This is a genomic window from Streptomyces atriruber (genome assembly GCF_001418325.1).
GTDB lineage: Bacteria > Actinomycetota > Actinomycetes > Streptomycetales > Streptomycetaceae > Streptomyces > Streptomyces atriruber.
The window spans coordinates 1-51,040 of record NZ_LIPN01000194.1; the positions used below are offsets into that span (position 1 = coordinate 1).

Sequence of the window (51,040 nt, forward strand, 5' to 3'; positions counted from 1 at the left end):
CCCCCAGGAACCCCGATCCCACAGACTCCGGCCCCGCAATCCCCGACCCCAAGCTCAAGCCCGAGCCCAAGCTCAAGCCCGAGCCCGAGTCCAAAGACAGGCGCCCACTCGGCCCCGGGCCGCTGACCATCTCCGTGATGTGTCTGTGCGTCACCTTGGTGGTGGGGATGGTCTCCGCCGTGAACCTCGCCGTCCCCGCGCTGTCGCGCAGTGCGCTGCGGCCGTCGGCCGAGTCGGTGATGTGGGTGGTCGACGGCTATGTGGTGTTCTTCGCCTGCCTGCTCATCCCGGGCGGCGCGCTCGCCGACCGGCTCGGCCGCAAGCGCGTACTGGCCGTGGGCATGGGCCTGTTCACCGCCGGATGCGCGCTGTGCGCCGTGGCGCCGGGCATCGGCACGGTGATCGCGGGCCGGGTGGTCAGCGGTGTGGGCGCCGCCGCGGTGCTGCCGACGACGCTGGCCCTGATGGTGGACGGTGCGCCGACGCACCGTCGGCCGCGCCTGGTGGCCGTGTGGGCGTCGATGACGGGGCTTGCGGCCGTGCTGGGCAACGTCGGTGGCGGCGCGGCGCTGCAGATCGGTTCGTGGCGGGCGCTGTTCTGGTGCGTGGTGCCGTTGTCGCTGGTGGCGCTCGTGCTGGTGGTGGCGTTCTCCCCGGCTCCCCCGCGGCACGACCGGCCGCTCTCGGTGGTGTCTGCGGGCCTGCTGACGGCCGGGTTCCTCGCACTCCTTTCGGGCATCGTCTCCGGCCCGGAGGCCGGTTGGGGCAGCGCGCGGGTGCTGGGCGGGTTCGGTGCGGCGGCGGTGCTGCTGACGTCCTGGGCCTGCTGGGAGCTGCGGCGTGAGCATCCCATGCTGGACCCCAGGCTGTTCACCGTGCCGGTGGTGCGGGCCGGGGCGGTCGGCATGGCGCTGGTGTTCCTCGGCATATTCGGCCTGTTCTACGTCAACGGTCAGTATCTGCAGTACGCCAAGGGCTACTCGCCGCTGGGCGCGGGGGTGCGGTTGCTGCCGATGGCGGGCGCACTGTTGCTCGCGCCGCGCTGCGCGGTGGCGCTGGAGCGGCGCACCGGTCAGCGGCTGACGCTCGGGGCGGGTCTCGTGGTGCTGGCGGCCGGTCTGGGCACGGTCTCGCTGGTCGGCCCGAGCACCCCGTATCCGCTGTACGCGTTCGGGGCGACGCTCACCGCGGCCGGATGCGGTCTGGCCACGCCGCTGTTGTCGCACGGCATGATGTCCGCGCTGCCCGCGGACCGGGCCGGGGTGGGCTCGGGATTGCAGAGTCTGGCGCGCGAGCTGGGCAGCGCGCTGGGTGTGGCGGTCAGCGGCAGCGTGGTCACCCAGGTGTTCACGGCGGGCCTCCCCGCACCGCTGCGGGGGCCCGACGCACCGACGACCGTGCCCGCCGCCGAACAGCGCCTGGCCGCGGAGCACTTGGCCTCCCCTGGTCTGCGGCACGCCGTCGTCACGGACTTCACGACCTCCCTCGACACCGCGATGCGGGTGCTGGCCGTACTGGTGGTGGCAGTCGGCGCGCTGGTGGTCGTCTGGTATCCGCGCCGCGAGCCCCGGGTGGCGAGGCCGTAGCCGTTTGTCTCCCGGGTGGCTAGTCCCCCGAGCGTCGCTGGTTCACGGTGGTTCCTCCCAGCCGACCGGCCGAGTGGAGTGGAAGGGACCAACGGTGAGACGAAGACGATTTGTGGCAGGGACGATCGGCGCCTTCTCAGGGATCACTCTCGGTACGAGCCCGGTCCGGGCCGACACGCAGGCGCCCCGGTCGCAGCACCCGCAGAACGTGCAGGGCCGGAACGTGCAGGACCGGAAGCTGCGACAGGACTGGCGGGCCGTGCCGGCGCCGGGCAGTACCCCCGCCGCGCAGCTGCGCCGCGTGTCCGCCGCCGGAAGCGCGCTCGCATGGGCGGTGGGCGAGGAAGGTCTCGCCGGGCCCTCGCGGGGGCGGGCACTGGCGATGCTCTGGAACGGCAGCACCTGGTCGAAGGCCGACCTGTCGCACCTCGACTACAGCGGACGGCTCAGCGACGTCGCCACGGTCTGCTCCACCACCGCGTGGAGCGTCGGCCTGCCCACCGGGGACGCCAGTCCGCTCCTGCGCTGGGACGGATCCACCTGGCGCGAGGCCCCCTTCCCTGGCCGGGGCGAAACCGGCGTCAGGCTCGAATCGGTGGCGGTCGGTGCCGACCGCCGGGTGTGGATCTGCGGTGTCCGTGGCGGCGCCGCCCGTCTGCTCCTCGGCGACGGCAAGCGCTGGACCTGGCTGGACCCGCTTCCGGTCGCGAGCGCCAGCCTCTACCGAATCGTGCTCCGCACCCCGAACGAGGTCTGGGTCAGCGGCGACCAGGCGTCCGGAGGCGGCTGGGCCGGGCTCGTGGCCCGCTGGAACGGGACGTGGACCGTCCTGCCCCCGCTCACGGGCGCCCGCCTGAGCATCAGCGACGTGTACGCGGCCGCCGCGGACGACGTATGGGCCGTGGGCACCGAGGCGGGCGTCGGCGGGCCACCGGGACGCCCCGGCAACCCCGCCCTGGCCCACTGGGACGGCACGGCGTGGAACCGGGTCGAACCGGGCTTCACCGTCGGCTCGTTGTCGGGAATCGCGGGTGACGCGCAGGGCCGCGCCGCCTGGATATCGGGCTGGAACTACCGGGACCAGAGCCGCAGTACGTACCTGCGGCGGGACGGCGGCGGCTGGATCGTCGCCCGGGGCCCGGCGGGCACGGCGACGGCTCCGTACCTCAACGACGTCGCTTCCGTACCCGGCACCGGCGGGTTCTGGTCGGTGGGCATGACCAGCACTGTCCCTGCCCCGCCGACCGAGGCGTACACGGAATGCCTCGACGCCTGACCGAGCGTCAGTGGCCGGCCGGCAAGCCACCCGTCGCCCGGTGGGGCCGCGTCCTGTCCGACGCGGCCCCACGGTGAGGCGGTGCTTGGGTGCGCTCTGGCTCAGCGGTCCTGGGCCAGGGCGTACAGCTCGCCCAGCAGACTCCCCTCGGTCGCGACGAGTTCGTCGAAGGTGCCCTGTTCCCGGACGGCTCCCCGGTCGAGGACGACGACGCGGTCCGCCATCCGTACGTTGTCCAGCCGGTGTGTCACCACCACGGTGATCCGGTCCGGGGCCATGGCCCGCAGCTCCTGGAAGATCGTGTGCTCACCACGGGCGTCCATCTCACTGGTCGGCTCGTCCAAGACGAGGACACCCGGTTCGCGGTACATGGCCCTGGCGCAGGCCAGGCGCTGCCACTGCCCGCCGGACAGCTCGTGGCCGCCCCACACGGACCGGGCGAGGAGCGTGTCCAGTCGGCCGGGCAGTTCGCGCAGCGCCTCGGTCATGCCGACCCGCTCCGCAGCGTCCCAGATCCGTTCGTCGCCGTACTCGCGGGGCTGCCCCAGAGTGATGTTCTCCCGGGCCGCCAGGGGCCAGTGGCCGTTCTTCTGCGGGACCAGGCCCACGTGCCGCCAGACCGACTCCGCGTCCGCGGTGGTCAGATCGGTGTCGTCCCACAGCACCTTGCCGTGGGTGGGCACGGTGAGCCCGGTCAGCATCCGGATCAGTGTCGACTTCCCCGCACCGTTCTCCCCGACCAGCGCGACGATCTCACCGCGGTTGAGCGTGAGGGTGATCGGGCGCACGGCCGAGGTGTCCTTGCCCGGGTAGGCGTACGAGGCGCCTTCGAGGCGGATCCGCTGCGGGGGCCCGGCCTGCACGGTGCCGCGGGCCGTGGTCATGGCGCGGACCTCGTCGACGAACTCGTGGTAGTCGGAGAGGTAGAGGCCGTGGTGGAACATCACCGTGCCGTATCTGATGATCGAGTTCAGGGCGCGCCCGGCGGTCTGGGAGGCGACGACGGCCGTGCCCGCGACGGCCGTCGACATGGTGCCCGCGAGCACCAGCGCGGCCAGTGCGAGCCACATGCCGAGGGTGAACAGGCCGCCGAGGGACGCGGCCAGCAGCGTGATCAGCAGATAGGGCCGGGCCCCCGCCAGCTCACGGCCTTCCACGCGGTCGCACATCGCCCGGTACCAGAAGTGCAGGTAGCCGCGCATCGTGTTGGCCCGCAGTTCGTCGGCGAGCTCGGCCGTGGTCAGCCACCAGCGCATCATGCCGCGCACGTTGCGGGCGGAGACCGTCCGGTCGTGGACGCGGTAGTCGACCCGCGCCGCGATGACTCCGCCCAGGCCACGGGGGACGACGGAGAGCAGGAGCACGCCGAGCAGCAGCGGGTGCAGGGACGTGAGGACGGTCGCCGCGGACACCAGCTGGACGAGGCCGTTGGTCAGGGTCTTGGCGTCGTCGGCGAGGTCGACGGCGCGCAGGGCGCCGATCTCCGCCGCCTTGCTCCGGTCCCCGAAGCCCTCCGCGTCGTACGCGGCGAGCTCGGCCCGCATGTGCAGGTCGACGAGGGTGAGGTCCGCGGCCGAGGCGATCTTCGGGTTGAGGCGCCGGGTCGCCCAGTCCGCGAGGATCCACATCGCGGCGCCGGTGGCCATGGCCACGACGGCGACGACCAGCGCGGGCCACGCGTGGGTGAGGCCCGCACGGGGGTCGGCGGCCATCAGCTGCGGCAGCGCGCGGGCGACGGCGCCGAGCATCACGGCCGTGCCGAGGCCGGAGAGGAGTTGGCAGACGACGACCGTGCTGGTCATGCGCCGGTCGACCGTCCAGGCCAGCCGGGCCGTCTGGAGCAGCGCCGCGGGGATGCGGCGGGCCATGTCGCGCAGGGTGGCGTCGTCCATGGCACGACGGTGCTTGCGGCCGTTGTAGTCGAGCTCCGGCGGCTCGGACGGCGGCGGGACTGCCGTCCGAGGGGCGGGGACGGGTGTGTTGCGCGGCGTCGTCATGCCCCCCACCCCGATGACGGTCGTGATGCGGAGGCGAACAGGACGCGACGTACGTCGACCGGTCGCCGGAACGCGGTCGCCGCGGCAGCCTGCGCGGGCGGATTCTCGAACACGGGGTGAAGGGCGGTAAGCACGCGGACGGGATTCACAAGTTCTCCTCGGTAGCAGTGGACGAACACAGCACCGAGACAACGCTGCTGATCACAGGGCCGATACGGGCACCCATGGGCGACGGATCGAGCGAAAGTTCGACGCCGGGCGGGCAGCGCAAGTGCCGACGGCCTTGACGTCCGCCCCCTGCGCGTTCGATTCACTCTCACGGGGATCGGCCTGCCAGACACCACGGGCGAGCGCGGCCGGGAACTGGTATTGGCGCCACCGCCGGAGAGCGTGTGCCGGAGAATGGCTGAGACCCACTCAACTCAGGTAAGGGCAGGCAACCTTCGCGGCAGGCCTTCCGGTCCCCCACCCTCGACGAACCCATCGATCAAAGGGGCAGGACATGTCAGGACGGACCGCTCCGGCGGGCGTGACCGCATTGGCGGTGGTGACTGCAGTGGCAGCAGGGACGCTCGTGGCACCCGCCACGGCGGCTGCCCAGGACCGTCACTCCGCCACCTGGCGTGCCATGGACGCCGCTGTCGAGGAAGGCGTCCCCGGAGTGACCGGCCAGGCTGATGACAAGTACGGCACCTGGAACGGCACCTCGGGCGTCGGCGACCTCACGACCGGCAGACCACGCGACTCCCGCGACCACTACCGCATCGGCAGCATCACCAAGACCTTCGTGGCGACGGTTCTCCTGCAGCTCGCGGGCGAGGGGAAGATCGACCTGGACGACACGGTCGACCACTGGCTGCCCGGCCTCGTGCGCGGCAACGGCCACGACGGCAGGCACATCACGGTCCGCCAGGTCCTCAACCACACCAGCGGCATCTACGACTACTACGCGGACGACGACTTCGCCGCCTCCTTCAGGCTGCGGGACGGCTTCTTCGAGCACCGGTACGACACCTGGCGTCCCGAGCAACTGGTGGCGGTCGCCATGCGACACGAGCCGACCAGCTCCACACCGGGCACGTCGTGGCACTACTCCGACACGAACTACATCGTCGCCGGAATGATCGTGCAGAAGGTCACCGGGCGTTCGTACGCGCACGAGGTCCGCAAGCGCATCATCCAGCCACTGGGGCTGCGGCACACCACGGACCCCAGCACCGGCTCGGACATGCCGCGGCCCAGCAGTCGCGCGTACTCCAAGCTCGCCGACGACAGCACGGGCCCGACGTACGACGTCACGGAGTTCAACCCGTCCGCCGCCTGGACGAGCGGGGGGATGATCTCCGACTCGGCCGATCTGAACCGCTTCTACGCGGCCCTGCTCGGCGGTCGGCTGCTGCCCACGCGGCAACTCGCCGAGATGATGACGACCGTTCCCATGGGTGAGGAATTTCCCGGGGCTCGCTACGGTCTCGGACTCGCCCGACGGACGCTCAGCTGCGGCGAGGAGGTCTGGGGCCACCATGGCGGCATCCTCGGCTCCACCTCCGAGGCAGTGACGACCAAGGACGGCCGCCACTCGCTCGCCTTCAATTTCAACGGCGACTGGGCCGGCAACAGCAACGCGGTGCTCGAAGCCGAGTTCTGCGGGCCGCGGACCGGAACACACGACCGCTCGTGAACACCATGAGATCCATAGGATGGCGCCATGGGACGTTCGACGCCGATAGCACCGTCGGCTCAGCCACTCACGGACGATGTGGTGGCCGTCAGACCCCGGCGCGCGTCGGATCTGCCCGCCATCGAGGCAGCGAGCCATGACCCCGAGACGCTCCGTTGGCTCGACGACACGCCCATGGACGCGGCCGACCGCGGCACGAGCCTGTCCCGGACCGAGGAGGCCTGGCGGACCGGGCGGGCGGCGCCGCTGGTGGTCGCGGACGCCACGACGGACGAGCCGGTCGGGATCGTCAACCTGCAGTTCCGCGACGATGCCGTGGCGACCGTCGCGTACAGCGTGTTCCCCGCGCATCGCGGCCGCGGCATCGCCCCGAGGGCCGTGCGGCTGCTCGCGGGATGGGCTCTGGGCGAACTCCGGCTGACGCAAATCCTCTTGGAGGCCGCGGAGGCCAACACGGCGTCGGTCAGGGTCGCCGAGAAGTGCGGGTTCGAGCGGGTCGGCAGCCGGGTCGAGCCGAGTGCGGAAGGTCCGCACACGCTGCTCGTGTTCGCGTGCACGAAGGCCTGAATGCCTCCACGGGGTGCCGGGTGGCCGTCACCACCCGGAACCCCGTGCCGGTGCCCGCTACCTGGCGAGCTCCGCGGGCTCGTCCAGCCGCGTCAGCTTCCGCGGGTTCACCACCGCGTGGATCCGGGTGACCTGTCCGTCCTCCACCACGAGGCTCACCGCGGCCAGTTGGCCGTCGACCTCGACCCGGCCCGCGGGCGCGCCGTTCAGCCACACCGTCGACACCGTCCGGTCCGGGCGGGCCAGCAGTGCCGCCACGAGTTGCGCCCCGTGGACGGGGGCCGGGGCCGCGGCCGCCACCCCGCCGCCGTCGGCGATCAGGACCACGTCCGGCGCCATGACCTCCATCAGGTCCTGCACCTGCCCGGTGCGCAGCGCGGCCAGGAACCGCTCGACCACCAGCTGCTGTTCCGAGCGGCTCACCTTCGTCCGGGGCCGCCGCGCGGCCACGTGCTCGCGTGCGCGGCTCGCGATCTGACGCACCGCGGCCGCGGACTTGCCGACGGCCCCGGCGATCTCGCCATACGGCATCTCGAACACCTCGCGGAGCACGAACACCGCCCGCTCGGTCGGCCCGAGCGTCTCCAGCACCGTCAGCAGCGCGATCGAGACGCTCTCCGCCAGTTCGACGTCCTCGGCCACGTCGGGACTGGTCAGCAGCGGTTCCGGGAGCCACTCGCCGACGTAATCGACGCGGCTGCGCGCCACCGTCCGCAGCCGGTTGAGGGCCTGCCGCGTGACGATCCGCACCAGGTACGCCCGCGGATCACGCACCTGCGCACGGTCGACGTCGGCCCACCGCAGCCAGGACTCCTGCAGCACGTCCTCGGCGTCGGCAGCCGACCCGAGCATCTCGTAGGCGACGGTGAACAGGAGGCTGCGGTGGATGACGTACGGGTCCTCGGTCATGCCGTCGACGCCACGCCGGATGCCTCGGGACGCGTCGCGAGCGGAATCTCGCAGGCGTCGGAGAATCCCTGCGAGGAGACTCCGTTGGCGACGTTGACCCTGGTCGCCAGGTTGACGTAGGCGATCACCGTGGTGAGCTCGACCATCGCCGCGGGCCCGAGCCGGTCCAGCAGGCTTGCGTACTGCTCGTCGGTGACGGTCATCGGCGTGTCGGTCATGGCCTCCGCATACTCCATCACGTCCCGCTCGATCGGGGTGAAGACCTCCGAGGTCCGCCAGCGCGGCACCTGGCTCGCCTTGGCCAGGTCAAGCTTCTCGTTCCGGGCCAGGAAGTAGCCGACGTCGAGGCACCAGCTGCAGCCGACCTGTGCCGCGACGGCCATGTGGGCGAACGACTTGAGACTGGCGTCGGCCGCGTCCCACGCGCCCACCTTGCCGCCGAACTCCAGGCTGTCCTGGGCTACGTGCGGGCTGTGCCACACCACCTCGACGTTCTCGGGAACGGCGCCGAACTGGTCGATCATGTTCGCCGCGAGCTCGGCGGGGAGCTCGGCCTTCGGGAGACGTAGCGTCACGGTGCACTCCTTGTACGTGTGCCTGTTGGGCTGTTCGACATGAAGACACCGGCGCCCCCTCGAATGTGACAACGGGGATCGAAGAGCTTCTTATTGACTGTGGCCCGTCAAAACGGGAATCTATTGCACACTCGCGAACGATGTTCACCCACATGAACATCGGCTGTGTGGCGCGTCGTTACTCATCGAATGGCCATGAGGAGGCTGCGGGAAATGAGCGCATCGAGACGGTCGGTACTGGGTGCCGCGCTGGGCGGAGTCGCGGGGGCCGCACTGCCGGGAGTCGCGGCGGCCGCCGCCGCGCCGGAGCAAGCGGCCGCCGCCGGATGGCGGTTGCGGTGGTCGCCGACCGCGCGCGAGGACGGCATGCGGGCCTGGGAGACCGTCGAGGACGACCGGGCCGGTTCGCACCCGGCGGCCAAGCCGCACATCCGCACCGACGGCGACAACTGGCGCTTCACCATGCACACGGTGGACCGGGACAGCTCGGCCGACCGGCAGCGGCAGGAGGTCACCGGATGCCGTGACGGCGACACCTTCCTGCGCTGGCTGCCCGGCGAGACCTGGCGGCTGACGTACTCGATGTACATCCCGGACTCACTGCGGGCGACCACCACGTTCACGCACATCATGCAGATGAAGCAGCCCGGCAACGGCACCTCACCGATCGTCGTGCAGTCGCTGCGGCGGGTGGACGGGGCGGAGACCATCGAGCTGAAGGTCTTCGAGTCGGACACGCTCGTCGGCCGCACCGCGCTGCCGCCGCTGCACAACAAGTGGACCGACGTGGACTTCCAGATCAAGATCGGCAACGGCTCTTCGGGGTCCGTCCGCTGGATCCTCAAGAGCGGCGGCAGCACGGTGATCGACAAATCCAGAACGGGCGTCGACACCCTCCTCGCCGACCGGGTGCGCCCCAAGTGGGGCATCTACCGCTCCCTGGGGGACAGTTCGGGCTCTCTGAAGGACTGCCACCTGCTCCTCACCAAGCCGCGGGCGTACCAGCTCGTCTGAGGCGGGGACGGCCCCGCCCGGGCCCGCCGCGCGGTGCGGCTACCGCACGAACTTCCACGTGATCCCGTTGATCACGCCGACATCGAGGGGCGCCAGGCGGCCGAACGCGGTCTGGCTGAGGTCGATGTGCGTCGAGGCGCAGGACGGGCACTTGTCCCGCACCGGGACGGTGATCGTCCTGCCCTGGTACGTCACCTGCACCGAAATGCCCTGGCACAGCGGGTCGTTGTTCGGGTTTGCGCTGGTCCACCAAGCGGCGGACACGGCGACCAGGTCCTGGGTCGACGCGTCGATGGGGGTTCCGCAGGCGCCGTAACCCTTGTCGTTGTAGTACGTGGACTTTCCGGACATCGGCTGGCCGATGGGTATGTCGGCGTGGGCCGTGCCGGTGCCGACCGCGACACCGACCACCGCTGCGGCCACGACGCCGGTCCACCGTCTGAGCCTCATGTTGTGCCACCCCACTCCCGTCGCGGGCACTCTCGGGCCGAGAGCGCTCTCATGCGGCGAGAGCTTGCGGGGGCCGACCGCGCAGCGGCAAGGCTCCTACGTCCCGTTTGGCGTCATTCCGCCCTGGCCCGTGGGCGGTTGAGGATCTCGTGCGTCAACTGCTGACGAGGCACGGGAGGCCGGGGACCGGCCGCCGCGCACGCCCATGACGCGCGGCCGGGAAAGGCGTGATGGCGGTGCCGACGCCCGTCCGGTCAGACGCGGTGGACGGTGTGCAGGGCGTCCGCGTAGATCCCCGGCCCGTCCAAGGTGGACGCACCCGAGACGTCCGCCATGGTCGGGCCGTCGGCGCTCTTGCGGCTGGAGAGGAAACGTCGCCTGCCCGCCCGGTCGAGGCCGAGGTAGACGCCCACGTGATCGACGTCGTACGCATCCGGATCCTCGGGATCCCCCGCCACGTCGTTGACGTCGAACAGGACCAGGTCACCCGGCTGCAACTGCCCCAGATCGGGCGCGGAACCGCCACTGCCCGCCCGCTGGGCGACGCGGACACCAGGCGCGAAGTCCACCATCGCACCGGACTTGCGGGGCAGCGCCTTCTTCGCCGGGTCCTTCACCGCCACCATGCCTACGCCCAGGTGGAAGCCGTAGACCATCCGCACGTAGCCGGAGCAGTCCAGGTTCCCGCGCTGGCCGCCCTCCGGCCGCCGGGTCTCGTCGGGGAAGGTCCACGGCCGTTCCATGTAGTCGTGGAAGTCCGCACCGACGGGACGCAGCCCCTGGCTGTCGGGCTTTCCGTACCCCGCCTCGCCCAGGACGTCCGCGCCCGCCACCCGCGGGTCCGCGCCCCGCACGCCCGGGGCACCGGGCAGGAACATCATCGCGTACGAGAGGACGTCCGGGGCCATCGAACCTGCCCAGCCGCGCACGGTGGCCTCGACGGCCGGTGTCCACTCGCCGTCGAACGGCGCGTCCAGGAGCCGCACCCAGTCGCGATGGGTGACCGCGGGCGGCGTCTCCCAGGTCGCGGCGGTCACCTCGAAACGGCCGACGGTCAGGGTGACGGGCAGATTCGTGCAGCCGGGAGAGGCGAAGCCGCGGATGCCCACCCGCCCGCTGCGGAGCCCGGCCTCGGAGTCCTCGATCTCCACGGTGGGCCGCGTGGGTTCCGCGCCGGCCGCGGGCCACGCCGTCACTTGCGCCTTTGCCCCCTTGCGGCGCACCCGGATCCGCCACGCGTCGCCCGCCCGCACGTCCGTGGCGAGCGGACCCGCCTCGGCCAGCAGCGTCGTTTCGCCGTTCATCACCTTCTCGACGCGCAGGTCGACCTCGCCCTTCGTGGTGAAGGAGAGCCGGGCCCGGTAGTGGGCGCCGCCGCCCCGGTACCCGAAGAGCAGGGCGAAGGAACAGGCGTTGCCCGTGGGCACCTTGTCGAAGGCTGCCTCACAGGAGACGTCGGCGTCGGATATCCCGTCGTCGGTCAGGGTGGCGTAGCGGCCCGCCTCCGTGTCCTTGAGGAGCATGGTCGCCGCGCCCTTGGTGTGGACCCCGAAGTCGGCATCGCCGGCCGTCCCCCCGTACACGCTCCAGGTGCCACCGGCGGGTGAGGTGCCCCAGCCGGGCTTCAGCCGCTTGGCGGGCAGGAGCGCCGGATCGGGGACCAGCCGGTCGAACACGTCGGTGAAGGACTGCTTGTTCTCCGTGAACGTCCGCTCGGGCCCGGACAGCAGGACGGTACGGGCCCCCTTCGTCAGCACGGCGACCCGCTGCTGCCCGTGCCGGACCTCCGTGCGCACGGGCGCGCCCGGCAGCACCGTCGCGCTCAGCTCCCCGAGAAAGGAGCGGGCGAAGGCCGCCGTGTCGTACGGCGTCCCGGTGAAGGTCATCGAGGAGCGCGGGCCGGTCGTCGAAGCGGACGCCGGTGGGGGCGACGCCGCGGGTGTGGACGCAGTCGCGCGGGCCGGGGACGCGGTGGCTTCGGCCGGGGGAATCGCGGCCGAAACGGTGAGGGCCCCGAGGGCGCCGAGGAGACTGCGGCGGGAAGTGTCGGTCACGTGCCACATCATCACCACGGCCCCCCGGAAGAACCTCGTCCGGTACACGGGCCTCAGGGCCCCCGCTGCCACGAGCAGTCAGACGGCCTCGACCCGTACGCGCTCGCTTGCCTTGTCCGAGAGGAACGCCGCCATCGCCCGCCCCTCCTCCGCGACCTCGGCACGCTCCGCGCGGGAGAAGCGCCGCAGCGGCCTCGCCACCACGGTGTCCTCCTCCACCGTCCACGTCGCCGCGACCCGCCCGTCGACCAGCACGACGCGTTCCCCGGCGACCGACAGGCCGCGGTGGTCGTCGTCGATGATCCGGCCGCGGTCCTGGTAGCCGAGGATCGCGTTGTCGAACGCGGGCAGGAAGCGCACCGGCGCGGGTGTGTCGGGGTCCGGGCGCGGCGCGTCGGGGAGGTCGAGCAGTTCACGGCCGCGCTCGTCGCGGAAGGAGACCAGTTCCGCGCGGGCGGCGGCGACCGCGGCCGGGAGCCCGGCGAGGCCGCTCCAGGCGCGCAGGTCGGCGGTGGCGGCGGGGCCGTGCGCGGCCAGGTAGCGGCGCAGGAGGACTTGGCCCACCGGGTCGGAGTCGGCCGTGTCCGACGGATCGGGTTCCCTGCCCAGCCAGGTGGAGAGCGGGAGGTTGCGCACACCCCCCTTGGTGCGCCACAGGCCGCGCGGCGGCAGTTGGGCCATCGGCACCAGGGCGGCGATCAGCATCTCGCCCAGCGCGCGCGGCGCCACCTCCGGCCAGCGGTCGGCGACCGCCCGCGTGAGCTCGGCCATGCTGCGCGGCTCCCCGTCGGCCATCGTCTCCCGGCCCGCCACGGCGAGTTCGTCGAGGTCCACGCCGTCGAGGTCGCGGCGGTAGACGCCGAGGACCCGCTGGCGCAGCATCGCGTCGTGCCGGGCGCGCCAGGCGAGGACGTCGTCGGCGGTGACGAGGTGGACCGTGCGGCGCATGAGGTGCGTGCGCACCACGCGCCGTTCGACGAGCAGGTCCGAGAGGGTCCCCGGCTCGAAGGCCCGCAGCCTGGACCAGAGTCCGATGAACGGCTCCTGCGGTTCCTGCGCCTGCAGCCCGCAGAGGTGCGCGACCGCGTCGAGGGCCGGCATGTCGGCACGGTCGAGGAGCAGTTGCCGGGCGAGCGTGGCGCGGCCCAGGGTCCGGGTGTCGAGCACGGTCACCGGACCACCGCCGGGTGCGTGCCGGTCGGCCGGTGGGCGGGCCCCGGGACGGGTCGGGGCGAGGGGGCGTGCACGGACATGCGGCTGCTCCTGGGGTCTCACGGCTCGGCTCGGCGCCGGGACGCGGCGCGCTGTGCTCCGACGCCCCTCGGCCGGGCACCACAGTCGCAGACGACGCGGTCAGCTTCTGTCCGCTACTCCCTTCCCCGCCCGTCCTGGCCTTCCGCTCCCACCGGTCGGCCGATCGCGCCCCCTCAGATCGCGATCGACTGCTGGAGCCAGCGGCTGACGCGGTACGGGAGCCACCAGGCGTACGGGCCGATGTCCATGACGAGTTGTTCGGATCGGAAGTCGTCCAGGACGGCCTTCGGGACGGTGTCGGCGAGGGCGCCGTGGTCGAGGGCGTCGATGACCGTCTCGTACTCGGGTTCGTCGGCGGTGAAGCGGCGCAGTTCGCCCCAGCGGCGGTCGCGGATCTGGATGAAGCCGGGGCCTTTGCGCCAGAGGCACTTGCACAGGTAGTGGCCGCGCCGCCAGGTGTTCAGCGCCGCCTCGGCCCCGGCCGGGCCCAGCAGCGCGGCGGGCGGCTGGAGGTGGCTGAGCAGCCGCCAGCGGTCCTCCGCGTCCGGGTCGAGGCGCAGTTCCCACTCCACCATGACGGCCCGCGCGGTCAGGTCCCGGACGAGGCCGAGTCCGTGCAGTGCGGCGGACGGGTCCGCGGTGGCGGTGAGGTCGACGGGCGCGGGCAGGCGGACCCGGCGCGCACCGAGTTTCCACAGGCGTTCGGCCTGGCCGCGGGGCGGTCCCGGCAGCGGCACCTCGCCGAGGAACATGCCGGGCAGCGCGCACGCGGCGGGGTCGTAGTCGCGCCAGGCCAGGAGTGTCGGCGTGGCGAGGGTGGCGGTCATCTTGCTCCTCCAGGTCGGACCGGTCGAGCCGGGTCGGGTGGGTCAGGCCGGTTCGGGGACGCCGGTGCCGTCCTGGGCCACGGACGCGGGGTCGGCGTCCGCCGCGTGGATGTGCCGCATGAAGTCGAGGCGGAGCAGGTCCTCGTTGACCGCGGCCGGTGCGATGTGGACGTACTGGCCCGCGTCGGCGAAGACGATGCCGAGCGCGATCCAGGAGTCGAGGAGTTCCTGGACCTGGGTCTCGTCGCGGGCCGGGGCGGGCACGCGGGCGGCGGCCTTCCGCAGAAGGGCCTGGACGCTGTGCGGTTGGTCGAGGAGGCGGAAGACGGCCAGCTCGAAGGGGTCGGTCAGCTCCATGGCGTGCCAGGAGAAGGTGCGGCGGCGGCTGACGAGGACGATGCGGTCGCCGTGGTCGTCGTGGGTGAGACGGGCGTCGGTGTGGTGCTTGCGCCAGTCGGCGAGGGCGGCGTTGAGCGTCTTCACGGTGGGCTCGTCGATGCCGCGGGCCGGGGCCTCGAAGACGTACGCCATGCCGTACAGCTCTTCTTCGGGCAGGTCGTAGGTGAAGCGGTAGTGCCCTTCGGGGCGCAGGCCGGTGAAGCCGAGTTCGGGGCGTTCGAAGTAGGGGCTGAAGCGCTCGATGGCGATGCGGGCCGAGAGGTCGACCGGCGGGTCGAGGTGTTCGAGGGCGGGAATCTGCGCGATGACGGGGTCGTAGTCCTCGGCGCTCTCGCCGGGGAAGCCGTGGAGGTAGTTCCAGGCGACGGAGAGTCCGGTCTCGGCGCCGTCGCGCAGCATCCGGACGTTCTGGCAGCCGCTCACGCCCTTGTCCATCAGGTCGAGGACCCGGCTGTTGAGGCTCTCGATGCCGGGCTGGACGTAGATCAGTCCCGCTTCGGCGAGGGTGCGCAGCTGGCTGCGCTTCATGTTGGCCTTGATCTCGATGTGCAGGCGCAGGTCGTAGCCGCTGTCGATGATGCGGGGCAGGACGGTGGTCAGGTACCGCATGTCGAGGATGTTGTCGACCACGTACATGTCCAGGACCCGGTGGCGGCGGGCCAGGTCCATGATTTCGTCGTAGAAGGTGTCCGGGCTCTTGGAACGGAACTCCATGAACGAGCCGTTGAGCCCGCAGAAGGTGCAGTGGTGTTTCTCGCCCCACCAGCAGCCGCGCGCGCCTTCGACGACGAGTTTGGGCTCCACCCAGTTGCGGGCCACGGACGCGGCGAGGCGTTCGAAGTAGCCGCTGTAGTCGGGCGGCAGGATCGCGGCGGGCGGCAGCGGCTTGGTGGCCATGGAGTTGGCGACGCTCTTGCCCGTGGCGTCGCGATGGCAGAGCCCCGGGATGTCGTCGAGCGGGGTCTTCTCCGTGAGTGCGGTGAGCAGTGCGGGGAAGGCGGCCTCGCCCTCGCCTCGTACGACGTGGTCGACGAAGGCGAAGTTGCGGTGCACGGCGGCGCCCTGTTCGCCGTCGCAGTTGGCGCCGCCCATGACGGTCACGAGGTGCGGGGCGAGTTCCTTGACGCGGCGGGCGCAGGCGAGTGCGGCGGTGTTCTGCTGGAAGGTGGAGGTGAAGCCGACGACGTCGGGTTCGCTCGCCACGACCTGACGGGCGATCATCTCGACGAACTCGGGGACGATCCGGTGCAGGTCGCGCGTCATCTTCATCCGCGGGGCCTTCAGCTTGCCGGTCATCGTGGCGGTGAACTCCTCGTCCCGCCAGTTCGGGTCGTCGTAGAGGGCCGAGGAGAAGACCCAGTCGCCGCAGCCCATGAAGTACGAGGAGAGCGCGTAGTACTCGTAGTCGTCACCGGTGAACTCGGTGCGCTCGGTGATCCAGTCGGTGAAGGCGAGGTTGGCGTGCAGCACCTCGGCGGTGGCGCCGGGGACGCGCTCGTCCACGCTCCGTTTGAGGATGCCCAGGGCGAGCGACGGAAGGTCGATGGGTGACCAGGGCATGTTGACCAGCAGTACGCGCACGGGCGTTCCTCCGGGGGGTGAGGGCCGGCCGGCCCCCGGGGCGTGCCCGGGGGCCGGCCGGTTGGGGATCAGTCCTCGACGCTGTCGTCGCCGTCTTCGGCGTTGCGGAACGGGACGGTGACCGTGATGCCGACGCTCGGCCTACGGTTCGTCTCGTCCTCCGCGAGCGGGTCGTTGTGGATGACGTCCTTCTGCATGGGCTCTCTCCTCTCGGTAGTTCAGTGATTCAGTGCTGCACGGTGTGGTGCACTGACCCCTCACCTCTCGGAGTGGGGCGTCTGGGTGGGCGGAGCTCCCGGTCGAGGAAGAGCACCGCGCGGCGGAGTACGGCCATGTGGTCGCCGCCGTCGTAGCCGTCGTGCCCGGAGTCCAGCCACAGGGACTCGTGCCGGGCGCCGGCCGCGTGGAGCGCGCCGAGGTAGGAACGGACCTGTTCGGCGGGGCACTTGGTGTCGTGCGTGGCGGCGACGACGAGCAGTGGGTCCCGTACGCGGGCGGCGTACCGGATCGGGGAGCTGTGCGCGTAGCGCGCGGGCACCTGGTCGGGGGTGCCGCCGAACAGCCGCTCGTCCAGGGCGCGCAGGGCCACGGTGCCCGAGGCGTGGGCGGCGGCGTAGTCGGCGACGGGTTTCACGGCGACGCCCGCCCGCCACAGGCCGGGCCGGGTGCCCAGGGCGAGCAGGACGAGGTAGCCGCCCCAGGAGGTGCCCCACAGTCCGGTCGCGTCCGGGCGGATCAGGCGGCGCGCGGCGAGGTCGGCGTGGACGGCGGCGAGGTCGGCGACCTGGGTGTGGCCGACGCCGTCCCGGAACGCGCGCTGCCAGCGGGGCCCGTAGCCGGTGGAGCCGCGGTAGTTGACCCGGGCGACGGCGAAGCCGGAGGCGACGAGTGAGTGCACGGTGCCGTCGTAGGCGTCCCTGTCGTGGTCGGCGGGGCCGCCGTGCACGAGGAACACGGCGGGGTACGGTCCTGGGCCGTCGTCGGGGAGGCTCAGCAAGGTGTGCACGGGGCCGTCGGGTCCCGGGGTGCGGATGTCCTGCACGGTGCCGGGGACGCGGCCCGTGACGGTGCCGAGCGGCGGCAGCGGTGTGCCGGTGCTTGAGGTCATCGTCGGCGGGTGCGTGGTGTCGGTCCAGAGGGTGTGGAGGTCGCCGCCGGGTCGCGGGGCCGCGTCGAGGAGCGTGCCGGGCGGGGTGGGCACGGGTTCGAGGGTGCGGCTTTCGAGGTGGGCGCGGTGGAGCAGGGAGCGGCCCCGGCGGTCCTGGCGGATCAGGACGGAGCGGCCGTCCGGGTACCAGCGGGCGGTGATCTGGGTGTCGAAGGCGCACCAGTCGTGGGTGACGGTGCCGGTGGCGGGGGCCCAGGTGGCGAGCAGGTAGCGGTCCTCGCGCTCGCGGACGAGCAGCAGCGTCGAGCGTGGTCCCGCGGGCGCGAAGCCGAGGGCCCACAGTCTGCCGTGCGGGCCGTCCCCGGGCAGGACCGCGGCGACGGTGCCCGCGGGGGTGAGCAGGGTGACGGCGGCGGGCGAGTCCGCGGTGCGGGTGAGGGCCAGCAGGTCGCCGCCGGGGGCGAGTCCGGCGAGGGCGGCGGGGCCGTCGACGCGCGTCACCTCGCGGCCGGGTCCGCCGCGTGCGCCGATGCGGATCGTGGTGCTGTCGTCCAGGCCGATGCCGACCGTGGCGATGGGCCCGCCGATGACGGCGAGTCCGCGGGCGGTGCCGTCCGGGACGCCGGTGAGGCCGGGCAGGTCGGGCCCGCCCGTGAAGGCCTGGTGGCGCCAGTGGCCGACGCCCCGGGCGTCCTCGGCGAACCACCAGACCCGCGCGTCCCGGTCGATGGCGCCGTGCAGGGTGCCGCCGGGCCGGTCGGTGACCTGGCGGGCACCGCGGGACGCGGTGTCCCAGGTGTATACCTCGCAGCGGCCTTCGGCGTCGGCGGTGAAGACCATCCGGCGCGGGTCGGCGGCGCACACCTCGGGCAGCGCGGCGCGGTAGACCTGGAAGCCGCTCATGCGGCGGCCTCCGCGAGGGCGGACCGCCGCGTGGTGTGGACGGCGAGCAGGGCGAGGAGGGCGGCGCAGCCCAGGGCGGGTGCGGCGGTGCCCACTTGGTCCGCGCAGAGTCCGGCGAGGACGGGGGCGAGGGCCGCGGTGCCGCCGGACGCCGTCGCGAGCACCGCGCCGACCCGCGCCTGCAGCGAGGGTTCCGTCACGAGGAGGGCGCGCGTCTGGAGCACGACGGCCGGCAGCGGCACGAGCAGGCAGACGGCGCCGAGCAGCAGGCCGTACGTCCAGGGCCCGGCGGCGGTGGCGAGGGCCGCGGTGAGCGGTACGAGCAGCCAGGTCACGGCGACGAGGACCCGGGCGGCGCCGACGCGGACGGCGACCCGGGGCGCGGCGAGCGAGCCGGCCAGACCCGCGGCGCCGGAGACCGCGAGGACGACGCCCAGCGGGAGGGCGCCCGAGCCGGAGCGTTCCAGCGCGAAGACGGCGGCGTAATAGAGCGCCACGGCGACGCCGTTGACGAGAGCGATCCACACCAGCACGAGGCGCAGCACCGGTTGCTGCCGCACCAGGCGCAGCCCCGCGGCGGCCTCGCGGAGCAGGCCGCCGCCGGTGGGCTCCGCCGGGGCCTTCAGTTCGGCCCGCATGCCGCGTACGCAGCAGGCGGCGACGGCGTACGAGAGGGCGTCGGCCAGGAAGGGCAGCGCACGCGAGAGGTGGTAGGCGGCGCCGCCGAGGGCGGGCCCGAGGATGAGCGCGCCCTGGTCTGCGGCGGCGAGTCGGGCGACGGCGCGGGGCTGGTCGTCGGGCGGGCAGACCAGGACGACCGTGCCGCGTGAGGCGGCGTCGTGGGTGGCGGTGGCGAACCTCTCGACGAGGACGGCGCCCAGGAGGTGCGCGAGCGTGAGGTCTCCGAGGGCGAGCACGAGGGCGACGGAGCCCATGGCGAGCGCGGAGACGGTGGCGGACCAGAACATGATCGTCTTGCGGGCGCCGCGGTCGGCGGGGATGGCGGCGAGCGGTCCGAGCAGGATCCCGGCGGCCAGCGAGAGGCCGGCGACCAGCCCGGCGGTCTGCGCGGAGTGGCCGAGGGCGAGGAGCAGCAGCGGGAGTACGACGCCGGATGCCTGGGTGCCGAGCGCATCGGCGGCGTTCGCCCACCAGAAGAGGCGGAAGTCGCGGGCGGAGGTGCCTCCGTGAGAGACAGATCCGGTGGGGTTGGGTCCGGAAGGGATAGGTCCGGAAGGGGTGGATCCGCCGTGGTCCGGCGTGTCCGCCTGCGCAAACGACTCCACGCACGTCCTCCATGAACATGAAGCAGCTGTGAAGAGATGTGTAGAAAGTGAAACGGGAGCCGGATCGTAGCCAGCGCTCCGAGCGCGCTACAAGGCGTGGAAGCCGCTGACCGAAAAGCGCGGCGGAGGCGCCACGAGGCGGGCTTTTGCCACGGCCACAAGGGGAGGTACGAGTTCCGGCAGGGCTCACGAGGCCGATGTGACGTGAGGGATCCCCGTGACTCAAGGGACGCCATAGAGGACACGTACATCAATGCGCGAAGGGCGGAAATTACGTACGTACGAGCCCTCGCCTAGGGTGGTGGGGGCAGCAGGCAGCGGCGCCGGTCCAGCGGGAGTATGGCCGGTTCGCGACGGTACGAGCGGCACCGTGAGGACCGCGGAGGGCGAGCGATGGAACCCAGTGGGCAGGGCTGGTTGCAACTGGCCGAGTTCGCCGTCGCCTTCGTCCTGTCCGCCGCGATCGGCCTGGAGCGGGAGATCCGGCAGAAGGCCGCGGGCCTGCGGACCTACACCATCGTCGGCGTCGGCTCAGCCCTGTTCACGCTGGTCAGCAAGTACGGGTTCACCGATGTGCTGCAGTCCGGCACCGTCACCCTCGACCCGTCACGGGTGGCCGCCCAGATCGTCTCCGGACTCGGCTTCATCGGCGCCGGGGTCATCTTCGTGCAGCGGGGGTCCGTACAAGGCCTGACCACGGCGGCCACCATCTGGCTGACGGCGGCCGTGGGTTCGGCAGCGGCGGCCGGCCTGCCCCTGCTCGCGGTGCTCGCCACCGCCTCGTACTTCCTCGTCGCGTACGCCATCCGCCCCCTGGCCCGCAGGCTCTCGCTGCTGCGCTCGGTGCCCGTGCACTTCCGCATCACCTATCTGCAGCGCCCCGGTCTGCTGCACGACCTGTTCGCGGAGTGCTCGCGCGCCGGTTTCGACATCGCCGAAGTACGCACCCTCAGCGCGACGGGCCCCATAGGCGCGTACGACGGCGGCACGGAACACACCGTCGAGGTGCTGCTCGCTCTGGCGGGGCACGGCGACGGCGACGCGCTGACGGCACGGTTCGTGGCGGTGGACGGCGTCGTGGCGTGCGCCCGGCCCGGCTACGGCGACGAGTGAGCCCGCGCGCCCGCCCCCTTCTTGGGCTCACGCAGCGGCGTCGAGCACTCCGGCCACCAGCATCCGCGCGTACGCCGCGTCGCACCCAAAGGGGCGGAACAGGATGCGGTACATCATCGGTGCGACGACGTGGTCGAGCACCGTCTCGACGCCGGGTCCGGTCTCCCCGCGGTCGGCCGCGCGGGCGAGGATGACGTCGATCTGTTCGGCCGCGTACGCCGAGCACCGGCCCGCGTTGCTGCCGTCCGGGTCGCCGAGCAGGGCGTCGCGGATGTACGCGCGGCCCGCGGGGGACGCCATCTCGTCGAGGAACTGCTCGGCCCAGGCCTGCAGATCGGCCCTGAGGTCGCCCAGGTCCTGCGGCGGCGTCTCGGGGCGCAGCCGCTCGACCGCCACGTCCGACAGGAGCGCCTGCAGATCGCCCCAGCGGCGGTAGATCGTCGAAGGGGTCACTTCGGCGCGGGCCGCGATCAGGGGAACCGTCAGCGCGTCGCGGCCCACCTCCTCCGCGAGTTCACGCACGGCGGTGTGCACCGCTTCCTGGACGCGGGCGCTGCGCCCGCCGGGGCGCGCCATCGGTCTACGACTCACGGCATCACCTTAAAGCGCATCCTTGTGACGACTGGCGGGCGGCTGGCGGACGGCGGGGCCCGGTCCGGGGGGTGTCCCTACGTGGCCACGGCCACCGGAGCGTACCCGCGCGCAGGCACCGTCTCCTCGTACGCGTGCCCCACCCGCAGCACCGTCGCCTCGGCGAGGGGCCGCCCGAGCAGCTGCATGCCGATGGGCATGCCCGCTCCGTCGTGCCCGACCGGGACGGTCAGCGCCGGAACACCGGTGATGTCCGCGGGCGCCGACAGGCGGACGTACGCGTCGGAGACGCTCTCGCTCGTGCCGTCGGGCCACACGATGACCTCCTGGTCCGAGCGCACCGCCGTCACGGGAACGGTCGGGGCGACGACCACGTCGACCTCGTCCAGCATCCGCAGCCACGCCTGCCGCATGAGCGTGCGGGCCCGTTGGGCACGCAGATAGTCCCCGGCGGACATGAGCGCGCCGGCCTCCAGCAGGATGCGGATGTCGGCTCCGTACCGCTCGGGGGCCGAACGCAGTGTCCGCTCGTGGTACGCGGTGGCTTCGGGGACCATCAGGCCCCACTGCGTGGCCTGGACGTAGCGGGCCATCGGAATCTCGACCTCGACGAGCGTCGCACCGAGAGCCTCTAGTCGAGTGATGGCGCCGCGCACCGCCGCCTCCACCTCGGGGTCGACGTGCTCGAAGTAGTAGTTGCGCGGAACGCCGACCCGCACGCCCCTCAGGTCCGCGCCCGGGAGCGGCCGGTAGTCCACGGAGGACGGGGTGGGGAGGCTGGCGGGGTCGCGGGGGTCGTGTCCCGCGAGGACGGACATCACCAGGGCCGCGTCCTCGACCGTGCGCGTCAGGGGTCCCACGTGGTCCAGCGACCAGGACAGGGACGTCACGCCGTGCCGGGGAACGAGGCCGTACGTGGGCTTGAGGCCGACGACGCCGTTCAACGCGGCCGGCACGCGGATCGACCCTCCGGTGTCGGTGCCCAGGGCGAAGGTCGCCGCGGCCGCCGCCACGGCGACGGCCGAACCGCCGCTGGAACCGCCCGCCACGCGGCTCGGGTCCCACGCGTTGCTGGTCTGGGGCGTGGTCAGCCCGTAGGCGAACTCGTGCGTATGGGTCTTGCCCACCAGGGCGGTACCGGCCGCGGCCAGTCGCGCGGCGACCGTGCTGTCGGCGGCCGCGCGGTGGTCCGCCCGGACCCGGGAACTTGCCGTGGTCGGCACACCGGCGACGTCGATCAGGTCCTTCAGTGCCACGGGAATGCCGTGCAGCGGGCCCCTCAGGTGGCCACCGGCTGCGGCGTCGCCGACTGCGGCCGATGCGGCACGTTCGGCCGCACGCGCCGACTCCCGTGCCCGCTCCGCCGTCACGGTGACGTAGGCCTGGAGGCCCGGCTCGGTCCGCGCGATCCAGTCGAGCACCGAGTCCACCAGTTCGACGGGGGACAGCCGCCGCGCCCGGATCTCGTCCGCGGCAGCGGCCAGGGACAACTCATACGGCTGCATCGTGCGCCCCCTCTGCCGCGCGGTGGGCGGCGGGCGGGGTGTCGGCGAAGTCCAGTTCACGGAGGACGGCGACGACGGAGTGGATGTGGTCGGCCGTGGCTGCCACCGCCTTGCCGCGGTCACCCGCCAGCGGAAGCCCGGAGCGTGCGGCCCACCGAGCGGCCTCAGGCGGTGTGAGCTGCGGTTCTGCGTCGGGCATGGAGATCCCTTTCTCTGCCGGGGCCGGAGCTGGGGCCGAGCCCGGTGCGGTGCGGTGAAGGGCAGTGCGGTGTGGTGCGGGCTACCGGATGCCACTACCCCGCTAAAAGCTAAGCGTTTGCGTTAGCCACAACGTAAGACCTACGCTCGCTAAACGCAAACGGTTAGCTTTAGCTCTGTCGGCACCGAAGGGACCCGCCCCATGCAGACGCAGACTTCACCCACCCACCCCACCGAGGTCCCGATCCCCCACTGGACCGTCGGCGACGTCACCGTCCACCGCATCGACGAAATCGCGCTGCCGCCCGCGACCGGCCCCTGGCTGCTGCCCGCCGCGACGCCCGACGTGCTCGCCGAACACCACTGGCTGCGCCCGGACTTCGCCGACGACGCGGGCGTCCCGCACCTGGACAGCCACACCTTCGCGCTCACCGTGGGCACCCTGCGCGTACTCGTCGACACCGGCATCGGCAACGGCAAGACGCGGGCGAACCCGGCGTGGCACGACCTGCGCACCGACTACCTCCAGCGCCTCACCGACGCGGGCTTCCCGCCGGACTCGGTCGACCTCGTCGTCCTCACCCACCTGCACACCGACCACGTCGGCTGGAACACCCGCAAGGTGGAGGGCACTTGGCGTCCGACCTTCCCCAACGCCCGCTACGTCACCTCGCGCGTCGAGCGGGAGTTCTGGGCCGGTCACGACATGGACGAACCGCGCCGCCAGATGTTCCGCGACTCCGTGGATCCGGTCGAGGACGCGGGACTGCTCGACCTCGTCGACGTCCCCGCCGAGGGCGCCGAAGTCGCCCCCGGCGTGCGCCTTGTGCCCACTCCTGGACACACCCCCGGGCACATCGCCGTCCAGGTGAGCAGCCGCGGCGCGTCAGCCCTGATCACCGGCGATCTGCTCCACCACCCCGTACAACTCCCCCATCCCCACATCGGAAGCTGCGTCGACATCGACCCCGAGCAGTCCGAAGCCACCCGCCGTGACCTGCTCGCCTCGCTCGTCGGCACGGAGACGCTGCTCCTCGGCACCCACTTCCCCGACCCGACGTCCGGCCGCGTGGTCTCCCACGGAGACGGAGATGCGTACCGCCTGGCACCCGTCCCGCCGACGCGCGCCAAGTCCTAGCGTCACGGCCCGCGATCAGGTCCGACGGGCGAAGGACGCGAGGCGGTCGGCGAACGCGGTGACGAGTTCGCGCAGTTCGTCGGGGCGTTCGACGACGAAGGGCCGGTCGAGCGAGGCGAGCAGCGGAGGCAGCCAGTCGAGCCGTTCCGCCCGCACTTCGGCGCGCAGCCAGGGCTCGTCCGCCCGGCCCTCCTTTCCCGCACCCTCCGCAGGAGCGCACTCCGCCAAGCTCGCGATGCCGACGGGAAGGCGGGCGCGGACCTGTTCGACCGTCCCCTGGATCCGCAACGTCACCTCGTACCGGTACGCGGCCTCGGCGAACCCCGTCAGGACGCGGTCCGCCGGATCGCACTCGTCCGGGACCTGGAACGAGCCGGGCAGGGGCCGCACGGCCGCGATGCGGTCGAGCCGGAAGGTCCGGTCCTCCGCGATCTCCGGGTCCGTGCCCGTCACGTACCACCGGCCCGCGTGGGCGACCAGCCCGTACGCGTGCAGCGTGCGGTCGCCGCGGCGGCCCTTGCGGTCCGTGTAGCGGAGCGAGACCGGCCGTCGGTGGCGTACCGCATCGGCGAGAGTGAGCAGGACCTCCGCGTCCGGTGCGGCGAACGCGCCCGGTTCGCCGGTGAAGGCCAGGGAGTCCAGGACCGTGTCGAGGCGGCGGGCGATGCGGGCGGGCAGTACCCGCCGGATCTTGGCGGCCGCCGTCTCGCTCGCCGTGTCCCCCGGAGTGAGACCCGCTCGGCGACCGGCGATCAGGCCGAGCAGTACGGCGAGCGCCTCGTCGTCGCCGAACATCAGCGGAGGCAGCGCCGTGCCGGGGGCGAGCCGGTATCCGCCGTAGCGCCCGCGCACCGACTCGACCGGCACGTCGAGATCGATCAGCTGGTCGACGTAGCGCCGCACGGTCCGCCCGTCGACACCGAGCCGGTCCGCCAGTTCGGCCACGGTGCGGGTGCCGCCCGACTGCAGCAGTTCCAGGAGCGTGAGCACGCGGCCGACGGGTCGAGACATGTCCGCAGCCTAGCGCCGATACAGGACCGATTCTGTCCACTATTCGTCCTAGCGTGTGATGCACACCGACCGCAGCAGCCAAGGAGAAGAGCATGAGCAGCACAGTTGGCACCGCGAACTTCGTCTCCGTCCGCATCATCACCGGCGACGTCGCCCGCCTCGTCGAGTTCTACGAGAAGGCCACCGGCGCGCAGGCGTCCTGGGCCACCGAGGACTTCGCCGAACTCAGGACCCCGGCCGCCACCCTGGCGATAGCGGGCACGCGCACCGTCCCGCTGTTCGCGCCCGGGTCCGCACGTCCGGCCGACAATCACAGCGTGATCATCGAGTACCTCGTCGACGACGTGGACCGCGTGCACGAGAACCTGACCGGCTGGGTCACCGACTTCGTCGGCGGGCCGACGACCATGCCCTGGGGCAACCGGTCCCTGCTGCTCCGCGACCCCGACGGCAACCTCGTCAACTTCTTCACGCCCGTCGCCCCGGCGGCCGTCGCGAAGTTCGCTGGCTGCTCTCCGGCCGCAGGGTGAGCCGCCACCGGCCGTGCCCCCGGATCTGCAGCAGGCCTTCGCCCGGCAAGGTCACGGTCCCCCGCAGAGCCTGGCCCTCCGTGAGCCGTTGCTCCTGCCCGGAGTCGGTGAGGGTACGGAAAGTGAGTTCTCCGCCTTCACCGCTCGTCCACTCGAAGCCCAGCCTCGCCGCCCCGCCCGAATAGTTCAGAAGGTCCCAGTGCTTGCCGGTGACCTCTCCTCCGAGCTGCGTCAACTCGTCGAGGCGCAGCACGCGCAGGTGCCACGGCCCGTGCGTGACGGAGTTTCCCCTGGTGCTGAACCGACGGATGCGGAAACTGCGGTAGCGCGGAGGCAGGACGAAGCGGTTGGGGCCCAGCCCCATGATGGTCGCCAGGCACGGACCGAGGGACTCGTGGTCCGGCCCCCGGTCCAGCGCGTGCAGGTGGTACTGCGAGGTGAACCAGCCACCCCGGAAATCCATCACCGTCGGCATCTTCGGGTCTTCGTCATCCGCATCTCGCGGAGGCATTTCGACCACCCGGTTGCGCCACCCGCTCACCGAGAATCCAGTACGGTCCGCCATCCCCGCCAGCCCCCTGCCCCTCGTCCACGCATGTAGCGACCCGCAATCTATACCTGCGTCGGGTGAGCCTCGCGCCAGGCCGCCATGGAGAGGTTCCACCCATCGCCGTCGAGCGCGGTGAGCGAGGCAGGGAAGAGCCCGTCCTCCTCCTTGGCGATGTGCCGATGCAGCTCGTCGACGGCTTCGACGAGGGTGCGTACGTCACCGGGGGCCGACAGGTCGAGGGCGGGCAACAGGGCGGCCAGCTCGCGGTGTTCGACCTCCAGGTCCGCGATGTGGTCCGCGTACTCGGGATCCTCGCGCATCACCGTGAAGAGACCGTTCTCCTCGCCCCGCCAGTGCGCGTCCAGTTCGCGGGCCATCTCGTCCACGAGTACGCGCGCCCGGTCCGTGTCACCCCTTTCCAGCGCCCGGACCGCATCCCCCGCGGCGTTGGTCACGCGCTCGTGCTCGGCGATGAACTCCTTGATGAGAGGCACCTCTCGGCAACCGCAGTAGTGGCACATGAGGGTGTTCCAGGCGAGATACCGGCTCCGGGTGGAGTGCCACGCGCGTGTTCCGGCCGCTGTCACCCCCACCTCACGGGCCTCACCGCATCGGGGTGTCGTCCGCGTCGTACGGGAGGGTGGAGATGACGTCGGCGTAGCCCCGTTCCATGGCCTGCCGTTGGCGGGCGATGTGCGGACTCGCGGGGTGCGCGGCCAGGCGCGCCATCCGGTCCCGGTGCGACTTGGTGATCTGTTCCGCGGTCGCCCGCCAGTCGGCTTCGTCCGGTACGCGGACCAGTTCCACGCAGGCCGGTGGCGTGCCCTCCGCCAGCGCGGCCGCCGCCCGGTCGTGGCCGTCGAGGAGCAGCCAGCCGTCCAGGAAGGACACCCACCACAGCAGCACGGGCGCGAGCGTGCCCTCGCGGGCGTGCTTGCGCTGGGCCTTGACGCGCGGGGCGTCCGGCGCGGGGAGCGGGCGCAGCGGCAGGACCCCGTGCCACCCTCCCCCGCAGAGCAGTTCGAGGGTGGCGTCGGGCCAGTCCTGGACGAGGTCGCAGCTCCAGATGCCGGGAGCGAACGTGGTGCGCGGGGACAGTCGCCAGCGTCCGTGGTGGAGGGGGCCGTGTCCCTTCGCGTCCTCCAGCCCGCGCGCGTACCGGTGGGTCCAGTCGCCCCCGGCCCGCATCATCGCGGCGGACAGGGGCGGCAGCGGGGAGCGGTGTCCCGGCAGGCGGTGCAGGTGGAGGTCGCGGCAGCATCCGTCCCCCTCCGACCGGGCCCGGATCAAGGGCCGTTCGCCCTGCAGCAGGGTCCAGTCGCGGCCGGTCGCCCGCTCGAAGCGCAGCGACGGCACGGAGTGCGGCACACCGTCCGGCTCGGCATCCGGCACGGTCAGGACGAGCCCGCCTCCCGGCAGTGGTTCCCTCGTCGCCCTGGTCATGGGATCAGTCTCGGTACGAGGGGCCGGGCACGGCAAGAACGTTTCGTCTCGCTGATGGCCGCTTCGCGTGCCGTCGTCACGCGAGCGCGTCCGCGATGCGGGAGAGCCAGTGGTCCACGGATCCGGCGGTGAGCACCCCGCTCCCCGCACCCGCCTGCTGCCCGGCGGCGGGCTGCAGGCGCGCACGGACCAGCTCAAGTCCGGGCCGGTCGCCCGATCTCAGGGCCGCCTCCGCCGCCACGCAGCACAATGCCTCGTAGAGCAGGTCCGGCGGCGGTTCGGGGAGCGCCCGCAGTGCCGCGCGTGCCTGGGCTTGGCGTCCCGTCTCCGCGAGTGCCAGCGCCTCGGCCCAGGGGCGGTGCGGGCCCCAGTCCATCGTCAGGTCGACGTCGGGGCGGCGCCGGTTCGCCAGGCGCAGGGTCACCAGCGCCAGCGGCAGCAGCCCCGCACGCATCCCCGGCATCCCGGCCTGGTCCAGATGCTCGGCCGCGACGCGCGTGGCGGTCTCGGCGCGCGCCACTTCCCCGGCGGCGGCCAGCCGCATGGCCTCGTACCACCGCGTGAAGATGCCCACCAGCGGCAGTTCGTGGCGCTCCGAGAGCCGTGTCGCGGCGGCCGCGTGTGCGTCGGCCGCCGGGAAGTCGGCGAGCGCGGAGTGTGCCTGCAGGCGGATGAGGTGGCCGAGCACCTCGAAGGTCACCAGACCGTGCCGGGCGGAGAGTTCGACGAGCTCGGCGCCGATGGCGTCGCGCCGTGGGGCCAGGCCCGCGCGGGTGAAGGACTGCATGAACGTCCCGTTGAGCGCGAACGCGAGCAACGCGGGATCGTCGAGATGCCGGGCGAGCCGTTGCGCCTCGTGTGCGGCTTCCGGTCCGCGCGGTGTTCTGGCGCCGCGCGTCTCCACCGCGACGGTGGCGAGGAGACGGCAGCGCGTCGCGCCGGACGCGTCCTCCGGCAGGTGCGCGAGGGTCCGTTCCGCGGCCGCGACGATCTGCCGGGCGAGCTCCGGGTCGTCGCCGCGCGTCCAGATCGCGGGGACGTCGAAGGCGCCGATCACGCGGGCGGTCAGCTCCGTGTCGCCGTACTCCTCGGCCGCCTCGATCACCGCCATGCGGTGGCGCCGGGCAGCCTCCAGTCCCCCGGCGCCGGTCACGGCGAGGCTGCGGACGAGGCCGACGGTCGACTCCAGGCGGGCGCGGGCCCCGGCCTCGACGGTGCGGTCGTACGAGGCGGCGGCCTCGCTCCAGAGCCGGGACGCCGTCGCGGCCGGGCCGGACGGCGCGGTCGTGAGGGTCGCCGGACGGGGTCCTCCGGCCGGGTCCAGGGCGGCGTCCTGCGCGAGGATGTCCGCCTCGAGGCGGCGCAGGCCGGGGCCCGGGTCGAGCCCCAGCTCGTCGGCGAGCGCGGCGCGGGCGCGGCGCAGCGTCGCGAGCGCGTCGCCCTGCCGACCGGTCCGGTACAGCGCGAGGGCCAGCAGCCGCCAGGCGTCCTCGCGCCACGGGTGGCGGGTCACGTGCGCGTCGAGGTCGGGCACGACGTCGGCGGCACCGCCGAGCGCCAGCGATGCCTCGGCGCGCCGCTCGACGGCCAGCGCCCGCAGTTCGGCGAGCCGGGAACGCTCCGTGCGCGCCCATTCCTCGTCCGCGAACTCGGCGTAGGCAGGCCCACGCCACAAGCCAAGTGCCTCGTCGAGGCGGTGCAGGGCGTCCCGCGGCGGCAGGTCCCTGGCCTCGCCCACGGCCGTCTCGAAGCGCCAGGCGTCCACGGCGTCCGGCGCGGCCCGCAGCGCGTAGCCGGGGCCCTCGGTCACGAGGAGGCGGGCGGGGGCGCGGTGCGGCCGGTCGGGTTCCAGGACCTTGCGCAGTGCGGCGACGAACGTCCGGACCGTTCCCAGTGCGCGTTCCGGCGGGTCCTCCCACAGGTCGTCGATGAGGCGCGGGACGGGCACGACATGGCGGCGGGCGACGATCAGCCGGGCCAGGACGGCCCGCTGGCGCGGCCCGGCCAGGGCGAGCGGGCCGTCGGGGTTCCAGGCCGCCACGGGGCCGAGGACACCGAACCCGACCTGCTCCGTCGCCGTCATGCCCGACACGTGCGCTCCACCGCGCTCTCCGTACCCGTCGCTCACCGGAGGTCTGCCGTTCGCTCGCTGATGGCATGCCGTCCGTTCACTGATCGCTTGCTGATTCACCGGCGGCAGGCTGAAGACGTCCGCCGCCGGCGGCCTCGCACCATCCTCCCGGAGAACTCGCCATGACACCCACCCTGCCCGGCTTCGACCACCAGCACGTCCCTGTCGCGGACGGCGTACGTCTCCACGTCGCCGTCGGCGGCTCCGGCAGCCCCGTCGTGCTGCTGCACGGCTTCCCGCAGACGCATCTGATGTGGCGGCACGTGGCGGCCGACCTCGCGAGGGAGCACACCGTGATCTGCCCCGACCTGCGCGGGTACGGCGCCAGCGACAAGCCCGCCGACATCGACGGGGAAACGTACTCCAAGCGGACGATGGCGGGCGACGTCGTCGCGCTCGCCCGCGCCCTCGGCCACGACCGCTTCGCCCTCGCCGGGCACGACCGCGGCGCCCTCGTCGCCGTACGGGCCGGGCTCGACCATCCGGCAGCGGTCTCGCACCTCCTGTCCCTCGACGTGCTGCCGACCCTCGACATGTGGGACGTCATGCACGGCACGACGGCAGCGGTCGGCTTCCACCTCTATCTCATGGCCCAGCAGCCCGGCCTGCCCGAGGAGTTGATCGGTGCCGCCCCGGACGCGTTCTTCGGCCACTTCCTCGACATCTGGACGCGCGATCCCGACGCGATCCCCGCCGACGTACGGGCCTCCTACCTCAAGGCGTCCCGCGAAGCCGTGCCGTCCATCGTCGCGGACTGCCGTGCCTCCGCCCACATCGACGTGCGGCACGACCAGGCCGACCGGGACGCGGGCAACCGCCTCACCATGCCGGTGTCCGTGCTCCAGCAGGACTGGGGAGCGGCGCTCGGCTTCGACGCCGCCGCGCTGTGGCGTGCCTGGGCCCCCGACCTGCGCCACGGGACCGTGAGCTGCGGTCATTTCATGGCGGAGGAGGAGCCGACCGTGGTCAGCGGGGCGATCCGCGATCTGCTCGCCCGCTGACGGAAGTCCTCGCTATCCCCGGATGCGTTCGAGTTGCCCGGACAGGTCGGCCAGGCCGTCGGCGTAGAGATCGAAGGTGTCCGAGGGAGCGGGCGGATCGCCCACGGGGCGCGCGACGTAGGCGGTGCGCAGGCCGAGCTGTTGTGCCGCGCGCAGGTCCCAGGCGTGGGTGGCGGCCATCAGCAGCCGCTCCGGCGGATGTCCGGAGACGGTGACGGCCAGTTGGTAGACCGCAGGGTCGGGCTTGTAGGACCGGGCGTCCTCGGCGGACAGCGCCTGGTGCCAGCGCAGTCCGGCGTAGGCGTTGAGTTCGAGCAGCGCCGATCTGCTCGCGTTGGAGAGCCCGATCAGCGGAAACCGTTCGGCGAGCCGTGCGAGCCCGGCCACCGTGTCGGGCCAGGGCGGGAGCCTTCGACCCGACGGAGCCAGCGCCGCCACCGAGGCCGCGTCGTCGACGCCCACGGCGGCGGCGACGAGCCGGGCTGCCTCCAGGTCGAGGGCGTCGCTGGCACGGTAGGGCCGGGCGCCTTCGGCCATGCTCCGCTGTTCGCGGTCGATGTGCTCCTGCCACACCGACAGGAGCCGCTCGACCTCGGAATCGTCGAGCGAGGGAGCGAGTCCACGGATTCCGGCGCGGATCCCGGCGGGTTCGTCGACGAGCGTGCCGAGGACGTCAAACACGACGGCATCGATCTCGAACTCTGGCATGGGAGGGGTCTCCTGGTACGAGGCGAGGCGGGTGGGACGAAGAGCCGACTGTCAGCCCAACGCAACGCGACGCGAACCGAATTCCCCTTGCCGTACAGAGCGGTTGGGCGGTGCGGAGTCCGCGAGCCGGGGGTGGGTCACGAGGCCCCCTCGCCTTCGGTGAACGCGGCGATCAGGCTGTGGGGCGCGGTGTCGCCGAAGAGGAACTCGTGGAGCTGGATGCCGTCACGGGCGGCTTCGGCGCTGCGCGGGAACATGGCCTGCTCGTAGGCGGCGAGTGCGGCCTCGGTGTCGCCGGGGTGTGCGGCGAGGGCCCGGCCGAGCTCGGCACCGTCGAGCATGGCGAGGTTCGCACCATCGCCGTTCGGGATCGCCAGGTGAGCGGCGTCGCCGAGCAGGGTCACTCCTGGCACCCGCTCCCACCGGTGGTCGGCTGGCAGGGCGTGCAGCAGGCGCAGCACCGGCGGCGTGTCCGAGTCGGTGATCAGCGCGGTGAGCTCGGGCGCCCAGCCCTCGAACTCCCTTGCCACCCGCGCGACCGCCGCCTCCGCGTCACTGAAGTCGACGGCGGTGAACCACTCCTGTGCCTCGGTGAGCGCGACGTAGGTGTGGAGGGTGTCGCCCTGCTCGCGGTGGGCCTGTATTCCCTTGCCCGGTGCGGGCGCGAGCATCATCCCGCCGCCGACCGCCTTCGCGGTGTCCGGATGGCGGGTGTCGGCGTGGAACAGATAGGTCTCGACGAATGATCTGCCGGTGTACTCGGGGGTGACGTCGGTGAGCAGCGGCCGCACCCGTGACCACGCGCCGTCCGCGCCCACCAGCAGGTGCGTGACGGTGGTGGTGCCGTCGGCGAAGGTCACCTCGTGACCGCCTCCCCCGAGTGGCCGGGCCCCACTGACCTTCTGGCCCCACCGCACGGTGCCGGCAGGCAGGGAGTCGAGCAGGATCTGCCGCAGCTCGCCGCGCTGTACCTCGGGGCGGCCGCCCGTGCCGTCGTCGCCCTGGTCGAACAGGACGGTCCCGTCGTGGTCGAGGACCCGCGTCGCCTGGCGGCCCTCCAGGACGAGGCTGCGGAACTCTTCGGTCAGGCCTGCCGCCGCAAGGGCGGGCTGGCCGTTGTGCTCGTGGATGTCGAGCATTCCGCCCTGCGCGCGAGCGGTGGGCGACACCTCCGCCTCGTGGACCGTGGACGGGATGCCGTGGACGTGCAGGACGCGGGCGAGGGTCAGCCCGCCGAGCCCGGCGCCGATGATCGTGACGTGAGTGGTCATGGTGGTTCCTTTCGTCGCGCACACCGGCGAGGCGCGCCCGTTCCGAGCCGGTGGCCCTCGTTACGAGCCACGAGCCACGAGCCGGTCCTGGAATGTTGTTCCAATGCCTCATCCAGACTGGAACGTCATTCCAGTGATGTCAAGCTGGAACGACGTTCCAGTTGTGTGCCAGGATGGGAGGATGACAACCAGAACGCGTCGCCCCGAGCGCCGCGAGAACCCCCTCTCTCGCGAGCGCATCGTCGCGGCCGCGGTCGAGCTGCTCGACGCGGACGGCGAAGGGAAACTCACGTTCCGCGCCCTGGCCGAGCGCCTGACCACAGGCCCCGGGGCGATCTACTGGCACGTGGCGAACAAGAGCGAGCTGCTCGACGCCGCCACCGACGCGGTTGTCGCCGACGCTCTGGCCGTCGAGTCCGACAGGCCCGTCGCGCCGGCCACGTCCGCCGCATCCACCACGACCGCGGATTCACCGCGGGACGGGATCCACACGGTCGCACTCGCCCTGTTCGACGCGATCGACGCGCACCCGTGGCTCGCCACACAGCTCGCCGCCCAACTCTCCCGCACTCCGGGGCAGTCGGTGGCGCCGAGGATCTTCGAAAGCATCGGTCGGCAGGTCAGCGCGCTCGAAGCGCCCGAGAGCAGCTGGTTCACGGTGACGTCCGCGTTGGTGCACTACATCCTCGGCGCCGCGGGCCAGAACGCGGCGAACGGCCGCACCCTCGGACCCGGCGCGGACCGCAGCGAGTTCCTCGACACCACCGCAAGGGCATGGGAAGCGCTCGACTCCGACGACTACCCCTTCACCCGGGCCGTCGCGGTGCAGATACGCGATCACGACGACCGTGAGCAGTTCCTCGCGGGGATCGACCTCATCCTCAACGGAGTTGCGGCGACGCCCAGTTGAAAGACACCCGCAACTAGCGGGCGCGCACGTCCGGCATCAGGGTCGGATCACCCGCCGGAGACCTTGTGGACGGTCGTGTCGTCGGGGTTCAGCCGTCGCCCGTCCATGGACAGCACTTCCAGAGCGCGAAGGCTCTGCCCCTGTCGGCGGTCGACGAGTTGCGAATGGGGCTCTCCGGGAGCGAAGAAGTTCTGCTCGCCCCACTGCCGCAGCGCCACGATGACGGGGAAGAGCGCCTTGCCCTTGGGGGTCAGGACGTACTCGCGGTAGGCACTGCCGTCCGAGGCGGGGACGGATTCGAGGACGCCGCCGTCCACCAGGGTGCGCAGGCGCGCGGTGAGGATGTTCTTCGCCACGCCGAGGCCGCGCTGGAACTCGCCGAAGCGCCGACTCCCGTCGAAGGCGTCCCGCACGATCAGCAGGGACCACCAGTCGCCGATCGCATCCACCGACCGGGCCACGGGGCACTCGCTGTCGTCGAAACGCGTCCTGGTCACCATGGCGTCCGCCCTCCACTCTCCATACTGGTTGCAACATGCTACCAGTGAGCGCTACCGTCACCACCTCCAGTGGTAGCAAGATGCAACCAGATACGGACAGGCGGAGGTGGGCCGATGCCCTGCGACGGCGAGGCTGTGACGCAACGGACCGGGAGCGGGACGGAGTGCGGTAGCGGGACCGAGTGCGGTACTAGAACCGGGAGCGGGACCGAGACCCGTGGCCGGAGCATGAGCACAGGCGAGTCCGAGCCACCTACGTTCCCCCTCTCCCGCGGCATCGTCGCCCTGTTCGCCATCGCCTGCGGGGCTGCCGTGGCCAACGTCTACTTCTCCCAGCCACTCCTCGTGACCATGGGCCACGACCTCGCCATGAGCCCCGCACTGATCGGCAGCGTGGTCACGCTCACGCATGTCGGATACGGCCTCGGGCTCTTCTTCCTCGTGCCGCTGGGCGACAGGGCAGACCGCAGACGGCTCATCGTGGTGCAACTCCTGCTCCTGATGGGCGCGTTGACCGTGGTGGCGAGCGCCCGGACGGCGGGGATGCTGCTCGCGGGCATGGCCGCCACGGGACTTCTCGCGGTCGTCACGCAGACGCTCGTGGCCTTCGCGGCGTCGCTGGCGCCCGCGGCCGGGCGCGGGCAGGTCGTGGGCCTGGTCACCAGCGGCGTGGTCATCGGGATCCTGCTCGCCCGCACGGTGTCCGGCCTGATGGCCGATCTTGCGGGCTGGCGCTCCGTTTACCTCGCCTCGGCATCGCTCACCGCGCTGCTCGCCCTGGTCCTGCACCGGGTCCTGCCGCGCCACGCCGACACCCCGCGAACGACGCTTCGTTACGGAGAGCTCCTGCGCTCCACGGTCACCCTGTTCGCACGGGAGCGGCTGCTGCGGCTCCGGGCCCTGTTCGGTCTGCTGGTCTTCGCCTCGTTCAGTACCTTGTGGAGCAGCGTCGCGCTGCCGCTGAGCGAGGCTCCGTACTTCCTGTCGCACAGCGCCATCGGTGCGCTCGGACTGATCGGTGCCGCCGGTGCGCTGGCCGCGACCGTCGCGGGACGCCTCAACGACCGCGGGCTCTCCCGTCGGACCACCGGCACAGCCCTGGCGCTGCTCACCGTTTCGTGGCTGCCCCTCGCCTTCACCCGTAGCTCTCTCGGGGCCCTGGTCGTCGGGGTGATCCTGCTCGACCTCGCCGTCCAGGCGGTCCACGTCACCAACCAGACCCTGATCTACGCGCTGCACCCGGACGCGGGCAGCCGGCTGATCGGCGGCTACATGGTCTTCTACTCGATCGGCAGCGCCACCGGCGCCATCGCCGCGACCTCCCTCTACACGGTGGGCGGTTGGGGATCCGTATGCGCGCTGGGTGCGGCGTTCAGCTGCCTCGGGCTCGTGCTGTGGGCGTGCACGCGGCACAGCACGGACGAGGCGGGCTGATCGAGCGTCAAAGGCCGTTGTCAGTGCCTCCCCATAGAGTGAATACATCACTCGGGGAACCTCGAAGGGGGAGCACAAACGTGTCCGCAAACAGGATTCAGCACAAGGTGAATCACGTCGCGCTGGTAGTGGACTGTTCCGGCTCGATGCAGCCGCATCAGAGCCAACTCATTCGCGTTGTGGACGAGTTCGTGGCGGGATTGAAGGCCGAGTCGGACAGCCTCGGTCACGAGACCCGTATCAGCCTCTATTCCTTCGACCACAGGGTGGAGAACCTGGTCTGGGACATGGATGTGAAGCACCTCCCGTCCATGCGCGGTCTTTACAGGGTGAAGAACGGCGCGACGGCGCTGATCGAGGCGTCGCTGAAGTCCCTGGACGACCTGGGCCACATCTGGGAGGAGTACGGCGAGCACAGCTTCCTGCAGATCGTGGTGACGGACGGCGAGGAGAACGCCTCCGGCGGAGACAGGCGCCACGACGGCGACATGACCATCCTCGGCCCCTGGCTCGACAGGATCGCGGCGAAGATGGGCGGACTGCCGGACCACTGGACCTCCGCGATCCTCGTGCCGAACTCGCTGGCCAAGCGCACCGCGCAGAACTACGGCTTCCCGGCGGGGAACATCGCCATCTGGGACGCGGATTCCCACAAGGGCGTCGAGGACGCGATCGGCACCGTGCGCGCCGCCGCCACCAGCTTCCTGCGGGGACGGGAGCAGGGGGTCCGCGGCACGAAGAACCTGTTCGCCGTCGGCCAGGACATATCGGTGGACGAGGTGCGGGCGAACCTCGAACCGATTCCGGCCGACAAATACCGCCTCCTCAAGGTCGACAAGGAGGTCGAGATCCGCCCCTTCGTGAACTCGCATCCGGGCGTCGCGTACGAAAGGGGCGCGTGCTACTACCAGCTGGGCGCCCGGGCTCAGGTTCAGCAGAACAAGGAAGTCATCGTGGTCGAGAAGGACACCGACCGCGCATATACGGGCGATGCGGCGCGCAGCCTCCTGTTCGGTTCGGGTATTCACGGAACCGTATCCGTGAAGGCGGGGAACAATCCCAAGTTGGAGGTGTACGTGCAGAGCCGTTCGGTGAACAGGAAACTCAAGCCGAATACGCGTCTGCTCATCATGCTGTGAATGCTCCGAAGGCTCTGAAGCAGGAGAGAGCCCGCAAGGGGACCTGCAGTGTCTCGGCACCCTCCGCAGGATGAAACCATCGGGGGATGTCTGACTTGATCATTGCCGCCTGTGACGGAGCGGCGAAGAAGAACCCCGGGCCCGCGGCCTGGGCCTGGGTGGTAGCCGACTCCGAGGGCCACCCGCAGCGCTGGGAGGCCGGTCCGCTCGGCCACTCCACGAACAACGTGGCCGAGCTGACCGCCCTCGCCGAGCTGCTGGAAGCCACCGACCCGGCCGTGCCGATCGAGGTACGGATGGACAGCCAGTACGCGATGAACGCGGTCACCAAGTGGATCGCCTCCTGGAAGCGCAACGGGTGGCAGACCGCGGCGAAGAAGCCGGTCGCCAACAAGGAACTGGTCGTGCGCATCGACGCATTGCTGCAGGGCCGTGAGGTGACGTTCCGGCACGTGGCCGCGCACCGCGTCGACGGCGACCACCTCAACGCGATCGCGGACGTCGCGGCCAGCGACGCCGCGACGAGCCAGCAGCCCGCGGGCACGGCCCACGGCGCGACAACGATCCCGGAACCGCGGGCGGACCGCATGACCGCCGCCCCCGCGACCCGCGCGCCAAAGAAGGCCACCGGCCGTGCGAAGAAGGCGTCGTCGAGCCCCGTCATCAAGGCCAAGTTCCCGGGCCGCTGCCACTGCCAGAAGCCGTACGCGGCCGGGGAGAAGATCGCCAAGAACGCGCACGGCTGGGGCCACGTCGAGTGCCGGGACGCCGTCGGGGAATAAGCCGGACAGGATCGGGCCGAGGCCTGACGTACCAACGGCGCCGGACGCGTGTCTGACGCCCTCTGCGGCTCCCGCTCACAGCGGGAGCCGCTTTCGTATGTCCCTCGTACATCCCTTTCGTATGGCCCTGCCGTTGCGGCAAACGGGCGAGAACGCGTGTCCGGCCGACGGGGCGGGCGTTGATCACGGCAGGCGCCCAGAGTTGTGCTGCTCCGGTCTCGCACGACGTGTGGTGACCTGACCGGGCGCCTTTGGCTTCATACGACTGCAAGGAGAACCACCATGTCCGCAACGAAGAAGACGCTGAGCGTGGTCCTGGGCACCGGCGCCCTGGTGATGGGTGCGGCGGGCCTGGCCTCGGCCGACTCCGGCGCCCAGGGTGCGGCCCAGAACTCGCCGGGTGTCGTCTCGGGCAACGCCGTCCAGGTTCCGATCCACATCCCGGTCAACGCCTGCGGCAACACCGTCGACGTCATCGGCCTGCTCAACCCGGCCTTCGGCAACACCTGCGTCAACGACTGACCTGACGCCCCGCGCCGCAGAGGGCCCGCCCGGGCTCATGCGGAACGAGCAGGCGCGCCGCCGATCTTCCCTTTCGGCGGCGCGCTTTTCGTGTCTCTGTCTCCTTGTTCCTTCTCCTCGTCCTCGTCGGACGGGTTTCCGACACCCATGAGAATGCGCGCATCAGGGCTGCTGTCGCGTCCACTCTGGAGTGGATTATCTGTGTACGACCCAGGGTGTACGTTTCTGCGCCCAGACGAGCACGTTTCATGGCCCCATGAGCGACTCGAGCGACCCCATGGATGAGTCCACCGCCGCCCTGGTCACGGCCGCGGACGTCATCCTCGAACCGATCGGCGCCAGGGCGCTCCTCGTGGACCGGGACGTGCTCCTCGTCCCTGATCCGCCGCCGCTCCTCGTCGAGCCGCCGGGGGCACTGGTCGCCGTGATCGCGCCGGTGCCCGAGGGAAGCGGGCCGGTGGAGCGGATCGGGGTGGCCGACGTGGAGCACCTCGAGAACGGCGAGGGCGGTCCCTCGTCGGACGTGGTGGCCAGTATCGTCCGGCTGGCCGGGCGGTCCCGCTATGCGGTGCGCGCCGAGCCCGCCACACAGGAACGGCTGACCGAGGCGCTGCTCGCCGAGGGCGGTGACCTGTGGGCGGCGATGCGCGAGCTCGGCTACGACTCTCCGGCGCCCGACCGGCCCGGGACGGGCGGCCCGGCCGGGCCACGATGACCGGTGCCGGTCAGCTCTGGGCGGTCGGGCGGACGACGATCTCGTTGACGTCCACGTCGGCGGGCTGCTCGACGGCGAACGCGATGGCCCGCGCGATCGAAACGGGCGGGAACGCGAGCTCGTCGCGCATCCGCGCGATGTCCGCACGGACTCTGTCGTTGGTCGACGCGTCGGCGAAGTCGGTGGCCGTCACCCCCGGCGAGACGGTGGTCACCCGCAGCGCAGGCCCGGCCTCCTGGCGCAGCCCCTCACAGATGGCCCGCACCGCGACCTTCGTCCCCGCGTACACGGCCATCGCCGGGACGATGCGGTACGCGGCGGTGGACGCGGTGACGACGAACTGGCCGCTGCCCTGGGCGCGGAAGACCGGAAGTGCCGCCCCGATGCCGTGCAGCAGGCCCTTGATGTTGACGTCGACCATGTGGTCCCACTCGTCGGTGCGCAGGTCGTCCAGGGGCGAGATGGTGCCCGCTCCCGCGTTGCTGACCAGTACGTCGAGGCGGCCGAAGCGCTCCTCCGCGAGCGCGACCAGGGCCCGCAGGTCCTCGGCGCGCGTCACATCCGTGCGCAGGTGGACGGCTTCGCCCCCCGCCCGCACGATCCGCCCGGCCAGCGCCTCCAGCCGTTCGGTGCGGCGTGCGCCGAGGACGAGCCGCGCGCCCCGTTCCGCGAGCAGCAGCGCGGTCGCCTCGCCGATGCCGCTGCTCGCCCCGGTGACGGCCACGACCTTGCCTTTGATGCCTGTCATGCGCTGTGCTCCTCCGTCGTGCTGGTCTTCGACCCCGTTCACCGCCAGTCTGGAACGTGCTTAACCTGGCATCCAGAGCCGACTTATTCTGGAATCAAAGGTGGTAGTCATGGCAGAGACACAGGAGCGGCGCAGCGAGCTGGGTGCGTTCCTGCGCAGCCGCAGGGAGCGGATCACGCCCCGCGAGGTGGGCCTGCCGTCGACGCGGCGGCGCCGCACGCCGGGCCTGCGGCGGGAGGAGCTGGCCCTGCTCGCCGGGATGAGCGCCACTTGGTACACGTATCTCGAACAGGGGCGGGACATCCGGGTCTCCGACCAGGTCCTCGACGCGCTCGCCGACGCTCTGCGCCTGGCCCCGCACGAGCACGACCACCTGCTCAGGCTCGCCGGACGCGCTCCCACGGCCGGAGCGCGGGAGCCGGAATCCCTCGCGGCCGAGGTCGCGGCCGTCCCGCTGCTGCTCCAGCCGCATCCCGCGTACGTCATCGACGGCACTTACGACGTACTCAGCCGCAACCCGGCCACCGACGAGGTGTTCCCGCGCCTGAGCACGGGCTCGGACCGGCCGCCCAACTTCGCGCGCTGGGTCTTTCTGGAACCCGAGGCCAGGGAGATCCTGGTCGACTGGGAACGCGAGGCGCAGGGCCTCCTCGCCCGGGTACGCACGCTCGCCGGTGCGCACCCTGGAGATCCTCGGTACGCACGGCTCGTGGCGGAACTCCACGACGGCAGCCCCGAAGTGCGGGCGTGGTGGCCACGGTTCGACGTCGAGCAGCGCAGGGGCGGGCACAAGCGGCTGAGGCCGCCGGGGCGCGGTGTGATCACGTACGCCTACACCGCGTTCCACGTGGCCGGGCGGCCGGAGCAGACGCTGGTGATCTACGTCGAGTCGGACGCCATGCCGACGTGAGCCGGCCGCCTCCGGAGAGGGGCTGCGAGGGCGCGATAGCGTGGCGGCCGTGACGAACAGAACGACCGGGACGCGCGCGAATGCCGCGCCCTCCCCCGAGGGCACTTCGGTGTCAGCGGGTCAGGGGCGTACCGCGCGATGGGCCGCCGACCTCGTCGCCCTGCTGACGCCGCTGCTCGTGTTCGTGATCCCGGTGGTGCTGGTGAGGCGGGACATGGTCAGTGACCAGTTGCTCCTGCTCAACCTGTTCGCGCCGCTCGTCAGCTGTCTCGTGGCCGCATACGCCCCCATGGGGTGGCACGCCCGTACGGACGACGGCGGCCTGCTCTCCGCCCGCACCCTCACCGGTCGGCGCACGGTGGATCTCGCCCGGCTCACCAAGGTCGGCCGTCTCGAGGTGCCGATCCAGACCCGGACCGACGACCGGCTGGTCCTGACCGACGCGCACGGCGTGCGGCTCGTCCTGGACAAGCTGGCGGGCAGCGACGAGACCGTCGACACGCTCGTGCGCCACGCCCTCCTCAAGCGCCCGCCGGGCGCGGAGGTGGTCGTGTCGGACCGCGCCGCCGAACGCCTCGACCTCCGGGCGGAACTCGCCCGCCCGCACCGACGCCTCAAGCCCGGCCGCAGGATCCGCGAAGGCCTCATCGACGATCTGCCGCTGCTGGCCCTCCTTGTCCTGGCACCGGTCTGCTTCGGCGTCACGGTCCTGGCGTGGCTGCTGGCAGGTGCCGGCTGACGGATGGCGCGACCGGGGACCACACCCCCATCCACTGTTGGGCGCCCCACGCCTCGTACCGTTGCACCTCGGTGAAGCCGAGCTTCGCAGCGAGGCGCATCGAGCGTTCGTTGGCGGTCTGGGTGCAGAGCACCACCGGTTCGCCGGGCTGCGCGTCGGCGTACCAGTGGAGCACCGCCGTGCACGCCTCGGTGGCATACCCGTGCCCCCATGCCTCCGGCAGGAGCAGATAGCCGAGTTCGGCCTCCCCCGCGTCCGGACGGATCCGGCTTCGGCGCTCGGGGTCGCGCCGGTTGAGTTCGACGGTGCCGATCATCGCCCCGTCGAGCTCGATGACGAAGAGGCCCGGGCGCCTCCCGGGCGCCTCGGGCAGCTCGCGCTCGCAGGCCGCACGCGGTCGAGGACCGCCGAGGTACGCGCCCACCTCCGGTGAGGTGAACAGCTCGATGAACGCCGCACGGTCCCGGCTCTCGGACTCGCGGAGCACGAGCCGTCCGGTCCTCATGGGCGCAGGTGGCCAGGCGACGGACATCGGTTCGGACATGGCGGACAACCTACCGCTCCCACCGACCTCACAGGCAGGCGATGAGTTCCTCCCTGCTGGTCACGCCGGTCTTGCGGTAGACCGCCTTGAAGTGGTCGTTCACCGTGTGCGGTGACAGGTCCAGTCGGCGGGCGATCTGTTTGGCGGCCTGCCCCTGCAGCGCTCCCTCGATGACCATCCGTTCCCTGGCGGTGATGCCGTACCACTGGGCGAGCGCGGGCAGCAGTTCGGCGGGCGGGGCGGGCTGCAGCGTGACCACGACGTCGCCGGACATCGCGCCGTCGAGCGGGTGCGCCTGCAACGAGAACCATCCCAGCGGGGTGGGGGCGCGGGTGATCGCGGGCATTCCGGTGCGGCGGACGGTGTAGGTGATGTGCCAGATGAAGCTGAACAGCTCCTGGTCGGCGGCGGGGTAGACGCCGGGCAGGATCCCGCGCAGCGCGTGGCGCCCCGCCGACGTGGCCCCGGCGATCTCGTTGTTCTTGTTGATGACGACGATGGCCGGCGGCAGGTGGATCTGCCGGGGCCGCAACGGCTTGTCCGTCACGTACCGCGTCACGGCCGAGGCGAGCGGCTGTGCGAGCTCGGCGGCGCAGACGGTCTCCTCCGGTGAGAACGGCCTGGAGCCCCGCTCGCGGAGCAGCACCAACGCGCCCCGGGCGACGCCGCGTCGGGACAGGGCGATGCACAGCTCGCTGCCGTAGTCGTCGGCGGCCATGATGTCGTGGAGGCGGAGCGTCTCGGGGCCCGGGTCCTGCGCGCCCGCGCCGAGCACGACGGCCGGGCAGGGGCCGTGGAGGAGGTCGGCGACGGGCCTGCGGGTCCTGCCGAGGGCGTTCGCCCGGTCCATCCGGCGCCGGGCGGCGCTGCTGTAGTTGTTCTCGCAGGCCAGGAAGCACCGCGCACCCGTGACGGGGTCGAACCCGGAGAGCAGATATCCGTCGTGCGGCAGGACCCGGCCGAGCTGCTGCGAGAGTACGCTGCCCAGCTCCGCCACGGTCCCCGCTCGCGCCGCCGCCTCCGGCAGGGCGCGGCTCACCGGGCCCAGCGCACTCGTCCCCTTGACCATGGGTCGAGCGTGGCAGCCGCACCCTCGCAACTGCCGGGATTTTCCCGGGCCTTGACATTACGTCCGGTATCGCCGGATCCGGGATCGCCTGAACCGCCAGGCGCTATGGGGTCGGGACGGCCTGCCGGTGTTCGGCGGCCTCGGCCGCGGTGTAGGAGGAGGTGAAGGTGAACGCGCGCGGTGAGGGCCCGTTCGCCTGCAGGTCAGCCAGCCTCTCCATACCCTCGTCCACCGTCGGGAGATGTCCGGCGGGCACCCACCACAGCACCAGGTACGCCTCGACGTGCCGCTCGAACCATTCGCGCCGACGCCGCATCGCCTCCAAGTGCCCACTGCGGTAGGTGAACTCCCAGAGGGCCTCCGGGGTTTCCCACACGGACATGGTGACGATGACGTCCTCTCCCGCGGGGCGCAGCGCAGTGGCGTCGGGCTCCCCCTCCTCCACGAGCCGCCACACGAATCCTGGTGCGCCGTCGGCGGCCGCGTTGACCGGGTCGAGCAGTTCGACGAACGGCGCGATGCGCGGGTCGGTCAGCGGGTGACGGAGCTTGGCGAGGTTGAACTCGGCGAGATGCGCGGCGGCAGGCGCGGGTGAGGTCATGGCCTCATCCCAGCACGCGCCGCTTTTCTATGTCAATCATTATTGTTTTTAGAAACCTCCAGGACGACGCAGCACTCCCCCGGCCGCGCGTCCATCCGGGCGCGGACCGGCCCGTCCGCTCCGAGGAGCCCCTCCAGCAGTGCGAGGTTCATGCCGCAGACGAGCGGCGGGAAACGCTCCGCGACCGCGTGGAAGGGGCAGTTGCGCATGCGGACGACGCGGTCCGGCGCCCCGCTCGTCTCCTCGGCGCCTTCGATGTGCGGTTCGTAGCCGCGCGCGGCCAGCATCTCCGCGGCCTCGTCGAGGTCGTCGCAGGGCGCCGTCGATCCGCGCAGTGCCTCGCCCCGGCGGCGCGCGGCGGCGCAGAGCCCGGCGTCCAGACCGGCCTCCTCGGCAGCCTCGGCGAGCAGTTCGGCGGCGGTGCGGTAGTCGCGGGCGGGCAGCGACACCGACCGCTCGGCCGACGACCGCGTGTACACCTTGGCGGGGCGGCCCGCCCCCGGTCCCGAACGGCCCGTCAGACGGCGGCTGCCGCTCTCCAGCAGCCCGGCCGCCACCAGCTTGTCCAGATGGTGCGCGGCGAGCGTGCGTGCCACTCCGGCCGCCTCGGCGGCTTCGTTGCGGCCGACCTCGCGGCCCTGCTTCGCCACGTACTCGTACAGGCGACGCCGCACCGGATCCTGCAGTACCGCGATCGCGTCGATGTCCTCCACCTGGCCATTCTAGGAACAGCGCCGGTGGGAGGTGCCCCTCGACCGCTACCGGACGTCAGCGGTCGGTGCGTCCAGCAGGAAGGAGGCCACCAGGGAGGTCACGGCTTCGGGGCGCTGCAGCGGCAGCATGTGGTCGCAGTCGGGGAACGTCACGAACCGGCTGCCCTCGATCGTCGCGGCGAAGGCCTGCAGCCGCTCACGGGGGTGGAGGTGGTCGTGCTCACCGCTGAAGACCATCGTGGGAACACCTGACAGGCCGTCCCTCAGCGGGCGGCGCCGAGTCGTCAGGGCGGTCGCCAGCAGGTCCACCTTGCGCGGCACGCGGGCCGCGTTGCGCATGAAGCGCCGCAGGTAGCCACGGGTCAGGTCGCGGCGGTAGACGTGGTGGCTCTCGTCGAGACACAGCAGGCCGTCGGCCATCAGCTCGGCGAAGCCGTTCGCATCGCCGTTCCTCGCCCGGTCGACGGCGTTCCGCAGATGGGTCGTGAGCTCCTTGGTGACCTGCCCGGGGACGCCCCCGATGAGCAGCCGCTCGACGCGCTCGGGGCGGCGCTGCGCGTACTGCAACGTGACGGCCGCGCCCAGGGAGTAGCCGTAGAGATTGACGCGGGCGGCGCCGAGGTCGTCGACGATGCCCTCGAGTCCCGTGCAGAGGGTGTCGAGGCCGTCCTGATCGACACCTTGGAACGCGGCGGGCTCCAGCCCGGGCAGATCCACGGTGACCAGGCTCGCCCTCGGCAGGACGGCCTCTTCCAGATACGCCCAGTCGTACATGCCCTCGAGCACTCCGCCCAGCACGATGACCGGCTCCGTGGTGGGGGCCGACTGCTGCATCAGTCGGTAGGTGTACGACACCCCGTGCACGTCCACCGTGCGGATGTGTTCCTGGATCATGCTTCTTCCCGGTTCAGTCGCGAGCGAGGACGAGTACGGAGTTGTGCCCGCCGAAGCCGAGCGAGGTGCTCACCGCGCAGTCGAGGCGGGCCGTCCTGGCGGTCTCGGCCACCACCTCGACGGGTACCCGTGGATCCTGCGTCCGGAGGTTCACCGTGGCCGGCACCAGCTGCTCCTCCAGGGCGAGGACGGTGAAGGCGGCCTCGATGCCACCGGCGGCGCCCAGCGTGTGCCCGGTCATGGACTTGGTGGACGTCACCAACGGGCCCTCGCCCAGGACCCGATGGAGCACGGCGGCTTCCACCAGGTCGTTCATGACGGTGGACGTGCCGTGCGCGTTGACGTGCCCGACGTCGCGCGGGGCCGCACCGGCGTCCGCCAGCGCGGCACGCAGCGCCAGCTCGATGCCCGCTTCGCTCGGGGCGACGGGCGAGGAGGCCTCGCTGGAGGTGGCCGCACCGTACCCGCGCACGGTGGCGCGGGACTTGGCGCCGCGGGCCCGCGCGTGTTCCGCACGCTCCAGCACCAGCACCCCGGCCCCCTCCCCCACGACGAACCCGTCCCGGTCGACGTCGAACGGACGACAGGCCCCGGCGGGGTCCGTGGTGCGGGTGGACAGCGCTTTTGCGTTGCACGTTCCGGCGAAGACCGCCCGGGAACACATGGACTCCGCCCCGCCGGTGACGGCGATGTCGCAGGCCCCGGTGCGCAGCAGCTGGAGCGCGGTGCCGATCGCGTCGGTGCCGGAGGAGCAGGCGGTGGCCACCGCGAGGCTGGGCCCGCGGGCGCCGAGGTCGCGTGCGACGCTGCCCGCGGCCCCGTTGACGACGGTCAGCGGCGCCATCCTCGGGGACACCCGGCGCGGGCCGCGCTCGGTGAGCACGGCCTGCTGCTCGTCGTAGAAGGTGAGGCCGCCGTGGGCCGAGCCGACGACCACCGCGACACGGGTGCTGTCCCAGACGTCGGGGCCGAGTCCCGCGTCCGCCACGGCCTCCCGGGCGGCGACGACGGCCAGTTGGGCGAAGCGGTCCATGAGCCGGTGGCTGGCCACGCCGAGGACGGCGTCGACGTCGAGGTCGTCGATGGTGTACATGAAGTCGCAGGGCAGATCCTGCAACGAGGTCGGCCGCCGCACTCCGCGCGGGACGGTGGCGCTGGTGACCCGGCTCCAGGCGTCCTTCACGCCGATGCCCGCGGCGGTCACCAGGCCGAGCCCCGTCACGACGGCCGCGGCGGGTTCGCGCGTCGCAGCCGTCATGCCGCCGCTGCCTTCTGGCGTACGACGGACATCAGGGCGGCGACCGTGTCGCGCGACGTCAGAGTCATGTCGGCCATGTCGATGGCGCACTCGTCCTCGATCAGCAGGAGGAGTTCCTCCAGCGCGAGGGAGTCGATGGACAGCTGGTACAGCGGGGCGTCGGGGGACACGTCGTCGAGACGGACCCCGAAGTTCTTTTTCAAGAGAACCGTGACACGATCAGTGGCTTCCACTTCGGTACCGCTCCTTGCCTTGCGATGGTCCACTGGGGAACGCGCCACTCCTTGGGAGGTCACGGGTCACGGGCGGCAGGGGGTTCTTTTCCCGGATCCGATGCGACGCCCCGGACACACCTCGGGCCGGGCGAATGCCCGGCCCGAGGAGCACACCGATATCAGCCGATATCAGTGGTTGTTCACGCCGTTGCCGGACAGGGCCGGGATGTCGCTGACGAGGTGCGACAGCGGCTCGTCGCCCTTGGCCTGGGTGGAGTTCTCGGCGCACTGCTGGTTCTGCGGCGCCGAGAGGACCGGGATGTCCTGGACGGCCACCGGCACGAGGATGCCGACGAGGGAGCCCACGTTCGCCTTGACGGGGACGCCCGCGCAGAGCTTGTTCAGCGAGCCGTCGACGAGACGCGCCTGCGGGCTGAGGTCCCCGTGGGTGGAGCTGTTGCCGAACGCCTGGTCGGCGCCGTTGCCGCTGAGCGAGGTGGTGCCGGCGTCGTCGCCGATGGCGGCGGCCGATCCCGCGCTGCCGGCCAGTGCGGCGGCGGCGAGGCTCAGGGCGAGGGGGAGATTACGGGTACGCATGTCACTCCAGTACGGAACGTCAGTTGCCAGAAAGGGCCAGTACATTCGGCAACGCCCCTGGTCCGGCTCCATTCACTCGTTGGCGGAGTGTCGGCGTGCCGGAGCTGACGGCGGCGGTACGCGAACGGGGGAAGGTCCCCGACGGCCGAATGCCGTCTATGCGCGGGCGTGTGCATGCCAATAGGCTGTGCGACCTTCGCGCCCTGGGGGGTCCCGTGCATGGTCTCCGTACGGTCGTCATCGGTGTCGTCATCGCGTGTGCCGCGGTCGTGGCACCGGCTGCGCTCGTGGCACCGGCTGCGGCCGTCTCGCCGACCGTGGAGGCGAGTTGGTCGGCGCTGTCGGTGCCTGCTGCCGCTCCGCCCGCGAACGTCTCCGATCTCGCCGCGCGCGGGCCGGACGAGGCATGGGCGACCGGGACCGAACAGGGCGCCGACGGGTCACGGCCGTTGCTCCACCGATGGGACGGCACGGCGTGGAGCCGGGACACGACGTTCCCCGGCAGCGATGAACCGGGGCGGCTCGGCAAGGTGCAGTTCGTCGGCGAGGAAACGTGGATCTTCCGGACTCGCAGCGGTGCGGGGGAAATCCTGCGCCGGTCGGCGGCCGGATGGAGCACCGTCCCGCTGCCCCGGACCCTGTGGACGTACCAGGACTTCACCGCGGTACCGGGTGCCGCGTGGGTCGTCGGTGAGGACAGCACCGGGCTGAAGGTGCTGCGTTACGACGGTTCCACCTGGACCGCGCAGTCCACCCCGGACGGTGTGCTGTTCCTGATGGGGATCACCGCGCGCACGGCCACCGATGCCTGGGCCTGGGCGGACACCAGCAACGGAACCGCCGTCCTGCACTGGGACGGCACGGCGTGGCGGGACGCGAAGGTGCCGCTGCCGACGAACAGCAACGTACACACGATGCTGCTCGAAGCGGACGGCCGGATGACCATCGGCGGCAGCCAGTACACCGACGGCGTGGGCCGCACCTATGTGATGTCGTGGAACGGGCACGCCTGGCGCACCACGTACCCACCGCTGGGTGACACCTACACCGCCGCGATGGTGCGCGGCCCGGACCGTGCGCTGTGGCTGCCGGTGCGCAGCGATCGCGCGTTCCAGTCCAAGTACGCACGGGTGGACGGCCGTCGCGTCTCCTACTCCTACGGCCCGGAGCGCACGAACGCGATCGACGTGAAACCGGCTGCGCTGGCGAGGGCGGGGTCCGCGCTGCTGTCCTTCGGGACCGTCGAGATCTACGGCTCCAAACCGAACCTGATGAGCGAGCGGACGGGAGCCCGCCCATGACACGCCGACTGCTCGTCGCGGCCCTCGCCGTCCTTTTGACCGTCGTGGCCGTCATGTCCTCGGCCGCGGCGGAACCCGGATCCTGGCGGCACGTTCCGGTTCCGGCGCAGGTGCGCCCGCAGGCCGGGCTGAACGAGGCCGTGGCGTTCGGTCCCGACCGGGCGTGGGCGGTGGGCGCCGACGCCGTCGGCCGCGAGGCGCCGGGGTTCCCGCTGATGCTGCGCTGGAACGGCACCGCGTGGCAGCGCCAGGGGCTGCCCGGGGTCGACTGGCAGGGCGAGCTGCTGTCCATCGCGGCGACCTCGACGACGGCGGCCTGGGCGGTCGGCCGCGACGCGGCGGGCGGCGCGCGTCTGCTCCGCTTCGACGGCACCGCCTGGCACGAGAGCCGGGCGCCGCGCGGTGTCGTGCTGACCAAGGCCGTCGCCGGCGGCGGCGAGACCTGGCTGATCGGTTCGCGGGACGGCGCGCAGGTGCTGCTGCGCCGGGACGGCGGCGGCTGGCGGGATCTGCCGGTGCCGCCGGGGCTCGTGTACGGCCTGCACATCCTGGCGGCCGACGACGTCTGGGCCGCGGGGACCGGCGACTCGGGTGCGGCCGTGTCGCACTGGGACGGCAAGGCGTGGCAGCAGACGATCGTGGACGGGTTCCCGCGCGCGGGCGTGGGCACGGTGCTCGCGACCTCGCCGACGGAGGTGTGGGCGGGCGGCACGGCCGGGTTCATCGGCGGCCCGCCGGGCAAGCCGATTCCGCCGCTGCTGATGCGGTGGGACGGCGAGACGTGGAGCCGGGTGCCCGTGCCCACGAACTTCGGCGCGATCACCTCACTGGCGCCTTCGGCCTCCGGCAAGCTGGGCTGGGTCTCGGTGGCGCGCTCGCAGAAGTGGGGCCCGCCGGGCACCTACCCTCCGCTCGTCCCCGGTCCTGACTTCCTTGCCTGGGACGGGCAGGCGTTCACCGGGTACGACGAACCGGCGGTGGCCGGGGAGGGCGACTCCTCGGTGCTGCAACTGGCGGCGGTGCCGGGCACGGAGGCGGTGTGGGCGGTCGGCCGTGCGGCGGGGCCCGAGGGCACGTTCGCGCCGCGCATCCTGCGGTTCGGCTGAGAGCCTGTGTCATGACACAGGCTCTGAGAGGGGGCCGGGGCGCGGCGAATGCCGATGTGCCCGCTCCGCGTCATCTCGTCGGGGCCCCCGGCAGGTGCGGAACCTGGCGGGCGTGCATCGTGCACGGGCTCTGGCGGGGGATGCGGCGGCTGTCGGCGGTGGCCAGGGGCAGTGACCAGGCCACGCGGATGGTGTCGATGAGCGGTCGCGCGCTGTAGGCCGATATGCCGAGTTCCTGCCGCGCCTGGGCGAGGCGCTCCGGTTCGCCGCCCTCGCCCCGCACGGCGGCGTCCGTGGCCCGCTGCGAGAAGTGCCTGGCGGCGAAGATGTCGAGCAGCGTCAAGGAGAAGTAGGCGTACGCGGAGGCCTCGTCGATCAGCTGGACGGCCTCTGTCGTCAGCTGTCCGGCGAGAGCGGACTGAAGGTCGTCGTCGGCGCCGCCGAAGGCGAACTCTTCCAGGGTGGTCTGCAGTTTCGCCTGGGTGCAGGGGCAGGGTTCGGGGTCGTTCAGGCAGGTGACGAGCGTGCCGAACCGGCTGAGGATCGTACGGGTCTCCGGCGTCCACTGGTGTTTGCTCAGCAGGGTCCTGAATCCGGCGAGCGTCTCGGAGAGCTCCTCCAGGACCAAGTGGCGTGAGATGTCGGTGAGTTCGTGGCTCTGCGACTTCTCCTGCATCTCGCTGATCTGGATGCCGTAGCGCATGAGGTCGCGCAGGATGCCGCCGGACAGGGCGTGGGCGAGCCTGACGTAGGGCTCGGTGAGCCGGTCGGTGCGTACGGCGAGGAGGGTCCTCGACTCTTCGAGGGTGCTGGGCTGGACGTGGACGATGTCGTCCAGGGAGCTGTCGGTGACGCCCCGGTGGGGCAGGCCGCGGCGGACGAAGGTGGCCCCGACGTCCTCGGCCACGGAGATGAGGTAGTAGACGTACGGGACGCCGAGGACGGCCTTGATCTCGCCGAGGAAGGCCAGGGCCTCGGTGTCGGAGCCCAGGCGGTCGACCTCGTCGATGGCGATGACCACGGTCCTGCTCGCGTCGCGCGCCCGCCCCGCGTTCCGCAGGTGGAGCGCCCAGGCGATCTGCGTCAGCAGGTCGCGGAAGCTGTCGACGAGTTCGGGATAGGTGGGCGGGACGGTGGTGACGGACGTCGCGTGGGAGCCGCCGAGCGTCAGGACCTGGGCGGGGCCGGTGGCGTTGAAGGTGTTGCCGGACATCTGGATGGTCTGCAGCCGGTAGAGGTGGTTGCGGCAGCGGGTGACCAGCTCCGGTTCCTCGAGCCTCGGCTCCCACCGCCCCACTCCGACGAGCGCCAGGCCCACCATGAAGACGGCCATGCGCAGGGGGTTGTCCTCGTCGGCGAGCAGTGGGCGGATCTCGGGGTTGTCGACGACGTACAGGACGAGGCCGAAGGCGCCGAGCGCCGCCAGCGGCTGGAACAGCCGTCGCAGGCTGATGTGCCACCGTCCCAGGTCGAACTCGACGCCGGAGTCACGGCAGGCGACGCAGACCCGCCATGCCAGGGCCAGCAGCCCCGCCGTCGCCAGCGTCTGTGGCCCGATGTCCAGGTCCAGCCGCATGATCTGTTCGTCCAGGACGAGGCTGAGAACGGCCAGGCACTGGAGGAGATGGCCCAGCCCCCTGCCCGCCCTCCGCCAGCTCTCCCTGATCAGCCGGGGCAGCCAGGCGG

General features: G+C 71.9%; 50 protein-coding genes and 1 pseudogene. 19 read left to right on the forward strand and 32 right to left on the reverse strand.

Annotation, left to right across the window (positions count from 1 at the left end; genetic code table 11):
- Positions 1 to 1,586: MFS transporter (locus AOK03_RS21250; RefSeq protein WP_341845817.1), on the forward strand; the 1,586-nt coding region annotated here is incomplete at its 5' end.
- A 112-nt stretch (positions 1,587 to 1,698) separates the two neighbouring features.
- Positions 1,699 to 2,862: a hypothetical protein gene (locus AOK03_RS21255; RefSeq protein ID WP_079074866.1), complete on the forward strand. Its 1,164-nt coding sequence runs from the start codon at positions 1,699 to 1,701 to the stop codon at positions 2,860 to 2,862.
- Positions 2,863 to 2,963: 101 nt separating this feature from the next.
- Here the strand turns inward: AOK03_RS21255 and AOK03_RS21260 are convergent, their stop codons facing one another.
- Complete coding sequence (locus tag AOK03_RS21260; RefSeq protein WP_055566901.1) at positions 2,964 to 4,859, reverse strand: ATP-binding cassette domain-containing protein; 1,896 nt, start codon at positions 4,857 to 4,859, stop codon at positions 2,964 to 2,966.
- 502 nt (positions 4,860 to 5,361) lie between these two features.
- Between AOK03_RS21260 and AOK03_RS21265 the strand changes: the two genes are divergently transcribed.
- Positions 5,362 to 6,540, forward strand: coding sequence for a serine hydrolase domain-containing protein (locus AOK03_RS21265; protein WP_055566902.1), 1,179 nt, complete (start codon positions 5,362 to 5,364; stop codon positions 6,538 to 6,540).
- Positions 6,541 to 6,621: 81 nt separating this feature from the next.
- Complete coding sequence (locus AOK03_RS21270; RefSeq protein WP_055566903.1) at positions 6,622 to 7,107, forward strand: GNAT family N-acetyltransferase; 486 nt, start codon at positions 6,622 to 6,624, stop codon at positions 7,105 to 7,107.
- A 57-nt stretch (positions 7,108 to 7,164) separates the two neighbouring features.
- Here the strand turns inward: AOK03_RS21270 and sigJ are convergent, their stop codons facing one another.
- Positions 7,165 to 8,016 carry an RNA polymerase sigma factor SigJ gene (sigJ, locus tag AOK03_RS21275; RefSeq protein WP_055566904.1) on the reverse strand — a complete coding sequence of 284 codons (852 nt, stop codon included), beginning with the start codon at positions 8,014 to 8,016 and terminating at the stop codon, positions 7,165 to 7,167.
- Positions 8,013 to 8,591, reverse strand: a complete 579-nt coding sequence (locus AOK03_RS21280) for a carboxymuconolactone decarboxylase family protein (protein WP_055566905.1) — start codon at positions 8,589 to 8,591, stop codon at positions 8,013 to 8,015. The genes sigJ and AOK03_RS21280 overlap by 4 nt, the downstream gene beginning before the upstream one ends.
- A gap of 213 nt (positions 8,592 to 8,804) precedes the next feature.
- Here AOK03_RS21280 and AOK03_RS21285 point away from each other — a divergent pair, with 213 nt between their 5' ends.
- The gene (locus AOK03_RS21285; RefSeq protein ID WP_055566906.1) at positions 8,805 to 9,605 is read left to right on the forward strand and encodes a polysaccharide lyase family protein; all 801 of its coding nucleotides are present in this window, start codon (positions 8,805 to 8,807) and stop codon (positions 9,603 to 9,605) included.
- Positions 9,606 to 9,644: 39 nt separating this feature from the next.
- On the opposite strand, the gene AOK03_RS21290 is transcribed toward AOK03_RS21285, so the two are convergent.
- The 8 genes from AOK03_RS21290 to AOK03_RS21320 all read right to left on the reverse strand — a co-directional run bounded on the left by AOK03_RS21290 (position 9,645) and on the right by AOK03_RS21320 (position 19,467).
- On the reverse strand, positions 9,645 to 10,055 hold the full coding sequence (locus AOK03_RS21290; protein WP_055566942.1) for a cysteine/serine endopeptidase inhibitor: 411 nt from the start codon (positions 10,053 to 10,055) through the stop codon (positions 9,645 to 9,647).
- A 254-nt stretch (positions 10,056 to 10,309) separates the two neighbouring features.
- The gene (locus AOK03_RS21295; protein ID WP_055566943.1) at positions 10,310 to 12,109 is read right to left on the reverse strand and encodes a C40 family peptidase; all 1,800 of its coding nucleotides are present in this window, start codon (positions 12,107 to 12,109) and stop codon (positions 10,310 to 10,312) included.
- A 78-nt stretch (positions 12,110 to 12,187) separates the two neighbouring features.
- Positions 12,188 to 13,282: a winged helix DNA-binding domain-containing protein gene (locus AOK03_RS21300; RefSeq protein ID WP_055566907.1), complete on the reverse strand. Its 1,095-nt coding sequence runs from the start codon at positions 13,280 to 13,282 to the stop codon at positions 12,188 to 12,190.
- A gap of 254 nt (positions 13,283 to 13,536) precedes the next feature.
- Positions 13,537 to 14,190, reverse strand: a complete 654-nt coding sequence (locus tag AOK03_RS21305; protein WP_055566908.1) for a DUF5825 family protein — start codon at positions 14,188 to 14,190, stop codon at positions 13,537 to 13,539.
- A gap of 42 nt (positions 14,191 to 14,232) precedes the next feature.
- Positions 14,233 to 16,170 carry a RiPP maturation radical SAM C-methyltransferase gene (locus tag AOK03_RS21310; RefSeq protein WP_055566909.1) on the reverse strand — a complete coding sequence of 646 codons (1,938 nt, stop codon included), beginning with the start codon at positions 16,168 to 16,170 and terminating at the stop codon, positions 14,233 to 14,235.
- Positions 16,171 to 16,238: 68 nt separating this feature from the next.
- A complete protein-coding gene (locus tag AOK03_RS44895; protein ID WP_279616328.1) occupies positions 16,239 to 16,367 on the reverse strand; it encodes a hypothetical protein in 129 nt (42 codons plus the stop codon).
- 29 nt (positions 16,368 to 16,396) lie between these two features.
- Complete coding sequence (locus tag AOK03_RS21315; protein ID WP_107098052.1) at positions 16,397 to 18,181, reverse strand: alpha/beta hydrolase family protein; 1,785 nt, start codon at positions 18,179 to 18,181, stop codon at positions 16,397 to 16,399.
- The gene (locus tag AOK03_RS21320) at positions 18,178 to 19,467 is read right to left on the reverse strand and encodes an MFS transporter (protein WP_079074869.1); all 1,290 of its coding nucleotides are present in this window, start codon (positions 19,465 to 19,467) and stop codon (positions 18,178 to 18,180) included. Before AOK03_RS21320 ends, AOK03_RS21315 begins: the two co-directional genes overlap by 4 nt.
- Positions 19,468 to 19,860: 393 nt before the next feature.
- Between AOK03_RS21320 and AOK03_RS21325 the strand changes: the two genes are divergently transcribed.
- The gene (locus AOK03_RS21325) at positions 19,861 to 20,580 is read left to right on the forward strand and encodes an MgtC/SapB family protein (RefSeq protein ID WP_055566910.1); all 720 of its coding nucleotides are present in this window, start codon (positions 19,861 to 19,863) and stop codon (positions 20,578 to 20,580) included.
- A gap of 27 nt (positions 20,581 to 20,607) precedes the next feature.
- On the opposite strand, the gene AOK03_RS21330 is transcribed toward AOK03_RS21325, so the two are convergent.
- From AOK03_RS21330 to AOK03_RS21340, 3 genes are all read right to left on the reverse strand, one after another.
- The gene (locus AOK03_RS21330) at positions 20,608 to 21,156 is read right to left on the reverse strand and encodes a TetR/AcrR family transcriptional regulator (protein WP_055566911.1); all 549 of its coding nucleotides are present in this window, start codon (positions 21,154 to 21,156) and stop codon (positions 20,608 to 20,610) included.
- A 92-nt stretch (positions 21,157 to 21,248) separates the two neighbouring features.
- The gene (locus tag AOK03_RS21335) at positions 21,249 to 22,676 is read right to left on the reverse strand and encodes an Asp-tRNA(Asn)/Glu-tRNA(Gln) amidotransferase GatCAB subunit A (RefSeq protein ID WP_055566912.1); all 1,428 of its coding nucleotides are present in this window, start codon (positions 22,674 to 22,676) and stop codon (positions 21,249 to 21,251) included.
- Positions 22,663 to 22,875, reverse strand: coding sequence for a hypothetical protein (locus AOK03_RS21340; protein WP_055566913.1), 213 nt, complete (start codon positions 22,873 to 22,875; stop codon positions 22,663 to 22,665). Before AOK03_RS21340 ends, AOK03_RS21335 begins: the two co-directional genes overlap by 14 nt.
- Positions 22,876 to 23,076: 201 nt before the next feature.
- Here AOK03_RS21340 and AOK03_RS21345 point away from each other — a divergent pair, with 201 nt between their 5' ends.
- The gene (locus AOK03_RS21345; protein WP_055566914.1) at positions 23,077 to 24,012 is read left to right on the forward strand and encodes an MBL fold metallo-hydrolase; all 936 of its coding nucleotides are present in this window, start codon (positions 23,077 to 23,079) and stop codon (positions 24,010 to 24,012) included.
- Between the two features lie 15 nt (positions 24,013 to 24,027).
- On the opposite strand, the gene AOK03_RS21350 is transcribed toward AOK03_RS21345, so the two are convergent.
- Entirely contained in the window at positions 24,028 to 25,023 is a 996-nt protein-coding gene (locus tag AOK03_RS21350; protein ID WP_055566915.1) for a helix-turn-helix transcriptional regulator, read from the reverse strand.
- A gap of 92 nt (positions 25,024 to 25,115) precedes the next feature.
- Here AOK03_RS21350 and AOK03_RS21355 point away from each other — a divergent pair, with 92 nt between their 5' ends.
- Positions 25,116 to 25,553, forward strand: coding sequence for a VOC family protein (locus tag AOK03_RS21355; RefSeq protein ID WP_055566916.1), 438 nt, complete (start codon positions 25,116 to 25,118; stop codon positions 25,551 to 25,553).
- Here the strand turns inward: AOK03_RS21355 and AOK03_RS21360 are convergent.
- From AOK03_RS21360 to AOK03_RS21375, 4 genes are all read right to left on the reverse strand, one after another.
- Positions 25,492 to 26,019, reverse strand: a complete 528-nt coding sequence (locus AOK03_RS21360) for a hypothetical protein (protein ID WP_208609566.1) — start codon at positions 26,017 to 26,019, stop codon at positions 25,492 to 25,494. The genes AOK03_RS21355 and AOK03_RS21360 overlap by 62 nt on opposite strands.
- Before the next feature lie 146 nt (positions 26,020 to 26,165).
- Positions 26,166 to 26,597 carry a hemerythrin domain-containing protein gene (locus AOK03_RS21365; protein WP_244177685.1) on the reverse strand — a complete coding sequence of 144 codons (432 nt, stop codon included), beginning with the start codon at positions 26,595 to 26,597 and terminating at the stop codon, positions 26,166 to 26,168.
- Between the two features lie 109 nt (positions 26,598 to 26,706).
- Positions 26,707 to 27,546, reverse strand: a complete 840-nt coding sequence (locus AOK03_RS21370) for a hypothetical protein (protein WP_055566919.1) — start codon at positions 27,544 to 27,546, stop codon at positions 26,707 to 26,709.
- A 76-nt stretch (positions 27,547 to 27,622) separates the two neighbouring features.
- On the reverse strand, positions 27,623 to 29,629 hold the full coding sequence (locus AOK03_RS21375; RefSeq protein ID WP_055566945.1) for an AfsR/SARP family transcriptional regulator: 2,007 nt from the start codon (positions 29,627 to 29,629) through the stop codon (positions 27,623 to 27,625).
- Between the two features lie 170 nt (positions 29,630 to 29,799).
- Here AOK03_RS21375 and AOK03_RS21380 point away from each other — a divergent pair, with 170 nt between their 5' ends.
- Positions 29,800 to 30,678: an alpha/beta fold hydrolase gene (locus AOK03_RS21380; protein ID WP_055566920.1), complete on the forward strand. Its 879-nt coding sequence runs from the start codon at positions 29,800 to 29,802 to the stop codon at positions 30,676 to 30,678.
- 12 nt (positions 30,679 to 30,690) lie between these two features.
- Here AOK03_RS21380 and AOK03_RS21385 read toward each other — a convergent pair whose 3' ends face one another.
- Positions 30,691 to 31,386: a haloacid dehalogenase type II gene (locus AOK03_RS21385; RefSeq protein ID WP_055566921.1), complete on the reverse strand. Its 696-nt coding sequence runs from the start codon at positions 31,384 to 31,386 to the stop codon at positions 30,691 to 30,693.
- Between the two features lie 137 nt (positions 31,387 to 31,523).
- Positions 31,524 to 32,657, reverse strand: coding sequence for an FAD-dependent oxidoreductase (locus tag AOK03_RS21390; protein ID WP_055566922.1), 1,134 nt, complete (start codon positions 32,655 to 32,657; stop codon positions 31,524 to 31,526).
- Between the two features lie 181 nt (positions 32,658 to 32,838).
- Between AOK03_RS21390 and AOK03_RS21395 the strand changes: the two genes are divergently transcribed.
- Positions 32,839 to 33,567, forward strand: coding sequence for a TetR/AcrR family transcriptional regulator (locus tag AOK03_RS21395; protein ID WP_055566923.1), 729 nt, complete (start codon positions 32,839 to 32,841; stop codon positions 33,565 to 33,567).
- 47 nt (positions 33,568 to 33,614) lie between these two features.
- Here AOK03_RS21395 and AOK03_RS21400 read toward each other — a convergent pair whose 3' ends face one another.
- On the reverse strand, positions 33,615 to 34,067 hold the full coding sequence (locus AOK03_RS21400; protein ID WP_055566924.1) for a winged helix-turn-helix transcriptional regulator: 453 nt from the start codon (positions 34,065 to 34,067) through the stop codon (positions 33,615 to 33,617).
- A 228-nt stretch (positions 34,068 to 34,295) separates the two neighbouring features.
- On the opposite strand from AOK03_RS21400, the gene AOK03_RS21405 reads away from it, so the two are divergent.
- The 5 genes from AOK03_RS21405 to AOK03_RS21425 all read left to right on the forward strand — a co-directional run bounded on the left by AOK03_RS21405 (position 34,296) and on the right by AOK03_RS21425 (position 38,659).
- The gene (locus AOK03_RS21405; protein WP_055566925.1) at positions 34,296 to 35,501 is read left to right on the forward strand and encodes an MFS transporter; all 1,206 of its coding nucleotides are present in this window, start codon (positions 34,296 to 34,298) and stop codon (positions 35,499 to 35,501) included.
- Positions 35,502 to 35,581: 80 nt separating this feature from the next.
- Positions 35,582 to 36,640 (forward strand): vWA domain-containing protein, encoded by a 1,059-nt coding sequence (locus AOK03_RS21410; protein WP_055566926.1) that lies wholly within the window; start codon positions 35,582 to 35,584, stop codon positions 36,638 to 36,640.
- An 86-nt stretch (positions 36,641 to 36,726) separates the two neighbouring features.
- The gene (locus AOK03_RS21415; protein WP_208609567.1) at positions 36,727 to 37,422 is read left to right on the forward strand and encodes a ribonuclease H family protein; all 696 of its coding nucleotides are present in this window, start codon (positions 36,727 to 36,729) and stop codon (positions 37,420 to 37,422) included.
- A 282-nt stretch (positions 37,423 to 37,704) separates the two neighbouring features.
- On the forward strand, positions 37,705 to 37,944 hold the full coding sequence (locus tag AOK03_RS21420; protein ID WP_055566927.1) for a chaplin: 240 nt from the start codon (positions 37,705 to 37,707) through the stop codon (positions 37,942 to 37,944).
- Positions 37,945 to 38,200: 256 nt separating this feature from the next.
- On the forward strand, positions 38,201 to 38,659 hold the full coding sequence (locus tag AOK03_RS21425) for a hypothetical protein (protein WP_157869032.1): 459 nt from the start codon (positions 38,201 to 38,203) through the stop codon (positions 38,657 to 38,659).
- Positions 38,660 to 38,669: 10 nt separating this feature from the next.
- Here AOK03_RS21425 and AOK03_RS21430 read toward each other — a convergent pair whose 3' ends face one another.
- Positions 38,670 to 39,407: an SDR family oxidoreductase gene (locus AOK03_RS21430; protein ID WP_055566929.1), complete on the reverse strand. Its 738-nt coding sequence runs from the start codon at positions 39,405 to 39,407 to the stop codon at positions 38,670 to 38,672.
- A 109-nt stretch (positions 39,408 to 39,516) separates the two neighbouring features.
- On the opposite strand from AOK03_RS21430, the gene AOK03_RS21435 reads away from it, so the two are divergent.
- Positions 39,517 to 40,317, forward strand: coding sequence for a helix-turn-helix transcriptional regulator (locus tag AOK03_RS21435; RefSeq protein WP_055566930.1), 801 nt, complete (start codon positions 39,517 to 39,519; stop codon positions 40,315 to 40,317).
- 49 nt (positions 40,318 to 40,366) lie between these two features.
- A complete protein-coding gene (locus tag AOK03_RS21440; protein ID WP_157869033.1) occupies positions 40,367 to 41,056 on the forward strand; it encodes a hypothetical protein in 690 nt (229 codons plus the stop codon).
- On the opposite strand, the gene AOK03_RS21445 is transcribed toward AOK03_RS21440, so the two are convergent.
- From AOK03_RS21445 to AOK03_RS21480, 8 genes are all read right to left on the reverse strand, one after another.
- A complete protein-coding gene (locus tag AOK03_RS21445; protein WP_055566932.1) occupies positions 41,019 to 41,600 on the reverse strand; it encodes a GNAT family N-acetyltransferase in 582 nt (193 codons plus the stop codon). The two genes, AOK03_RS21440 and AOK03_RS21445, sit on opposite strands and share 38 nt — an antisense overlap.
- A 28-nt stretch (positions 41,601 to 41,628) precedes the next feature.
- Complete coding sequence (locus tag AOK03_RS44160) at positions 41,629 to 42,669, reverse strand: helix-turn-helix transcriptional regulator (RefSeq protein WP_244177686.1); 1,041 nt, start codon at positions 42,667 to 42,669, stop codon at positions 41,629 to 41,631.
- A gap of 103 nt (positions 42,670 to 42,772) precedes the next feature.
- On the reverse strand, positions 42,773 to 43,270 hold the full coding sequence (locus AOK03_RS21455) for a DUF3291 domain-containing protein (RefSeq protein WP_055566933.1): 498 nt from the start codon (positions 43,268 to 43,270) through the stop codon (positions 42,773 to 42,775).
- A 32-nt stretch (positions 43,271 to 43,302) separates the two neighbouring features.
- On the reverse strand, positions 43,303 to 43,983 hold the full coding sequence (locus AOK03_RS21460) for a helix-turn-helix transcriptional regulator (RefSeq protein WP_055566934.1): 681 nt from the start codon (positions 43,981 to 43,983) through the stop codon (positions 43,303 to 43,305).
- Positions 43,984 to 44,028: 45 nt separating this feature from the next.
- Positions 44,029 to 44,877, reverse strand: a complete 849-nt coding sequence (locus AOK03_RS21465; RefSeq protein ID WP_055566935.1) for an alpha/beta fold hydrolase — start codon at positions 44,875 to 44,877, stop codon at positions 44,029 to 44,031.
- Between the two features lie 13 nt (positions 44,878 to 44,890).
- Positions 44,891 to 46,135, reverse strand: a complete 1,245-nt coding sequence (locus AOK03_RS21470) for a beta-ketoacyl-[acyl-carrier-protein] synthase family protein (protein WP_055566936.1) — start codon at positions 46,133 to 46,135, stop codon at positions 44,891 to 44,893.
- Positions 46,132 to 46,338, reverse strand: a complete 207-nt coding sequence (locus tag AOK03_RS21475; protein WP_244177687.1) for a phosphopantetheine-binding protein — start codon at positions 46,336 to 46,338, stop codon at positions 46,132 to 46,134. The genes AOK03_RS21470 and AOK03_RS21475 overlap by 4 nt, the downstream gene beginning before the upstream one ends.
- A gap of 201 nt (positions 46,339 to 46,539) precedes the next feature.
- Positions 46,540 to 46,947, reverse strand: a complete 408-nt coding sequence (locus AOK03_RS21480; protein ID WP_055566938.1) for a rodlin — start codon at positions 46,945 to 46,947, stop codon at positions 46,540 to 46,542.
- Positions 46,948 to 47,162: 215 nt separating this feature from the next.
- Here AOK03_RS21480 and AOK03_RS21485 point away from each other — a divergent pair, with 215 nt between their 5' ends.
- On the forward strand, positions 47,163 to 48,248 hold the full coding sequence (locus AOK03_RS21485; protein ID WP_055566939.1) for a hypothetical protein: 1,086 nt from the start codon (positions 47,163 to 47,165) through the stop codon (positions 48,246 to 48,248).
- A complete protein-coding gene (locus AOK03_RS21490; protein ID WP_055566940.1) occupies positions 48,245 to 49,354 on the forward strand; it encodes a hypothetical protein in 1,110 nt (369 codons plus the stop codon). The genes AOK03_RS21485 and AOK03_RS21490 overlap by 4 nt, the downstream gene beginning before the upstream one ends.
- Positions 49,355 to 49,424: 70 nt before the next feature.
- Here AOK03_RS21490 and AOK03_RS21495 read toward each other — a convergent pair.
- Positions 49,425 to 51,040 (reverse strand): annotated as a pseudogene (locus AOK03_RS21495) (KAP family NTPase); the annotation flags it as partial.

Bases quoted from the DNA above. Each gene is read 5' to 3' on its own strand.
- AOK03_RS44160 (WP_244177686.1), bottom strand. From the start codon at position 42,669: ATGGTCAAGGGGACGAGTGCGCTGGGCCCGGTGAGCCGCGCCCTGCCG.
- AOK03_RS21445 (WP_055566932.1), bottom strand. From the start codon at position 41,600: ATGTCCGAACCGATGTCCGTCGCCTGGCCACCTGCGCCCATGAGGACC.
- AOK03_RS21430 (WP_055566929.1), bottom strand. From the start codon at position 39,407: ATGACAGGCATCAAAGGCAAGGTCGTGGCCGTCACCGGGGCGAGCAGC.
- AOK03_RS21315 (WP_107098052.1), bottom strand. From the start codon at position 18,181: ATGAGCGGCTTCCAGGTCTACCGCGCCGCGCTGCCCGAGGTGTGCGCC.
- AOK03_RS21350 (WP_055566915.1), bottom strand. From the start codon at position 25,023: ATGTCTCGACCCGTCGGCCGCGTGCTCACGCTCCTGGAACTGCTGCAG.
- AOK03_RS21480 (WP_055566938.1), bottom strand. From the start codon at position 46,947: ATGCGTACCCGTAATCTCCCCCTCGCCCTGAGCCTCGCCGCCGCCGCA.
- AOK03_RS21285 (WP_055566906.1), top strand. From the start codon at position 8,805: ATGAGCGCATCGAGACGGTCGGTACTGGGTGCCGCGCTGGGCGGAGTC.
- AOK03_RS21340 (WP_055566913.1), bottom strand. From the start codon at position 22,875: ATGCCCGACGCAGAACCGCAGCTCACACCGCCTGAGGCCGCTCGGTGG.
- AOK03_RS21345 (WP_055566914.1), top strand. From the start codon at position 23,077: ATGCAGACGCAGACTTCACCCACCCACCCCACCGAGGTCCCGATCCCC.
- AOK03_RS21380 (WP_055566920.1), top strand. From the start codon at position 29,800: ATGACACCCACCCTGCCCGGCTTCGACCACCAGCACGTCCCTGTCGCG.
- AOK03_RS21335 (WP_055566912.1), bottom strand. From the start codon at position 22,676: ATGCAGCCGTATGAGTTGTCCCTGGCCGCTGCCGCGGACGAGATCCGG.
- AOK03_RS21375 (WP_055566945.1), bottom strand. From the start codon at position 29,629: ATGACGGCGACGGAGCAGGTCGGGTTCGGTGTCCTCGGCCCCGTGGCG.
- sigJ (WP_055566904.1), bottom strand. From the start codon at position 8,016: ATGACCGAGGACCCGTACGTCATCCACCGCAGCCTCCTGTTCACCGTC.
- AOK03_RS21330 (WP_055566911.1), bottom strand. From the start codon at position 21,156: ATGGCGCGCCCCGGCGGGCGCAGCGCCCGCGTCCAGGAAGCGGTGCAC.
- AOK03_RS21415 (WP_208609567.1), top strand. From the start codon at position 36,727: ATGTCTGACTTGATCATTGCCGCCTGTGACGGAGCGGCGAAGAAGAAC.
- AOK03_RS21305 (WP_055566908.1), bottom strand. From the start codon at position 14,190: ATGACCGCCACCCTCGCCACGCCGACACTCCTGGCCTGGCGCGACTAC.
- AOK03_RS21465 (WP_055566935.1), bottom strand. From the start codon at position 44,877: ATGATCCAGGAACACATCCGCACGGTGGACGTGCACGGGGTGTCGTAC.
- AOK03_RS21470 (WP_055566936.1), bottom strand. From the start codon at position 46,135: ATGACGGCTGCGACGCGCGAACCCGCCGCGGCCGTCGTGACGGGGCTC.
- AOK03_RS21385 (WP_055566921.1), bottom strand. From the start codon at position 31,386: ATGCCAGAGTTCGAGATCGATGCCGTCGTGTTTGACGTCCTCGGCACG.
- AOK03_RS21355 (WP_055566916.1), top strand. From the start codon at position 25,116: ATGAGCAGCACAGTTGGCACCGCGAACTTCGTCTCCGTCCGCATCATC.
- AOK03_RS21455 (WP_055566933.1), bottom strand. From the start codon at position 43,270: ATGACCTCACCCGCGCCTGCCGCCGCGCATCTCGCCGAGTTCAACCTC.
- AOK03_RS21405 (WP_055566925.1), top strand. From the start codon at position 34,296: ATGAGCACAGGCGAGTCCGAGCCACCTACGTTCCCCCTCTCCCGCGGC.
- AOK03_RS21260 (WP_055566901.1), bottom strand. From the start codon at position 4,859: ATGACGACGCCGCGCAACACACCCGTCCCCGCCCCTCGGACGGCAGTC.
- AOK03_RS21420 (WP_055566927.1), top strand. From the start codon at position 37,705: ATGTCCGCAACGAAGAAGACGCTGAGCGTGGTCCTGGGCACCGGCGCC.
- AOK03_RS21325 (WP_055566910.1), top strand. From the start codon at position 19,861: ATGGAACCCAGTGGGCAGGGCTGGTTGCAACTGGCCGAGTTCGCCGTC.
- AOK03_RS44895 (WP_279616328.1), bottom strand. From the start codon at position 16,367: ATGCAGAAGGACGTCATCCACAACGACCCGCTCGCGGAGGACGAGACG.
- AOK03_RS21290 (WP_055566942.1), bottom strand. From the start codon at position 10,055: ATGAGGCTCAGACGGTGGACCGGCGTCGTGGCCGCAGCGGTGGTCGGT.
- AOK03_RS21390 (WP_055566922.1), bottom strand. From the start codon at position 32,657: ATGACCACTCACGTCACGATCATCGGCGCCGGGCTCGGCGGGCTGACC.
- AOK03_RS21395 (WP_055566923.1), top strand. From the start codon at position 32,839: ATGACAACCAGAACGCGTCGCCCCGAGCGCCGCGAGAACCCCCTCTCT.
- AOK03_RS21490 (WP_055566940.1), top strand. From the start codon at position 48,245: ATGACACGCCGACTGCTCGTCGCGGCCCTCGCCGTCCTTTTGACCGTC.
- AOK03_RS21425 (WP_157869032.1), top strand. From the start codon at position 38,201: ATGAGCGACTCGAGCGACCCCATGGATGAGTCCACCGCCGCCCTGGTC.
- AOK03_RS21370 (WP_055566919.1), bottom strand. From the start codon at position 27,546: ATGACCAGGGCGACGAGGGAACCACTGCCGGGAGGCGGGCTCGTCCTG.
- AOK03_RS21400 (WP_055566924.1), bottom strand. From the start codon at position 34,067: ATGGTGACCAGGACGCGTTTCGACGACAGCGAGTGCCCCGTGGCCCGG.
- AOK03_RS21265 (WP_055566902.1), top strand. From the start codon at position 5,362: ATGTCAGGACGGACCGCTCCGGCGGGCGTGACCGCATTGGCGGTGGTG.
- AOK03_RS21435 (WP_055566930.1), top strand. From the start codon at position 39,517: ATGGCAGAGACACAGGAGCGGCGCAGCGAGCTGGGTGCGTTCCTGCGC.